The organism is Microbispora siamensis, from assembly GCF_016863095.1.
Lineage (GTDB): Bacteria > Actinomycetota > Actinomycetes > Streptosporangiales > Streptosporangiaceae > Microbispora > Microbispora siamensis.
The window spans coordinates 111,804-165,262 of sequence record NZ_BOOF01000010.1; the positions used below are offsets into that span (position 1 = coordinate 111,804).

At 71.8% G+C, this 53,459-nt stretch carries 48 protein-coding genes (1 of these 48 only partly in view); 24 read left to right on the forward strand and 24 right to left on the reverse strand.

The window, feature by feature from the left end:
• Both Msi02_RS11740 and Msi02_RS11745 read left to right on the forward strand, forming a co-directional pair.
• Positions 1-12 carry the 3' end of a TetR/AcrR family transcriptional regulator gene (locus tag Msi02_RS11740; protein WP_204048366.1) on the forward strand. Its footprint begins 534 nt before the window's first position, so 12 of the gene's 546 nt are visible here — the last part of the coding sequence; its start codon lies beyond the left edge, outside the window; it ends in the stop codon at positions 10-12.
• 351 nt (positions 13-363) lie between these two features.
• The gene (locus Msi02_RS11745) at positions 364-882 is read left to right on the forward strand and encodes a hypothetical protein (protein ID WP_204048367.1); all 519 of its coding nucleotides are present in this window, start codon (positions 364-366) and stop codon (positions 880-882) included.
• 6 nt (positions 883-888) lie between these two features.
• Here the strand turns inward: Msi02_RS11745 and Msi02_RS11750 are convergent, their stop codons facing one another.
• Positions 889-2,103 (reverse strand): serine hydrolase domain-containing protein, encoded by a 1,215-nt coding sequence (locus Msi02_RS11750; protein WP_239108319.1) that lies wholly within the window; start codon positions 2,101-2,103, stop codon positions 889-891.
• A 110-nt stretch (positions 2,104-2,213) separates the two neighbouring features.
• Positions 2,214-3,092, reverse strand: a complete 879-nt coding sequence (locus tag Msi02_RS11755) for a LysR family transcriptional regulator (protein ID WP_204048369.1) — start codon at positions 3,090-3,092, stop codon at positions 2,214-2,216.
• A 76-nt stretch (positions 3,093-3,168) separates the two neighbouring features.
• Here Msi02_RS11755 and Msi02_RS11760 point away from each other — a divergent pair, with 76 nt between their 5' ends.
• Genes Msi02_RS11760 through Msi02_RS11770 form a run of 3 tightly spaced genes read left to right on the forward strand, consistent with a single transcriptional unit; the run spans position 3,169 to position 5,245 of the window.
• Positions 3,169-4,119, forward strand: coding sequence for a threonine ammonia-lyase (locus tag Msi02_RS11760; RefSeq protein WP_204048370.1), 951 nt, complete (start codon positions 3,169-3,171; stop codon positions 4,117-4,119).
• Between the two features lie 33 nt (positions 4,120-4,152).
• Positions 4,153-4,785, forward strand: a complete 633-nt coding sequence (locus Msi02_RS11765) for a TetR/AcrR family transcriptional regulator (RefSeq protein ID WP_079319062.1) — start codon at positions 4,153-4,155, stop codon at positions 4,783-4,785.
• Between the two features lies 1 nt (position 4,786).
• Positions 4,787-5,245, forward strand: a complete 459-nt coding sequence (locus tag Msi02_RS11770) for an acyl-CoA thioesterase (RefSeq protein WP_204048371.1) — start codon at positions 4,787-4,789, stop codon at positions 5,243-5,245.
• 38 nt (positions 5,246-5,283) lie between these two features.
• Here Msi02_RS11770 and Msi02_RS11775 read toward each other — a convergent pair whose 3' ends face one another.
• The 8 genes from Msi02_RS11775 to Msi02_RS11810 all read right to left on the reverse strand — a co-directional run bounded on the left by Msi02_RS11775 (position 5,284) and on the right by Msi02_RS11810 (position 17,299).
• Positions 5,284-6,036 (reverse strand): hypothetical protein, encoded by a 753-nt coding sequence (locus Msi02_RS11775; protein WP_204048372.1) that lies wholly within the window; start codon positions 6,034-6,036, stop codon positions 5,284-5,286.
• Positions 6,037-6,067: 31 nt separating this feature from the next.
• On the reverse strand, positions 6,068-7,897 hold the full coding sequence (locus Msi02_RS11780; RefSeq protein ID WP_204048373.1) for a substrate-binding and VWA domain-containing protein: 1,830 nt from the start codon (positions 7,895-7,897) through the stop codon (positions 6,068-6,070).
• A 204-nt stretch (positions 7,898-8,101) separates the two neighbouring features.
• Complete coding sequence (locus Msi02_RS11785; protein WP_204048374.1) at positions 8,102-8,716, reverse strand: TetR/AcrR family transcriptional regulator; 615 nt, start codon at positions 8,714-8,716, stop codon at positions 8,102-8,104.
• Entirely contained in the window at positions 8,713-11,061 is a 2,349-nt protein-coding gene (locus tag Msi02_RS11790) for a YhgE/Pip domain-containing protein (protein ID WP_204048375.1), read from the reverse strand. The genes Msi02_RS11785 and Msi02_RS11790 overlap by 4 nt, the downstream gene beginning before the upstream one ends.
• Complete coding sequence (locus Msi02_RS11795) at positions 11,058-11,888, reverse strand: ABC transporter ATP-binding protein (RefSeq protein ID WP_204048376.1); 831 nt, start codon at positions 11,886-11,888, stop codon at positions 11,058-11,060. Before Msi02_RS11795 ends, Msi02_RS11790 begins: the two co-directional genes overlap by 4 nt.
• A gap of 153 nt (positions 11,889-12,041) precedes the next feature.
• On the reverse strand, positions 12,042-12,878 hold the full coding sequence (locus tag Msi02_RS11800) for a dioxygenase family protein (RefSeq protein ID WP_204048377.1): 837 nt from the start codon (positions 12,876-12,878) through the stop codon (positions 12,042-12,044).
• 159 nt (positions 12,879-13,037) lie between these two features.
• Entirely contained in the window at positions 13,038-16,223 is a 3,186-nt protein-coding gene (locus tag Msi02_RS11805) for a M28 family peptidase (RefSeq protein ID WP_239108320.1), read from the reverse strand.
• A 128-nt stretch (positions 16,224-16,351) separates the two neighbouring features.
• Positions 16,352-17,299: a LysR family transcriptional regulator gene (locus Msi02_RS11810; protein ID WP_239108321.1), complete on the reverse strand. Its 948-nt coding sequence runs from the start codon at positions 17,297-17,299 to the stop codon at positions 16,352-16,354.
• Positions 17,300-17,683: 384 nt separating this feature from the next.
• Here Msi02_RS11810 and Msi02_RS11815 point away from each other — a divergent pair, with 384 nt between their 5' ends.
• On the forward strand, positions 17,684-18,985 hold the full coding sequence (locus tag Msi02_RS11815; protein WP_239108322.1) for a pectate lyase: 1,302 nt from the start codon (positions 17,684-17,686) through the stop codon (positions 18,983-18,985).
• A 114-nt stretch (positions 18,986-19,099) separates the two neighbouring features.
• Here Msi02_RS11815 and Msi02_RS11820 read toward each other — a convergent pair whose 3' ends face one another.
• A complete protein-coding gene (locus Msi02_RS11820) occupies positions 19,100-20,452 on the reverse strand; it encodes a M20/M25/M40 family metallo-hydrolase (protein WP_204048380.1) in 1,353 nt (450 codons plus the stop codon).
• Between the two features lie 243 nt (positions 20,453-20,695).
• Here Msi02_RS11820 and Msi02_RS11825 point away from each other — a divergent pair, with 243 nt between their 5' ends.
• On the forward strand, positions 20,696-22,078 hold the full coding sequence (locus Msi02_RS11825; RefSeq protein WP_079319250.1) for an aspartate aminotransferase family protein: 1,383 nt from the start codon (positions 20,696-20,698) through the stop codon (positions 22,076-22,078).
• Between the two features lie 67 nt (positions 22,079-22,145).
• Positions 22,146-23,261 carry an alanine dehydrogenase gene (ald, locus tag Msi02_RS11830; RefSeq protein WP_204048381.1) on the forward strand — a complete coding sequence of 372 codons (1,116 nt, stop codon included), beginning with the start codon at positions 22,146-22,148 and terminating at the stop codon, positions 23,259-23,261.
• A 16-nt stretch (positions 23,262-23,277) separates the two neighbouring features.
• Here the strand turns inward: ald and Msi02_RS11835 are convergent, their stop codons facing one another.
• The 3 genes from Msi02_RS11835 to Msi02_RS11845 are packed head-to-tail and all read right to left on the reverse strand — an operon-like array spanning position 23,278 to position 26,071.
• Positions 23,278-24,723 (reverse strand): tetratricopeptide repeat protein, encoded by a 1,446-nt coding sequence (locus tag Msi02_RS11835; protein ID WP_204048382.1) that lies wholly within the window; start codon positions 24,721-24,723, stop codon positions 23,278-23,280.
• Positions 24,724-24,782: 59 nt separating this feature from the next.
• Entirely contained in the window at positions 24,783-25,868 is a 1,086-nt protein-coding gene (locus tag Msi02_RS11840) for an urease accessory protein UreH domain-containing protein (RefSeq protein WP_204048383.1), read from the reverse strand.
• A gap of 2 nt (positions 25,869-25,870) precedes the next feature.
• Positions 25,871-26,071 carry a hypothetical protein gene (locus Msi02_RS11845; protein WP_143737724.1) on the reverse strand — a complete coding sequence of 67 codons (201 nt, stop codon included), beginning with the start codon at positions 26,069-26,071 and terminating at the stop codon, positions 25,871-25,873.
• 257 nt (positions 26,072-26,328) lie between these two features.
• Between Msi02_RS11845 and Msi02_RS11850 the strand changes: the two genes are divergently transcribed.
• From Msi02_RS11850 to murQ, 6 genes are all read left to right on the forward strand, one after another.
• The gene (locus Msi02_RS11850; RefSeq protein ID WP_204048384.1) at positions 26,329-28,143 is read left to right on the forward strand and encodes an ABC transporter substrate-binding protein; all 1,815 of its coding nucleotides are present in this window, start codon (positions 26,329-26,331) and stop codon (positions 28,141-28,143) included.
• Between the two features lie 3 nt (positions 28,144-28,146).
• Positions 28,147-29,154, forward strand: coding sequence for an ABC transporter permease (locus Msi02_RS11855; protein ID WP_204048385.1), 1,008 nt, complete (start codon positions 28,147-28,149; stop codon positions 29,152-29,154).
• A gap of 76 nt (positions 29,155-29,230) precedes the next feature.
• Positions 29,231-30,139 (forward strand): ABC transporter permease, encoded by a 909-nt coding sequence (locus Msi02_RS11860; RefSeq protein WP_204048386.1) that lies wholly within the window; start codon positions 29,231-29,233, stop codon positions 30,137-30,139.
• A 2-nt stretch (positions 30,140-30,141) separates the two neighbouring features.
• Entirely contained in the window at positions 30,142-31,182 is a 1,041-nt protein-coding gene (locus tag Msi02_RS11865) for an ABC transporter ATP-binding protein (protein WP_239108323.1), read from the forward strand.
• Positions 31,179-32,183: an ABC transporter ATP-binding protein gene (locus tag Msi02_RS11870; protein ID WP_204048387.1), complete on the forward strand. Its 1,005-nt coding sequence runs from the start codon at positions 31,179-31,181 to the stop codon at positions 32,181-32,183. The genes Msi02_RS11865 and Msi02_RS11870 overlap by 4 nt, the downstream gene beginning before the upstream one ends.
• Before the next feature lie 66 nt (positions 32,184-32,249).
• Complete coding sequence (murQ, locus tag Msi02_RS11875; protein ID WP_204048388.1) at positions 32,250-33,236, forward strand: N-acetylmuramic acid 6-phosphate etherase; 987 nt, start codon at positions 32,250-32,252, stop codon at positions 33,234-33,236.
• A gap of 87 nt (positions 33,237-33,323) precedes the next feature.
• On the opposite strand, the gene Msi02_RS11880 is transcribed toward murQ, so the two are convergent.
• A complete protein-coding gene (locus tag Msi02_RS11880) occupies positions 33,324-34,223 on the reverse strand; it encodes a MurR/RpiR family transcriptional regulator (RefSeq protein ID WP_079319258.1) in 900 nt (299 codons plus the stop codon).
• 244 nt (positions 34,224-34,467) lie between these two features.
• Between Msi02_RS11880 and Msi02_RS11885 the strand changes: the two genes are divergently transcribed.
• Entirely contained in the window at positions 34,468-36,033 is a 1,566-nt protein-coding gene (locus Msi02_RS11885; protein ID WP_204048389.1) for a glycoside hydrolase family 10-like protein, read from the forward strand.
• Positions 36,034-36,182: 149 nt separating this feature from the next.
• Here Msi02_RS11885 and Msi02_RS11890 read toward each other — a convergent pair whose 3' ends face one another.
• Entirely contained in the window at positions 36,183-36,902 is a 720-nt protein-coding gene (locus Msi02_RS11890) for a carboxymuconolactone decarboxylase family protein (protein ID WP_239108324.1), read from the reverse strand.
• Between the two features lie 76 nt (positions 36,903-36,978).
• Here Msi02_RS11890 and Msi02_RS11895 point away from each other — a divergent pair, with 76 nt between their 5' ends.
• Both Msi02_RS11895 and Msi02_RS11900 read left to right on the forward strand, forming a co-directional pair.
• A complete protein-coding gene (locus Msi02_RS11895; protein WP_204048391.1) occupies positions 36,979-37,608 on the forward strand; it encodes a TetR/AcrR family transcriptional regulator in 630 nt (209 codons plus the stop codon).
• A gap of 20 nt (positions 37,609-37,628) precedes the next feature.
• On the forward strand, positions 37,629-38,804 hold the full coding sequence (locus Msi02_RS11900) for an anhydro-N-acetylmuramic acid kinase (RefSeq protein WP_204048392.1): 1,176 nt from the start codon (positions 37,629-37,631) through the stop codon (positions 38,802-38,804).
• Between the two features lie 14 nt (positions 38,805-38,818).
• Here Msi02_RS11900 and Msi02_RS11905 read toward each other — a convergent pair whose 3' ends face one another.
• A complete protein-coding gene (locus Msi02_RS11905) occupies positions 38,819-39,784 on the reverse strand; it encodes a helix-turn-helix domain-containing protein (protein ID WP_204048393.1) in 966 nt (321 codons plus the stop codon).
• 139 nt (positions 39,785-39,923) lie between these two features.
• Here Msi02_RS11905 and Msi02_RS11910 point away from each other — a divergent pair, with 139 nt between their 5' ends.
• Positions 39,924-40,742, forward strand: a complete 819-nt coding sequence (locus Msi02_RS11910) for a MerR family transcriptional regulator (protein ID WP_204048394.1) — start codon at positions 39,924-39,926, stop codon at positions 40,740-40,742.
• A 50-nt stretch (positions 40,743-40,792) separates the two neighbouring features.
• On the opposite strand, the gene Msi02_RS11915 is transcribed toward Msi02_RS11910, so the two are convergent.
• Positions 40,793-42,265: an MDR family MFS transporter gene (locus Msi02_RS11915; protein WP_204048395.1), complete on the reverse strand. Its 1,473-nt coding sequence runs from the start codon at positions 42,263-42,265 to the stop codon at positions 40,793-40,795.
• An 88-nt stretch (positions 42,266-42,353) separates the two neighbouring features.
• On the opposite strand from Msi02_RS11915, the gene Msi02_RS11920 reads away from it, so the two are divergent.
• Positions 42,354-42,980: a TetR/AcrR family transcriptional regulator gene (locus Msi02_RS11920; RefSeq protein WP_204048396.1), complete on the forward strand. Its 627-nt coding sequence runs from the start codon at positions 42,354-42,356 to the stop codon at positions 42,978-42,980.
• A 20-nt stretch (positions 42,981-43,000) separates the two neighbouring features.
• Here Msi02_RS11920 and Msi02_RS11925 read toward each other — a convergent pair whose 3' ends face one another.
• On the reverse strand, positions 43,001-43,663 hold the full coding sequence (locus Msi02_RS11925; RefSeq protein ID WP_204048397.1) for a response regulator transcription factor: 663 nt from the start codon (positions 43,661-43,663) through the stop codon (positions 43,001-43,003).
• Positions 43,660-44,817 (reverse strand): sensor histidine kinase, encoded by a 1,158-nt coding sequence (locus Msi02_RS11930; protein WP_239108325.1) that lies wholly within the window; start codon positions 44,815-44,817, stop codon positions 43,660-43,662. Before Msi02_RS11930 ends, Msi02_RS11925 begins: the two co-directional genes overlap by 4 nt.
• Positions 44,818-45,019: 202 nt before the next feature.
• Here Msi02_RS11930 and ggt point away from each other — a divergent pair, with 202 nt between their 5' ends.
• Positions 45,020-46,789 carry a gamma-glutamyltransferase gene (ggt, locus tag Msi02_RS11935; RefSeq protein ID WP_204048398.1) on the forward strand — a complete coding sequence of 590 codons (1,770 nt, stop codon included), beginning with the start codon at positions 45,020-45,022 and terminating at the stop codon, positions 46,787-46,789.
• Here ggt and Msi02_RS11940 read toward each other — a convergent pair.
• Together Msi02_RS11940 and Msi02_RS11945 are read right to left on the reverse strand one after the other, a co-directional pair.
• On the reverse strand, positions 46,773-48,248 hold the full coding sequence (locus tag Msi02_RS11940) for a flavin-containing monooxygenase (protein ID WP_204048399.1): 1,476 nt from the start codon (positions 48,246-48,248) through the stop codon (positions 46,773-46,775). The two genes, ggt and Msi02_RS11940, sit on opposite strands and share 17 nt — an antisense overlap.
• A 159-nt stretch (positions 48,249-48,407) precedes the next feature.
• Positions 48,408-48,581 carry a hypothetical protein gene (locus tag Msi02_RS11945; RefSeq protein ID WP_179155438.1) on the reverse strand — a complete coding sequence of 58 codons (174 nt, stop codon included), beginning with the start codon at positions 48,579-48,581 and terminating at the stop codon, positions 48,408-48,410.
• Between the two features lie 138 nt (positions 48,582-48,719).
• Here Msi02_RS11945 and Msi02_RS11950 point away from each other — a divergent pair, with 138 nt between their 5' ends.
• Together Msi02_RS11950 and Msi02_RS11955 are read left to right on the forward strand one after the other, a co-directional pair.
• Positions 48,720-49,526, forward strand: a complete 807-nt coding sequence (locus Msi02_RS11950) for an SURF1 family protein (RefSeq protein ID WP_204048400.1) — start codon at positions 48,720-48,722, stop codon at positions 49,524-49,526.
• Between the two features lie 68 nt (positions 49,527-49,594).
• The gene (locus tag Msi02_RS11955) at positions 49,595-49,915 is read left to right on the forward strand and encodes a DUF3817 domain-containing protein (RefSeq protein ID WP_179155439.1); all 321 of its coding nucleotides are present in this window, start codon (positions 49,595-49,597) and stop codon (positions 49,913-49,915) included.
• Positions 49,916-49,984: 69 nt separating this feature from the next.
• Here the strand turns inward: Msi02_RS11955 and Msi02_RS11960 are convergent, their stop codons facing one another.
• Together Msi02_RS11960 and Msi02_RS11965 are read right to left on the reverse strand one after the other, a co-directional pair.
• Positions 49,985-50,179, reverse strand: a complete 195-nt coding sequence (locus Msi02_RS11960) for a tail-anchor membrane protein (protein WP_079319271.1) — start codon at positions 50,177-50,179, stop codon at positions 49,985-49,987.
• Between the two features lie 244 nt (positions 50,180-50,423).
• On the reverse strand, positions 50,424-51,017 hold the full coding sequence (locus Msi02_RS11965; RefSeq protein WP_239108326.1) for a hemerythrin domain-containing protein: 594 nt from the start codon (positions 51,015-51,017) through the stop codon (positions 50,424-50,426).
• Between the two features lie 174 nt (positions 51,018-51,191).
• Here Msi02_RS11965 and Msi02_RS11970 point away from each other — a divergent pair, with 174 nt between their 5' ends.
• Both Msi02_RS11970 and Msi02_RS11975 read left to right on the forward strand, forming a co-directional pair.
• Complete coding sequence (locus Msi02_RS11970; protein ID WP_079319272.1) at positions 51,192-51,881, forward strand: response regulator; 690 nt, start codon at positions 51,192-51,194, stop codon at positions 51,879-51,881.
• Between the two features lie 24 nt (positions 51,882-51,905).
• On the forward strand, positions 51,906-53,459 hold a 1,554-nt coding region (locus Msi02_RS11975), incomplete at its 3' end, for an ATP-binding protein (protein ID WP_204048401.1).

Genomic DNA, 53,459 nt, shown 5'->3' on the forward strand with positions numbered 1-53,459 from the left:
CTCCCGCCGTGATCCCGCTGCCCCGCGGTGTCGGCGGTCAGCGCGGACGCGCACACGAGGACCATGGCGGCGACCACCCCCGCGCCGGTAAGCATCCGGGCATGATCGCATAAGCGCCGCAACCGTCGCGGGGATCCGCTGATCTGAATCTTTCACCGGTCGTCACCGGCTGGGCGGTCCGCGTCCGACGGAGTTTCCCCCAGGTGGACGGCGGGCCGACGGTCGCGCGTCCCCGGCCTCGGGCCGCCGCCGTGGGGGCGGTTCCTGTACAGGCCGCGAAGCAGACCCGACGCTGGGACCATCGCCGGCGATCGGCGGCAGTCGGCCCGTGACGGTGTGGCCGGCTCACCATGGAGGTGCCGGATGCGATTCCCCCACGGCCGGTTACGTGGCCCGGTCGTCCTCGCGGCCGTCGTGGCCGCGGCGTCCGCGGTGACCGGGCTCGTCCCGGGCATGGCCGACGCCGCGCCGCGCGGATCGGCCGGCGTGGCCCGCCTGCTGCCCAGCCCGGTTCCCACTCCCACCCCGAGTGTGAGCGCCACGCCGAGCGTCATCGTCTCGCCCGCCGAGGTCGTCGTGCCCGAGGGAGGCTCGGCGCTCATCCACGTGCGGCTCAGCCAGAGGCCGTCGTACGGCTGGGTGACCGTCGACAGCGAGCGGCTGCTCGGCGACCCGGACCTGTCGATCGGCCCCCGGCTGCTCTTCCCCGCGGACAGGTGGAGCACCTGGCAGTCCCTCATCGTCTTCGCGGAGGAGGACGACGACGTGACGGACGGCACCGCCACGTTCCAGTCCCGGATCAGTCAGCTGCCGGGCAGCGGCGTCGCCGTGTGGACCGCCAGGGAGCTGGACAACGACGTCCCCACGCCGAGTCCCACCTGAACCTCGTCAGAAGTAACGCGAGCTGAGATCCGTGGTGGGCCAGCTCGTCACCTTCCCGATCTGGGCGTTGAACAGGTCGGCGAGCACGTCGAAGTCGGGGGAACCGCTCTCCTCCCGCCGGTTGAACAGGGCGGCGTAGGTGACGCCGTTCTGCAGGCGCGCGATGTAGGTGTAGGTGCCGGGCTGTGAGCCGTCGTGCCAGGTGTTGACGTGTCCCGTCACCTGGCGCACCCACAGGCCGGCGCCATACCAGGAGCCGTACTGGTTCACGCCGATCTCGGGCTTGGCGAGCATCCTGCCGATGGAGGTCGAGTTGAGCACCGCGTTCGGCGCGTCGAGCACCTTCGCCAGGCGCACCAGGTCGACGGCGGAGGCGATCCAGCCGCCGTTGGGGCCCTGGCAGGCCATGCCGAACCCGCCGCCGTACGGCGCGGGCAGGACCTGGCCGGTCTCGTCCAGGACGGTCTGGCCCGTGTACTTCGACTCGTAGATGACTTCACCGGAGGCGGCCTGCGACCGGAGCGTACGGCCCAGCCGCGGACGGGTGATGCCGAGGGGCGCCAGGACCTTCTGCCTGACGTAGGACTCGTAGCTCGTCCCGGAGACCTTCTCGATGATCCGGCCCAGCAGCAGATAGCCGTAGTTGCTGTAGACGAACTTCGTGCCGGGGACGAAGTCGAGCGGCCGGGCGCTCGCGTACCTGACGATGTGGTCCTGGGTGATCGGCAGCGGCACGCCGAGCGCCTTGGCGATGGCGCGGTCCATGTGCAGGTAGTCGCCGGAGACGTCCCGGTCCCAGCCCCCGGTGTGCTGCAGCAGCCGCCACACCGTCACCTGCGCCAGCCGGGGGTCGGCCGAGGTGGACAGGCCGAGGAGCTTCGCGACCGAGGCGGTCAGGCTGAGCTTGCCCTCCTGGGCGAGCCGCATGATCGCGATGGCGGTGATGTGCTTGCTCAGGCTCGCGATGCGGAACAGCGACGTGGGCGACACGGCGGGAACGGCGTGGCTGCCGTCGGAGTATCGGTAGCCCCTGGCGAGCACCAGTCTGCCGCCCTTGGAGACGGCGAGCTGCCCACAGGTGATCCCTCGCTCCTTGATATAGGTCTTCATCAGCGTGTCGAACCCGGCGAGCGAGGCGGGCGCCACCCCGGTGGCCTCCACGACGGGCGCGGGCAGCATCCTCGACCCGAACGCGAGGGCGGGCGCCGCGAAGGCACCCATCTGGAGGAAGTTCCTCCTGCTCAGACCTCCCTGATCCTCAGATGTGGACGCAAACAGCGACATTTTCTGCATGTCCAATTTCTAGTAGATCAACGCCGCCGCCGCACACTTCACGCATCTGTCCGGGGGAGGAGGGCCGCGACCAGGGCGGCGACGGCGGGCGGGTCGGGCGGCTCGCCGTACGTCGCGGCGTAGACCCGGCGGTCCGATCCCGGCAGCTCGGACACCCGCACACCCGGGTGGCGGTGGGCCGACATCGCCAGCCGGGGGAGGAGCGCCGCGCCCAGCCCGGCCGCGACCATGGCCTGCACGGCCACGTAGTCGTCCGTGGTGAACGAGACGCGCGGCTCGAAGCCCGCCTCGGCGCACAACGCGAGCAGATGCGCGCGGCACCGCTCGCACCCCGCGATCCACGGCCCGTCCGCGTACGCCGCCAGGTCCCCGGGATCGCCGTACGTCGCGGAGGTGACGAGGAAGCTCGGGTCGTCGAGCAGGTGGACCAGGCGGACGCCGTCGTCCTCGGGAGCGGTCTCGCCGTAGCGGAAGACCACGGCGACGTCCACCCGGCCGGCCCGCAGCAGGCGCAGCGCCTCGGGCGGCTCGGCCTCCATCAGCCGCAGGTCCAGCCCCGGATGGTCCTGGGCGAGCCGCGCGGCGGCGGCCGGGACGAACGTGCCGAGGGCCGAGGGGAACGCGGCCAGCCGTACGCGTCCGGCCCGCAGCCCGACGTGCGCGGCGAGCTCCGCGGACGCCGCGTCGAGGCGGCCGAGGATCTCCACGCCCCGCTCGGCGAGCAGGCGGCCCGCCTCGGTGAGGCGGATGCCGCGCCCCACCCGCTGCACCAGCTTCGCGCCCGTCTCGGCCTCCAGTCGCGCGAGGTGATGGCTCACCGAGGGCTGCGAGTAGTGCAGCTCCCGCGCCGCGGCGGTCACCGTGCCGGTCCTCGCCACGGCCACGAGGACCCGCAGTCGTACGACGTCGAGCGGCATTCATCGATCCCGTCTATGGATCCGCATCAGAACTTCAGTTGGACCTATTGTCCCGCCGGCGGCCAGGCTGGGAGCCATGACCGACATCCGCGACATCCTGGACGCCCGGCGGCTCGTCGCCCCGCACCTGCCCGAGACTCCCATGTGGTCCTATCCCGTGCTCGACGCGGCGGTCGGCGCCGAGGTCCACGTGAAGCACGAGAACGTCCAGCCGACCGGGGCGTTCAAGGTGCGCGGCGGCATCACGCTGCTGGCCCGCATGGCCGACCGCCGTCGCGGGGTCGTCACCTATTCGACCGGCAACCACGCCCAGTCCGTCGCGTACGCCTCCCACCTGTACGGCGTGCCCTGCGCCGTCCTGATGCCGGAGAACCCGAACCCCGCCAAGGTCGCCGCGGTCGAGGCGCTCGGGGCGGCCGTCGAGGTCCGGGGCGCGACGATGGTGGAGGCCGCCGGGCACGCGCGCGACCTCGCCGAGCGCACGGGACGCAGGCTGATCAGCCCGGCCGACGAGCCGGACATCCTGGCCGGGGTGGGCACGCTCTACGTCGAGATGTTCACCGCCAGGCCGGACCTGGAGGCGGTGTTCGTGCCGGTGGGCAGCGGCAGCGGAGCCGCCGCCGCGTGCCTCGTCGCCGCCGCGCTCACGCCGGGCTGCCGGGTGATCGCCGTCCAGTCGGCCCAGGCTCCGGCCGCGCACGACTCCTGGCGACTGCGGGAACCGGTGACCCGGCCCGTGAAGACCGTCGTGGAGGGGCTCGCCACCGGCTCCGCGTTCGCGCTCCCGCAGGCCGTGATGCGGGAGGGCCTGGCCGACTTCGTGCTGGTGGACGACGACGACATCCTGCGGGCCCAGCGGCTGCTGCTCACCGAGGCCCACACGCTGGCCGAGGGAGCGGGGGCCGCCGCGCTCGCGGGGCTGCTGGCCCGTCGGGAGGAGTTCGCCGGGCGGAAGGTGGCCGTGGTCTGCACGGGCGGCAACGCCGGCCCGGCCGAGCTCGCCCGCCTTCTGGTCGCGATGAATTAGACGACCGACCGATCGGTCGTATAGTTTGCAGGGGTGACAGAAGACGGCCGGCGGCTACGCGGGTTGCGCAGCCGCGAGACGATCCTCCGGCAGGCGGTGGAGCTGTCCTCCGTCGAAGGGCTCGACGGGCTCTCCCTGGGGCGGCTGGCGACGGCGACCGGCGTCAGCAAATCCGGGCTGTTCGCGCACTGGCGCGACAAGGAGCAACTGCAGCTCGACGCCGTGGAGTGGGCCGTCCGGCAGTGGACCGAGCAGGTGGTGGGGCCCGCTCTGCGCGCCCCCGCGGGCGTACGTCGCCTGTTCGCGCTGCACGAGGCGCGGCTGGCCTTCTACGGCGACGGCGTGCTGCCCGGCGGGTGTTTCTTCTTCGCCGTGCAGGCCGAGTTCGACGACCGTCCCGGAGCCGTCCGCGACCGGCTCTCGCGGTCCATGCGCGAGTGGCAGGGGCTCATCCGCCGGCTGGTCGCGGAGGCCGTGACGCTGGGCGAACTGGCCGACGGCGTCGATCCGGCCCAGCTGGCCTACGAGATCGACGCGCTCGGCGAGATGGTGATCGTCCATTCCCGGTTGCACGACGGGGCGCAGGCCCTCGTCCATGCCCGCCGTGCCGTGCTCGCGCGCCTGCGTGCGCTCTGCCCCGACCCCGCACTTCTCCCGGAGGATTGACATGACCGCAGGTGGCGTCCACGAGACCGTCCAGGTGCACTTCGACGACCTCGACGCGATGGGGCTGCTGCACAACTCGCGTTACGCCGTGCTGGTCGAGCGGGCGATCGGCGCGTTCTGGCATCGGCTCGGCTGGGCGGCCGACCCCGCCCGGTCGGCGTTCAGGGACGTGCTCATGGCCGTACGCGAGTTCAAGGTGACCTACCACGTGCCCATCGCGGAGCCGGGCGAGCAGTCGGTGCACTTCTGGCTGGAGCGGATGGGACGCACCAGCGGGGTCTACGGTTTTCGCGTGCTGTCCGCGGACCGCGCCACCGTGCACGCCGAGGGCTACCGCGTCAACGTCAACCTGGATCCGGCCACTTTCCGTCCGACGCCGTTCAGCGAAGAGATCCGCGAGGCCGCCGCGCCTCTGTTGCTCACGGCGCTCGCGGCGCTCCCGGAGGCGGCGCCGTGCTGAGGAGGCGCTGAATCGCCGGGCGGCGGCGCACCAGGGGCTCAGGGGCCGATGTCCTGGCGGGTGGCCTCCTCGACCTCGTGCAGGCTCTGCCGGGTCAGTTCGAGTTCCGAGGTCAGCTCGTCGAGTGCCCGGGCGCCGCCGCCCGCGCCGTCGGAGGTCGCCGTTATGGCGGAGATCTCGACGGCCCGCGCGACCAGGCCCTCCAGGCTGATGGCGCCCGACTGCAGCCGGGCCAGCACCCGCTCCCGCGCGCCCGACAACCTGTCGTACACCTCGCGCTGCGCGTCCAGCGCGGCGATCGACCGGTCGAGCTCGCCCGCGACCTCCTGCCGGGCCGTCTGCCGCGCCTGCGTGAGCCGTACGTGCTCCTGCTCCAGGAACCGGGGATCGAAGCGGGCCAGCGCCGCGCCGGTGACGGACGCGTGCCCGGCCAGCCGGCGCAGCGTGCCGACGGTGTCGTCCACCTGCGGGCGCATGGCCGCGATCCGGTCGAGCAGGAGCTGCCCGCGCATGGAGGCGGTCAGGTCGGCGAACGACGCGGCGGCCCGCTCCGCCCGCCGCAGCCACGCCTCCTCGGCGCTCCCCTTCGCGACCGGCGGAGCCTGCGGTTCCGTACGGCTCTCGCCTCCGGTGGACTGCCACGCGGAGGCGAACGCCTTGATGAGCCAGACCGCGACCCCGGCGACGGGCACCCCCACAGGAGGGACGCCGACCGCCCAGGCCGCGCCCGCGGCGGTGGCGCCCAGAAGCAGCGCCCAGGGGTCGCGGAGTTCCTCGGTGAAGCGGGACAAGGGGGGCTCCCAGGTCGGACGGTGGGGTCGGTCAGAAGTTGGAGATGACGGCGGTGAACACCTCGTCGATGCTTCCCGGCTTGCGCGAATCGTAGGCCGCGGCGTCCGTGGTCTGCGAGATGCGCCGCAGGACGTTGAGGTCGGCGTCGCCGCCGTACGCGATGGTGAACATCCGCACGGTCTCCTGCCCGGCCTCCTTGCGCAGGTCGGGCAGCAGGTTCTCGAGCGAGATGGAGTTGTTGTCCTCGTTCTTGCCGTCCGTCAGGAACACGACCGCGTTGATCGCGTCGCCGCTCTGGTGCCGCAGCACGTACTGGTAGGACGCGAGGGCCGTGTCGTACAACCCCGTGCCGCCGTTGGGGATCAGGCCGTTGATGCGGCTCTTGAGCCGCGACTGGTTGTTCCTGCCCAGGGGGACGAGCTCGCGGTAGTCCTTGTCGCCGTCCTGCTTGAGGCTGAACATCCACAGGCCGACGCGGTCGTTCGGGCCGAACTGCGGCAGCGCGTTGATCGCGGCCTGCTTGGCGAGGTCGAGCTTGGTCTTGCCGGTGCCCTTGACGTCGGCGCCCATCGAGCCGGAGACGTCCATCACCATCAGCACGTTGGCGGGCTTGCGCAACTCGGCCCAGCTCTTGAGGATCCGGTCCAGCACCTGCGGAGTCGGGGTGCTGAGCGTGGTCGCCGGCTGCTTGGGGTCGAGGCCGTTGGCGGTCGTGATGAGGTCGCCCGGCTTGCTGTCGAACGACCGGAAGGCGTACTTCTCGAACTCCCGCTGCCGATCGGGCTCCCGCAGGTACTTCAGGAAGTCCGCCGCCGCGGCCTTCTTCGCGGCGTCCGCCCAGGACAGCACGGCGTACGGGTGGTCGGAGAAGAGCGTGCCCTCCTTGGGATAGATCGCCACCAGCGGCACCTTCGGCTTGGCGTGGTCGCCGAGCGTCTTGGGGTCGCCCGTCGGGTTGCCCTGGTTGTAGTCCCACACCGACTTCTCCTCCACCGTCACGGCGGAGATGTACGACATGGCCGTCCCCGAGTCGTCGGCGTGCTGGAGGTTGGACAGGAAGGTGAGAGTGGTGTCGCCGTAGTGGACGATCGACCGCTCGACCCCCTTGACGAAGTCACGCGTCCTGGGCGCAGCGACGTCCCGTTCCGTCAGGTCGCCCGACAGCCCCGTGGCCGCGAAGTACGCTCCGACGGTCGCGTTGAGGCCGGAAGTGGAGAAGTTCGGGTTCGTCTTGCCGAGACGGAACTTGCCCCACTCCGGGTGGTCGTACTTCGCCCAGCCCTTGGGGTCGTTGGCGAGGTCCAGGATGTCCGACCAGCCGATCTTCTTGGACGGCCAGCCGAGCGCCTGGGCCATCGGCTTGGGCATCGCGATGACCAGCGGAGACGTGGCGATCGTCGGGTTGTCCGCGGACACCGGCGACGCCTGGTCGCCGCCCTCGACGCGCTGCCGCAGGAGGGTGACCCAGCCGGTGCTCGCCGGCGTCCAGACGTCCGGCTTCGGACCGTCCTGCCGCTCGTCCCAGCCGCGTGCCAGGGCCTGCATCGCCCCGCCGGACGCCTTGGAGTTCACGACGACGTCCACGCACTGCCCGTCCACCTTGTGGCCGTTGTAGCCGTTGGCCATCGTGCGCAGCAGTTCGGCCTTCTCGCTCGATGCGGCGATGGTCAGCGTGATCCCGTCGTCGCCGCAGGCGCGTCTGCTCGCGTTCCCGCCCTCGTTGTCACCGCCGTTCCCGCCGCCGCCCGAGACCCCGCCGAACAGCAGCTTCAGCCCGACGATGAGCGCTCCCGCGAAGATGACCGCGATGACGAACGGAGCCACGCTGCGGCGGCGCTTCTGCTGCGGTGGGGGGTACACGGTCTCCTCCATTGCCACGGGATACCTGCATTTATCCCGACGAACGGCGGATCACGTTAGTTGCCGATCATCTCGTCCTGCTAACGCCCCAGCCCCGTTCCCACGCCCATCCACAGAACCGACCCAGAGTAAAAGTGCCATCCCGGCGACGCGCCTCGGCTCGGGCGGAAGTCGTCGCCGGGAAGGCCGGTCGCCGAGGGGCGGTCAGGGCGAGATGCGGCGGTGGACGAGCTCGACCAGGGTCGCGTGCACGTCCTCGACCGGCTGGTCGGGGCGCAGCGCGCGCCGCTCGATGGCGACGGTGAGCACCATGCCGAAGACGGCCGTGGCGGCGGTGCCGGTGTCGAACCCGGGGCGCAGCTCGCCGGCCTCCACCGCGTCCGCGAGGACCCGCTCGTACACCGCGAGCACGCTCGTACGCAGCCGCAGGACGGCGTCCTGCCACGCCGCCCGCCACAGCTCGGCCAGCAGCACCCGGGCGAACGGCCCGTACTCGTCGAAGAAGCGGAGCTGGGCGAGCATGAGCGCGTCGAGCACGGCGACCGGTGACGTGGCGGGGCCGCGCGCGGCCTCGGCGAGGGCGCCGGCGAGCCGTTCGATGCCGTGGTCGAGCAGGCCGGCGAACAGCGCCTCCTTGCTGCCGAAGTTGTAGAAGACGGTGCCCTTGGCCACCCCGGCGCGTTCGGCGATCGCGTCGACGGTCGTGGCGGCGAAGCCCTGCTCGGCGATGAGGTCGGCCGCGGCCCGGTACAGCCGCTGCCGCGTCTCGGCCCGCCTGCCGCCCTGCTCCTTCGCCGGACCGTCGGCCGGGCGGCTCACAGCGACAGCTCCGGCTTGAGGCGGCGCATCGACCACGTACGGCCGCGGTGGACGGCGAGCACGGTGAGCGCGAGACCGAGGGCGACGAACGCGGACAGCACGCCGCAAGCCTGCCACACCACGGCGGTGTCGCCACCGCTGATGAGGCGGCGCATCGCCGACACCACCCAGCTCATCGGCAGCCACGGCGAGATGGCCTGGAAGAACCCGGGGGAGGTCTCGATCGGATAGGTGCCCGCCGACGAGGTGAGCTGCAGCATGAGCAGCGCCAGCACCGCCACCCGTCCGGGCGGTCCGAGCAGCGCGTTGACCGCCTGCACGATGGCGAGGAACGCCGCCGCGACCAGCACGAGGAAGGCCACCACGCCCGGCCAGTTCGCCGCCTCCAGGCCCAGGCCGAAGCGCAGCACGGCGAGCAGCACCGCCACCTGGAGCGTCCCCATCGCGAGCCCCGGCAGCCAGCCCGCGAGGGCCGTGCGCCACGCCGGCGCCGACCCGGCGAGCAGGCGCGGGTTGACCGGCCGCAGCACCATGTACGTCACCATCGCGCCGACCCACAAGGCGAGCGGCACGAAGAACGGCGCAAATCCGGTCCCGTAGTTGGGCACCTCGTTGTCCACCTCGGTGGCGAGCCGGACGGGGTCGCTCATCATGTCCGTACGGCTGTCGCGCTCCTGCGTGCCGTAGTCGGGGATCTGGGCGGCCCCGTCGCCGAGCTTGCCGGCCAGCTCGCCCGAGCCGTCGGTCAGTTTGACCAGCCCGGAGTCGAGCTTGCCTGCGCCCCGCTCCAGCTTGCCGATGCCGTTGTCGAGCTTGCCCGCACCGGAGGCGAGCGAGGCGAGGCCGGTGTTGAGACTGCTCGCTCCGTTGTCGAGCCTGGCCAGGCCGGTGGACAGGCTCGACGCACCGCCGTTCAGCGTGCCGAGGCCGCGGGACAGTGAGGTGGCCCCGCTCAGCGCCTTGCCCGTGCCGTCGCGGAGGCCGGAGGCTCCGTCGGCCAGTTGCCTGAGCCCCTTGTCGAGCTGGTTGAACTTGTCGCGGGCGTCGTCCAGCGCGCTGCCGAGGCCGGGTGCGGCGGCGGCGAGCTCGCGGGCGTCGTCCGCCACCGCCCGTGCCGTACCGGCGAGGTCGTCGAGCCTGCCCGCCTGGGTACCGAGGCGGTTCTGCAGCCGTCCGGCGGCCGACGCGAGGTCGCCCGCCGACCCGGCGGCCCGCTCGACCAGCGCGCGCAGCTCGGGATCGGCGTCGGGATGGGTGTTCAGCCAGCGCTGGACGGCGCGCAGGTCCTGCCTGGCCGTGCCGGCCGAGCCCTGCACCTCCTGCGGCAGGCCGTCGAGCGCGTCGGCGAAGCCGTCGGCGCCCTTCGCGAGGGTGAGCGCGGCCTGCCGGATGCGGTCGCCGTTCTTCTCCAGCACGGGGACGTATTCGTCGGCCGCCCGGTTGACCGTGGGAGACAGGGTGTGGACCTGGCGGTAGACCTCGCGGTTGCCCTCGGCCAGTTTGGCCGCCCCCTTGTCGAGCGCGGACAGGCCCTTGCGCAGGTCGGCCGCGCCCGCGGCCGCCTTCGACAGGCCGGAGGACAGGGCGGCCGAGCCGGTCCTGGCCTGGTGCAGTCCGTTCGTCAGCTGCTTCGACCCGCTGTACAGGGCGTCGGCTCCGGACGACAGCTTGCCGGTCGCGTTCTGCGCGGACCCGAGCCCCTTGGCCAGCGAGGCGGCGCCGTCGCTCGCGGCGGCGGCTCCGTCGTGCAACCGGTCGGCGCCGTCGGCCGCCTGGGCGGTCTTGTCGTGCAGTTCGCCGAAGGACAGGAAGATCTGGTCCAGGTAGTCCTTGACCGCGCTGCGCCCGGCCGCCTCCTTGACCTCCCGGAACACGGCGTCCGAGATCGTGCGCATGATGTAGCTGCGCCCGGTGTCCACCCGTACGCCGAGCTGGGCCGGGCGCGGCGTGCCGTCGCCGGACGGTGAGGCGAGGTCGGCGCTGAAGTCGGCCGGGATCGTGAGCGACAGGTAGTAACGGCCCTCGCGGACGCCCCTGTCGGCCTCGGCCGCGTCGACCCGGTGCCAGGCGAAGACCTTGCGGTTCTCCAGTTCGGAGGCGAGTTCACGGCCCGCGTCCACCGTGCTCGGCGGGCCTCCCGCGGCGCCGGCTGCGGTGGCGGGACGGTCCTCCACGACGAGGGCCACCGGTACGCGGCTCAGGTTCCCCTGGGGATCCCAGAACGACCACAGGTAGAGCCCGGCGTACAGCAGGGGCAGCATGATCACGGCGACCAGCGCGGCCCTGGTGAGCCGCGAGCGCATGAACCTGCGCAGTTCGAGCCGGCCGGGGAGGGGCGCCTTCATCGCCGCTCTCCTTCCTCGGTCTCATCGGCGTGCGCCGCCCCGGTGTCGTCTCCCGGGTCGTCTCCGATGACGGGCGGCGGGGGAGGCGGGGGAGCGGGGACGGGCAGCGGCAGCAGCGTGGTGGCCACGCCGGTCGCCTCCTCGGCATCGGTGCACGCCGCGACGATGGTGAGCCCCTGGTCGGCGAGGCCGCGCAGGATGTCCCACATTTCGTGCCGCCTGCCGGCGGGGATGCCGGTGTCGGCCTCGTCCACGAGGAGCAGGCCCGGCTGGTCGAGGAGGGCGAGCGCGACGCCCAGCCGCACCGCCTGGTCCCGGGTGAGTTCCCTGGTCAGGGTCCGATCGCCGTGTGGTAGCGCGTCCGGGTCGAGGCCGGCGTGGGCGAGCGCCGACCGCGCGGCGTCCGGGTGCCGCCTGCGCCACAGGAACCCGTGCGGGCGCAGCCGCTCCTGCAGGTGCTCCCGTACGGACAGGGCGTCGTCGAACGGGTTCACCTCCGTGAAGAGCCCGAGTGCGGCGATCTGCCTGATCCTGCGGGGCGTCGCCAGGCCGCCGACGGTGAGCGTCCCCTCGGTGGGCTTCATCCGTCCCGCGAGGGTGAGCAGCAGGCTCGTACGGCCGCTGCCCGCCTCGCCCGTGACGACGGTGAGCGTTCCGGGGGCCGCGTGCAGGGAGACGTGCCGGTACACCCAGCCGTGACCACCCCGCACGCCCAGCCCTCGCGCCTCCACCTCGACGCCTTCGAACACGCCGGCCACGGGGCCGGACGGCTCGGCGGGAGTTCCGGCTGAGGGGGTGACGTCCCCGGCGGTTCGCCCGGTATCCACGTCTGTGCTCCGTTCTTTTGCACTGACCAGTCGGTGCAAAAGAATATCGCCGAGGGCTCCTCGCCCTATGCCCCGCCATGATGTGATTTCACCTACATGCGACGAGGCCCGGTCAGCGGTGACCGGGCCTCGTGGTTCGCGCTCAGCCGACGCTCAGCCGATGCGCTGCCAGAGCGCCGGCACGTTCGGGGGCTCCCAGCCGGCCTGCGCGGTGTGTCCCTGGAGGCAGCGATAGGTCGAGCCGCCGTAGGTGACCGTGTCGCCGGCCGCGTACGTCCGGCCGGCCTGCCAGGTCCCCCCGGGGCCGGTCGTCGGGCTGGCGGACGGGCTGCTGCTGGGCGGCGCGCCCTGGACGTTCAGCACGAAGTCGAACGTCGCCTCGAGGCCGGCGCCGTTGGTGCGGACGTTCATCAGCAGCCTGGCGTCGTAGATCGTGTCGGTGTTGTTGCGCGGCTCGCCGGGGAAGTACAGCTGCGTCGTGAGGATGGGCTTGTTGGGGGCCTGTGCCTTCACGTGGATGTGCCGCGTACGTCCCGGGTAGAGCCCGGGGACGATCGTGGTCAGCTTGTACGCGCCGTTGGCGTTGGTGTACTGGTGGCCGCGGAAGTTGAAGCCCACGTTGTCGTAGGCGCCGTTGGCGTCCGCCTGCCAGAAGTCCAGCAGCACGTTGGCGAGCGGCTGGCAGGAGAGCCCGAAGACGTAGCCGCTGACCGTCAGGGGAGTGCCGTTGCCCGGCAGCGTGGTGCGCTGCGGGGAGTTCGGCTTGAAGTACGGCCCCTCGATCTGCTCGACCGTCGGCTCATCGTCGTCGTCGCAGAACGGCGTGGGGAGCAGCGGCCCGCCGGTGACGGCGACGTCGCGGGCGAGCGAGGCATGGGCCGCCGTGCCCGCCAGGATCGACATCGGCGCGCCGATCAGCGCCGCCTTGAGCAGGGTCTTGCGGGTGATCCCGCCGGGCCTTTCCTCGTCTCCGAGGTCTACGGGTTCCATGGGATTCCTCCATGTGAGGGTCGAGGAGTGGAGGAGTCAGGACGACGGCCCCCCTCCGCGAGGTACGCCGCCCTGACTCCTCACCGGGCGTACGGCTTCCGCCCGGTCGGGAGACGTCGCCCCGCTGTGCGCGAGTCAGGCCGGGGCGACGTCGTGTGGTCAGACGGGCTGCCAGAGGGCCGGGACGTTGGGCGGCTCCCAGCCGGGCAGCGAGGTGTGCGACTGGAGGCAGCGGTAGGTCCTGCCCGCGTACGTCACCGTCTGGCCGGCGGTGTACGCGGTCCACTCCTTCCAGGTGGTGTCGCCCTGGTCGCCGCCGATGGTGAGGGAGAAGGAGGCCGAGTGGTCGGCGCTGCTCCCGTCGGCGTTGAGACCGATGGCGTACGTGCCCGGCGCCGCGCCCGCGGTCGTCGAGATCGTCACCTGGGACGACTGCCCCGCGGTGATGGTCTGCGGCGAGAACGACACCGACACCCCGGCGGGGACGCTCGACGCCGACAGCGTGACCTGCTGGGCGTTGCCCGAGCTGACCTGGGTGAACAGCGTCGTGGTCGTCGACTGGCCGGCCTGGACGGACGCCGAGGACGGGTTCACCGAGACGGTGTAGTCGTCCGTGGGCGCCGGGCCCTGCCCGACCGCGAGCTTCCACAGCACGTACGCGATGCCGTCGGCGTTGCGGTCCAGGGCCGTGGTGTTGACGTTGGACGGGTAGGTGTCGCACGCGGAGTGGTAGCAGCGGTCGAACGCCTGCCCGGCCGTGCCGCCCCACTTCTGCGCCTGGGCCGCCGACTTGACCGTCTCGGCGCCGGTGAAGACGCCGCCGACCCGTACGCCCGCGTTCTTGAACGGGGTGTGGTCGCTGCGGCCGTCGCCCTCGGTCTCGATCTCCGTCGGGACGTTCAGCGTGGCGTAGTAGTCGTTGAACAGCTTCTGGAGCGCGGGGTCGTCGTCGTAGACGAAGTATCCGGCGTTGGGCGAGGCGGTCATGTCGAAGTTGAGGTAGGTCTCCACTCCGGCGGCGCCGCCGTTCTGCACGTAGTACGTCGAGCCGCGCATGCCCAGCTCCTCGGCGCCCCACCAGGCGAACCGCACGTGCTTGGTGAGGGTGGGGTTGCGCGCGGCGAGGGTGAGCGCGACCTCAAGCAGCGAGGCCGAGCCGGACCCGTTGTCGTTGATGCCGGGGCCCGCCGCGACGCTGTCGAGATGACCGCCGAGCATGACGGTCGGGCTCGCCGGCCCGCCGGTCCAGTCGGCGATCAGGTTGGTGTGCGTCTGGCCGTTGTAGGTGAAGCTCTGCGTCCGCGTGCTGTATCCGGCGGCGTCGAGCTTGGCCTTCACGTAGTTCAGCGCGTTGGTGTACGCGCCGGACGGCGAGGGCCGGTTGCCGATCGACTGCAACTGCTGCAAGTGGGCGTTGATGTTCGCCACCGGGATGTCAGGCGTGGACGGGTCGGGGTTGCCGGACCCAACCGTGAGCGAGTAGGTCGCCTGCCTGTCGACGTCCGTGCCGTCCGCCACGATCGTGATCGGGTAGGCGCCCGCGGGCGTGCTCGCGGACGTGGCCAGCCTGAGCTGCGAGGTCTGCCCGGCGGTGACGGTGGCCGGGGTGAACGTCGCGGTGACGCCGGCGGGCAGGGCGCCGGTCCTCAGCGTGATCTGCTGGGCGCTGCCGGTGGTGACCGTCGTGCTCACCGTGGTGGTCACGGCCTGGCCCGCCTGCGTGCTGCCGGAGGCCGGGTTGACCGAGACGGAGAAGTCGTTGCCGCCCGGGTTCGCCGTGCAGGTCGGGTCGTTGGTCGCCGGGACGTTGACCGCGGTCCAGGCCGCCTTGACCGCGTTGAACTCCACGCAGCTGCCCGGGAACAGCGACTTGGCGGCGTTCAGCGTGTTCACCCGCGCCTTGGCGTGCGTACGCGGGAGGGTCTTGAGGTTCAGCGAGGCCAGGAAGATCATCCCGGCCTTCTGGATGCCGATGCCGGTCAGCGACGAGGGCCCGCTGCAGACGGGGCTGCTCGGCTTGCCGCCGCCGGGGTTGGTGCCCTCGGCGAGCAGGTAGAACCAGTGGTTCTGCGGGCCGGCCGCCGAGTGGACCTCGGTGTTCGGGATCGAGGCGCTGTAGCAGTCCGGGTCGCCGTTGGTCGAGGGCCGGTACATGTACCGGATCGGCCCGCCGCCCACCAGGTTGACCTCTTCGCCGACCTGGTAGTCCGGGGGGTCGTTCGGGTTGTTCGCGTACGCCTCGGTCAGCGCGCCGAAGATGTCGCCGGTCGACTCGCCCATGCCGCCGGCCTCGTTGCCGCTGCCGGCGCCGCTGCCCGTGTACTGGTCGATGGCGTGGCCGAACTCGTGGCCGACCACGTCCATCGAGGTCGCCTGCTGGTTGTTGGCCTGGTTGTGCCCGAACGAGGTGGAGCTGCCGTCCCAGTAGGCGTTGACGTCGTTGAGGCCCACCTTGACGGGGAACCCGCCGCCCGAGCCGTTGATGCCGCTGCGCCCGAGCCAGTCACGGAGCATGTTCCACTCGGTCTGCACCGCGTAGAGCGCGTCGACGCACGCGGTTTCGAGGCTGGTGCCCGAGGCGTTGCCCCAGTCGTCGTCCGGCCCGGTGTAGGCGCCGCCGCTCTGGCCGCCGCAGCGGATACCTGGACGGGTGGTGTCGGTCATCGAGTAGTTGCCGGCCGACCCGGAGGTCTGGATCGTCACCGGGTTGCCGTTGTAGTAGCTGTGCCCGACGCCGGCCTTGACGTCGTCGTAGGAGTCGAGCACCTTGCCGGTGACGGCGTCGACGAAGACGTGCAGGACGCTCGGGACGTCGCCCTTCTTCTTGCCGGTGACCACCGTCTCCCACGCCAGCCTGGGCGTGTCGAGGGCGGCGTCCACGAGGAGCGTGGGCGTGCCGACGGACTCGACCGAGGCCAGCAGGCCGCGCGCCTTCGCGGCCGCCTGGGCTTCGGTCACGCGGGGCACCTCGGAGACGTTCAACTCGGTGCGCTGACCCGTGGTGACGACCTGCACCGTCTGTCCGGACGCGTCGGTGGAGACGATGACGTCGCCGCCGTGGACGGGCAGGCCCGCATGGGTGCGGGCGTAGGTCAGGTAGCGCAGCCCGCCCGCGCCGGTGACGGTGCGGGCGAGCGTGAACTCGTCCGAGGGCGCGGTGTGCAGCGCCTGCGCCGAAGCGGCCAGAGCGCTCGCCGCGCTGGCGAGTGCGCGCGCCTGGGGGCCGGGTGGGGCCGGGGCGCTCGACGCGGAAGCCGGCGTGATGGCCGTTCCCGCGAGGGATGACGAGGTCAGGGCTACCGCCGTCAGTACGGCCAGCGCCGCTGACCTTGCAGGGGGTCTCACTCCTGGTGACTCCTGTCCCTTGGGGGTTGAGGGGAGGAGCCCGGCCGGGGCTGAGACACACCGTGACATCGACGACGGAGGGCGGGTAACCCCGCACCTTCCTATACGGTCGCGCTATAGGGGGCCGGCTAGGGCTGGGCAAGAGGCCCGTGACGCCCGAGCCAGTCCTGGTAGACCGCCGACTTCTCCGCGTCGGCCCAGTACGCCCGGCGCACCGCCGCCACGAGTTCGGAGATGTGCGGATCGACGGGACCGGCCTCGGTCCAGCCGATCAGGTGGCGGAAGCTGAGCGGGGTCCCGGCCAGCGGGCGGATCGCGATGCCCGGGTAGCCGCGGCTGGTGGCCTGGAACATCCCGACGCAGCGGGACGCGGCGATCAGGTCCACCGCCACGCTGAGGGTGGCCTCGCAGCCGATCTTCGGCACGAACCCCGCCCGTGCGCAGGCCTCGCCGAAATGCTCGCGGTGGCCGACCTCGATCATTACCGGCAGCGACCACTCCTCCTCGGCGAGGTCGGCCAGGTCGATCTCCTGCCGGGCGGCCAGGGGATGCGACTCGGCGATGCCGACGAAGATCGGCTCCCAGGCGACCGGCGCGTACCCGACACCGGCGGGCGGTGTGAGCGGGAGACCTGGGTAATCGGCGAGCGTCGCCAGCTCCAGCCGCCGCGAGCGCAACAGGCTCGGCAGCACGTCCATCGCCTCCTCCGTCCGCAGCGTGACCTCGGCGTCCGGCAGCAGCTCCCGGAGCGTCCCGATGATGTGCAGCGCGAGGTGGCTGGACATGCAGCCCACGCGCAGCACCCTGCGGCCGGCGAACCGCATGCCGTCACGACGCAGTTCCTCGAACGCGGGAAGCAGCGAGCGGGAGCGTGCCAGCACCCATTCGCCGAGAGGCGTGGGCGAGGCTCCCTCCCTGCCGCGCTCGAACAGCGGGCTGCCGAACATCGACTCGATGCGCCGAAGCTGAGCCGTCAGGGACGGCTGGGAGGTCTTCAGCGCGGCGGCGGCCTTGGAGATGCTCCCGTGGTCCGCGATGGCGCAGACCGCGCGCAGATGACGCACTTCTAGCTCCACGCCACGAGCGTAATAAGTAAAGAAACTTTGCAGTAGACCCCAATGACGGCTCGTCAGACCTGGTGGCCGCCGTGCGGGGGGGAGCGTGGCGGTCATCCGGCGCCGTCGCCCGCGCGAGTGGGGCGTTCCGCCCGCGTGTCCGTGTTTCATGAAAATTTCACCGCCGGGCACCGGGCGCATCGGCTCTCACCTGCTCGAATCGGCCGGCGTCCGGATGGAGCCGTCAACTGGGTGACACAGAGCATTGACCCGCGTTCCCGAGGTCCGTAATTTTGGCCGTGTTCCGGTTCATGGATGTTGTTCACATTCATGAATTCCCCCTTCGCGGGACCAGGAGTCACCCCCTCGGTCAGGGGTCCTGCACGACATGCAAGGAGCTCGGCTTTGAGAAGGAGTACCAGAACCGGAGTCGGGGTGATCGGCACCGTCGTCGGGGTCGCCGCCCTGGTCGGCGGCGTGTTCGTCGGCGTCTCCAACGCGGCGCCCAGTGCGGGGGCCTACCGGCTCGTGAACGGCGCGAGCGGCCTGTGCCTCACCGTTCCGGGCGGCAGCACCTCCGACGGCGTGCAGCTCACGGTTTCCAGTTGCAACGGCGCGAGCAACCAGACCTGGAACCTCTCGTCCCAGGGCAGCGGCTTCCGCCTGGCCGCCGGCAACAGCGGCAAGTGCGCCGGGGTCGCCGGGGCCTCCACCTCCGCGGGCAAGGCCGTCCAGCAGGAGTCGTGCACCGGAGCGTCCTCCCAGACCTGGGAGCTCATCGCCTCGGGCTCGAACTACCAGGTGGTCAACGTCAACAGCGACAAGTGCCTGAACACCAAGGACAACTCCACGTCCTCGGGCGCGCTGGTGCAGCAGAACTCCTGCGACTCGGTGTCCACCAAGCAGTGGTCGCTCCAGTCGGCCGGTTCCCAGCCGTCGTCCACCCCCACCGTCAGCCCCACCGTCACGCCGACGAGGAGCCCGTCGCCCACGCCGAGCACCAACCCGACGCTGCCGTCGGGCTGGCCCAGCGCGAACGGCTCGCAGGCGGTCACCAGCACGATCAGCGTCTCCGGCACCTTGGACGGCGGCCTGAAGCGCTACTACGCCAGCGGCGCCATGGGCGACGGCGGGCAGAGCGAGAGCCAGGACCCGATCTTCGAGCTGGCCAACGGCGCGACGCTCAAGAACGTGATCATCGGCTCGCCCGGCGCCGACGGTATTTACTGCCTGGGCAGCTGCACCCTGCAGAACGTCTGGTGGGAGGACGTCGGCGAGGACGCCGCCACCCTGCTGGGCAGCTCGTCGTCGCAGGTCATGACCATCGACGGCGGCGGCGCGAAGAGCGCGTCCGACAAGGTGTTCCAGCACAACGGCCCCGGCACCATGGTCATCAAGAACTTCCAGGTGGACAACTTCGGGAAGCTCTACCGCGCCTGCGGCAACTGCACGAACTCCTACCAGCGGCACGTCCAGATGTCGAACATCGTGGCGACCTACCCCGGCAAGGCGCTCGCCGGCATCAACACCAACTGGGGCGACACCGCGCGCTTCTCGAACATCACGATCAAGAACGACCCCAGCCACAAGATGATCGTGTGCCTGAAGTACAAGGGCGTGCCGAAGGGCAGCGAGCCGACGGAGATCGGTAGCGGCGCCGACGGGACGAACTGCATCTACAGCTCCTCCGACATCCACTACCAGTAAGCGCGCCGGCCGGCCCCCGAGATCCCCGGGGCCACGTGTGACGGCGGTGCGAGAAAGACGGAAGGCCCGGTGGTTCCCCCAGCCACCGGGCCTTCCCGCATGCGACGATCGGCGTCAGGCCGCGCCGTGCCAGCCGCCGTAGTCGGCGAGGAACAGGGCCTCGGTCGTGATGATCCGCTTCAGCTCGTCCAGCACCAGCCGCTCGTTGGGGGCGTGGATCGAGGCGCCGTCGTCCTCGGCGCCGTACAGCAGGATCTCGGCCTTGGGGAACTGCCGGGCGAGGGCCGCCACCAGCGGGATCGAGCCGCCCTGGCCGACCTGGCGCGGCGCGCGGCCGAAGGCGCGCTCCAGCGCCCGCTCCGCTGCGTTCATGGCCGGGCCGCCCGGCTCGATCTGGAAGCCCGAGCCGCTGACGAAGTCGCCGAAGGAGACCTTGACCCCCCACGGCGCGACCTTCTCCAGGAAGGCCGTCACGTCGTTGAGCGCCTGCCTGGCGTTGCCGCTCGCGGGGATGCGGATCGTGACGCGGGCCCGGGCGACCGCCTGAACCGCGTTGATCGCGCCGGTCACCGTCGGCACGTCCAGCCCGGTCACCGTGATCGCGTACGACGCCCAGAGCCGGTCGGCGAGCGAGCCGTCCCCGACCAGGGACACGCCGTCGAGCACCCCGGCGAGCGCGCGGAACTCCTCCTCGCCGAGAGCAGCCCCGGGGAAGGTCCCCGGTTCGAGGCCGGGCACCCGTACGTTCCCCTGGTCGTCGTGCAGGGCGGTCAGCATGCGCATGAGCGCGGCCAGTGCGTCGGGGGCGGCGCCGCCGAACGCGCCGCTGTGCACGGCCTCGTCGAGCGTGCGGACCTCCACGGTGAACGCGGCCATGCCGCGCAGCGACGTGGTGATCGCGGGGTCGCCCACCTCGGGGTTGCCCACGTCGGCGATGACCATGGCGTCGGCGCGCAGCAGGTCGGGGTTGGCCTCGACGAACGCCTCAAGGCGCTCGCCGGCGTACTCCTCCTGGCCCTCGATGATGACCTTCACGCCGACCGGGAACCGGCCGTCGAAGGCGCGCAGCGCGGCCACGTGGGTGATGACGCCGCTCTTGTCGTCGGCCGCGCCCCGGCCGTACATGATCCCGTCGACGACCGTGGGCTCGAACGGCGGGGTGCGCCACAGGGCGAGGTCGCCGGAGGGCTGCACGTCGTAGTGCGCGTAGAGCAGCACGGTCGGGGCCCCGTCAGGGGCGGGCGCCTCGGCGAACACGGCGGGGAAGCTGCCCTCGATGGGGATCTGCCGGACGTGCGGGAGGCCGGCGGCGCGCAGCAGCCGCTCCACGAGTGCCGCGGCCTCCAGGACCGGGGCCTCGGAGTGGCCGGGGAACGCGACGGACGGGATGGCGACCAGGCGCCTGAGGTCCTCGACCGTCTGCGGCATGCCCTCCTCGACGGCGCGCTCGATCTCCTCTGGTGTCACGGTGTTCTCCCGGATGTACGCGGATCTTCCCGGCTGGGTGGACCCCATTTGACCACAGGTCCGGCGGACCCATCTCCCACGTCTGCGCGGCTTCAATCTACCGTGACGGATTTCGTTGCCGTTACATGTCGATGTCGCGGAATCCGAACTTCTTTCACAGTGCAGCCACGTAATCACTTGGCAAAACGCGGAAGTGGCATGCACACTGTCCAACAGCGACGGATCACCTGAGGGAAGGTTGCGATGACGCGCCCCGACGTACTCAAGGCCGCACAGGACAATCTCTGGATGCACTTCACGCGCCACTCCTCCTATGAGGGAGGGGAGGTGCCCATGATCGTGCGCGGCGAGGGCGCCTACGTTTACGACGTCCACGGCAAGCGGTATCTCGACGGCCTGGCCGGGCTGTTCGTGGTCCAGGTGGGCCACGGCCGCGCCGAGCTGGCCGAGGCCGCCGCCAAGCAGGCACAGGAGCTCGCGTTCTTCCCCCTGTGGTCGTACGCGCACCCCAAGGCCGCCGAGCTCGCCGCGCGACTCGCGGAGCTCACCCCCGGCGACCTCAACCGCGTGTTCTTCACCACCGGTGGCGGCGAGGCCGTCGAGTCGGCCTGGAAGCTGGCCAAGCAGTACTACAAGATCAAGGGCAAGCCGCTGAAGACCAAGGTCGTCAGCCGGTCCATCGCCTACCACGGCACCCCGCAGGGCGCGCTGTCGATCACCGGCATCCCGGCGCTCAAGCAGGTCTTCGAGCCGCTGGTGCCCGGCGCGATCAAGGCCCCCAACACGAACCTCTACCGTGCCGACGAGATCTCCGGCTTCCCCGGCCTGGAGAAGGACCCCGAGGCGTTCGGCCGCTGGGCCGCCGACCAGGTCGGCAAGGCCATCGAGATGGAGGGCCCGGACACCGTGGCCGCCGTCTTCGTCGAGCCGGTGCAGAACGCCGGCGGCTGCTTCCCGCCGCCCCCCGGATACTTCCAGCGCCTGCGCGAGATCTGCGACGCCCACGACGTGCTGCTCGTGTCGGATGAGGTCATCTGCGCCTTCGGCCGGCTGGGCACGATGTTCGGCGGCCAGAAGTTCGACTACGTGCCGGACATCATCACCTGTGCGAAGGGTCTGACCAGCGGTTACTCGCCCATCGGCGCTATGATCGCCTCGGAGCGGCTGTTCGAGCCGTTCAAGAACGGCACCGAGACCTTCGCGCACGGCTACACCTTCGGCGGCCACCCGGTGTCGGCCGCCGTCGCCCTGGCCAACCTCGACATCTTCGAGCGGGAGGGACTGCTGGAGCACGTCACGGCCAACGAGCCGGTGTTCAAGGCGACCCTCGACCGGCTGCTGGACCTGCCGATCGTCGGCGACGTCCGCGGCTCGGGTTACTTCTACGGGATCGAGCTGGTCAAGGACAAGTCCACCAAGCAGACGTTCAACGAGGAGGAGTCGGAGCGCCTGCTGCGCGGCTTCCTCTCGAAGGCGCTGTACGACGCCGGCCTGTACTGCCGGGCGGACGACCGCGGGGACCCGGTCGTGCAGCTCGCCCCGCCGCTGATCTGCGGCCCCAAGGAGTTCGACGAGATCGAGTCGATCCTCCGTTCGGTGCTCACCGAGGCGTGGGCCCGCCTGTAGACCATCGAGCTCGTGCGGCCGGGTAGGGGGCGACCGTGACGAGTGACCGCTTGAAAGGACACAACTCATGAAGATCGGCGTGCCCGCCGAGGTCAAGAACCACGAATACCGCGTCGCCGCCACCCCGGCCGGCGTTCACGAGCTCGTCCGTCACGGCCACGAGGTCAGCGTCCAGCGCGGCGCCGGGCTCGGCTCCCACATCACCGACGAGGAGTACCTCGCGGCCGGCGCCAAGCTGGTCGAGGGCGCCGACGAGGTGTGGGCCGAGTCCGAGATGATCCTCAAGGTCAAGGAGCCGATCGCGGAGGAGTACCACCGGCTCCGCGCGGACCAGATCCTGTTCACCTACCTCCACCTCGCCGCCTCCCGCCCGTGCACCGACGCGCTGCTCGCGGCCGGCACCACCGCCATCGCGTACGAGACCGTCCAGGTCGGCAACGGCCTGCCGCTGCTGGCCCCGATGTCGGAGGTCGCCGGGCGGCTGGCCCCCCAGGTAGGCGCGTACAACCTCATGCGCTTCAACGGCGGCCGCGGCGTGCTCCCCGGCGGGGTGCCCGGCGTGGCCCCCGCCAAGGTCGTCGTGATCGGCGGCGGCGTCTCCGGCCTGAACGCGGCGCAGATCGCCGTCGGCATGGGCGCCGACGTGACGATCCTCGACGTCAACATCGACCGGCTGCGCTTCATCGACGCCATCTACCAGGGCCGGCTGAAGACGCTGGTCTCGACGTCGTACGCGATCGAGCGGGCCGTGGTCGAGGCCGACCTGGTCATCGGCGCCGTGCTCATCCCGGGCGCCAAGGCCCCGACGCTCGTCTCCAACGAGCTGGTCTCCCGCATGAAGCCGGGCTCCGTGCTCGTCGACATCGCGATCGACCAGGGCGGCTGCTTCGAGGACTCCCGCCCGACCACGCACGACGAGCCGACGTTCCGCGTGCACGAGTCGGTGTTCTACTGCGTGGCGAACATGCCGGGCTCGGTGGCCAACACCTCCACCTACGCCCTGACCAACGCGACCCTGCCCTACGTCGTCAAGCTCGCCGACAAGGGCTGGAAGGACGCGCTGCGCGGCGACGAGGCGCTCGGCCTGGGCCTCAACACCCACGCCGGCGTGCTCACCAACGAGCCGGTCGCGGCGGCGCACGACCTGCAGTACACGCCGGTCGCGGAGATCCTCGCCGCCTGACCGCATACGTGGGGGATCAGCGCAGACCGAGGCGTCTGCGCAGATCCCTCGCGGTGCCGAGCACGTGCTCGACCTCGGCCGGAGTGGGCCACGGGGCCGTGCCCGGCCGCAGCAGCGTCGCGCGCACCAGGCCGAGGTGCTCGATCGCGGCCCGGTGCAGCCCGCTCGCCCGTGCGAGCCGCCCCACGGTGTCCGCGGGGCCGGCCTCGTCCGGCACGTCGCCGGGGGTTAAGGCGCCTGTGGCCAGATCACCGGTGACCAGATCCCACGTGCCGAGGATCTCGACCAGGTCCTCGGGCTCCGCCGCCGGGTCGCCGCGCCTGCGCGCCGCCGCGACGGCGAGTTCCGCGCGTGCGGCCTGCCCGGGCTCCGCGGGCCGGCTCCAGTACGGCGGGGCCGGGTCGAGCAGGCATCCCTCGGCCTCGGGGGACGCGCCGAGCAGGGGCAGCAGCGTCCGCAGTTCGACCATGGCGCCGTGGTGCCCGCGTTCGGCCGCCCGCCTGAACCAGTGGCGTCCGCCCTTCAGGTCGTTGTGCTCCGCGACGAGCAGCAGCCCGAAGCGGAAGGCGGCCTCGGGGTCGTCGGCCGCGGCCCGCCCGTACCAGTGGGCTGCCGCCGCCTTGTCGTCCATCCGGGCGCAGACGAGACCGGCCATCCGCCGCGCGTCCGGCCGTCCGGTCTTCGCCGCCCGTTCGAAGCAGGCACGCGCCGTGGGCAGGTCGCCCCGGCACAGCGCCATGTCACCGAGCCGGAAGGCCGCCCCGGGGTGGTCGGCGCGGACGGCGAGCCGGTAGAACGCCTCCGCGCCCTTCTCGTCGCGGGCCGCGTGCAGGAGCAGGGCCATGTGATAGGCGGCCTCCGCGTGGCCGCCGCGCGCCGCGTACTCCCACCAGTGCAGCGCCTCCGCCTCGTCGCCCGCGGCGTAGCCCAGGAAGCCCAGGTCGTGGGCCGAGCGCAGGTCGCCGTCCACGGCCGCCCTGAAGTGCCAGCGCCGGGCGCCCATGCCGTCGCCCTGGTCCTCGCACAGCAATGCCAGCCGCCGGGCCGCGTGGCGGGAGCCGTCCTCGGCCGCCCGCTCGAACCACTTGCGCGCTCCGTCGGTGTCGCCGCGCCGCTCCAGCAGCAGCGAGGCCAGGTTCGTCGCCGCGTCGGCGTCGCCGGTGCCCGCCGCCAGCTCGAACCAGCCGATGGCCTCCTCGGTCGTCCCGTGCGTGCGGTGCCACAGCCCCAGGTTGAAGGCGCTGTCGACGTTGCCCGCCCGCGCCGCCCGTTCCCACCAGTGCCGGGCGCCCAGTCGGTCGTCGCGCTCCGCGCACAGCCGGCCCAGCCGGTGCGCCGCGTCGCGGTCGCCGTCGCGGGCCCTGTCGACCAGGTTCGCCTCGGCCGGGTCCAGGGGTTCAGGGGTACGCGGGACCGGTATCCCGGGCCACGCGGTCGCCTCCGTCGCTCCCACTAGTGTCATGGGAGACAGGGTGACACGTAACCGAGTCGTCACGGACGGTTATTGGTAAGACGTTGGTGTCAAGGGACGCGCTCGAACCTGACGAAGCCCACGTACATTCCCATCCCGCAGGCGTAACGCAGCCGCCCCTCCGGGCGGGCCGCGAGCCGCACCACGCGCTCGCCCGTCACGGGGAGCGCCACGTCGTGGTCGTCGATCGCGAGCGTGCGCGTGCAGCCCCGGTTGTCCTTCGTCCTGAAGACGATCTCGACGGGCCGACCGGCGGCGGCGACGGCGATGCCGGGCCGGAACCCCTCCGCGGTCGCCCAGATCGTGAGCCGCTGCACGCCGTCCGTTCCGGTGAGGGCGCGTCCCGCGGCGGCGGCGGGGGAGCCGAACTGCGGCAGCGAGAAGTCCGGCAGCCAGCCGCCGAGCCGCATGCCGGAGCCGACGGTGAACAGCCCGGCGGCCAGGGCCGCGATCCCCGCCAGGGCGGCCAGCCTGGTCATGGCGAGCGTACGCAGCAGCAGTCCCAGGGCGGCGAAGGCGGGCGCCGTGCCAAGGGCGAGCCCCGCGAGCGCGGCCGCGCCCCCGAGCGCGGAACCCGCGCCGACGGCCACGACCTCCATGCCGATCGTGACGCCGCACGGTACGAAGATCGTGGCCATGCCCAGTGCCGCCGCCCGCACGAGAGTCGGGGAGCGGGCACCGGTGCCCGGGGGACCGGTCCCGTGGGCTGCGCTGCCCAGTGGTGCGCGATCCTGTCCGTGCCCGCCGTCCGGGCACGAGCATCCGCGCGGGTCGCCGCTCACCGAGGCGGCCCCTTTACTCGCCGGCGCGCAGCCCGCATCCCGGCGCCGGCGGAGCATCCGTACGGCGAGGACGACCACCGCGGTTCCGGCGGCGACGAGCAGCGCCGCTCGGGTGCGCGGGCCGACCTGGACGACCGCGCCCGCGAGCCCGAGCAGCGCCCCGAGGGCGGTGTGGGCGGCGAGCCTGCCGGTCAGGAACGCGGCCACCGGCGGAAGTCCGCGCGACGGGCCGGGTGGGCTGCCGCGGCGGGAGACGAGGCCGATGAGGAGGCCGCCCTGGACCGCGGTGCACGACGCCGTGCCCGCGGCCAGGCCGGCGGCGAGGCCCCCGGCGAACAGGGCGGCCGGGTTCACGGTCAGCCGGTGAGCGCGAGGTCGTCCAGCGCGCCGGTCTTCGCCGCCTCCACGAGCGAGCCGAGCTGGTCGAGGCTCATCTCCACCTTCTGGCCGAAGTCGTCGGTGATGACGACCTGACGCTCTGCCGGGGCGGAGGCGTCCACGAACAGCTCGGGGCAGCCGCAGCTGCAGTTGCCACAGAATCGGGCGATGGACTTCACGCCAGTCCTCCTCGTACGGGCGGGGTCTTTGCTCGCAACGTAATGTGATCGTGTGGGGGCGACCAGTAACAGTTCGCTGACCGGGCGGAGAGAAGACCGCCACTACCGGCGGGCGGTCACGGCGCTCGGTTTCGCCGCGATTCGGATGAAGGAAAGTTGCAGAACCCTCACGAGTTTTGCAGATTATTGACCTGAGCTTGGGACGCCGCATATGGTCCGGACAAGATCCGCATCAGCTCAACCCCCCGGAGCGGTCAATGAAACGTCTGACAGCGGTCGCGGCGTTGCTCAGCCTCGCGGCCGTCGCGGCATGCAGCGGCGGCGGCACGAGCGGGAACTCCACAGGCGGCGGTGGCGGCGTCTACACCACGGTCGACATCAACAAGCCGTCGCTCGACGTCAACGCGCCGATCAATCCGTGGAACCCCAAGGGCAACGCGTTCTGGGGCTACAACGCGATGAGGATCGCCTGGGCGAAGAACACCCTCACCGACCCGAACCAGTTCTATCCGGGCATCGCGGCGAGCTGGGAGATCGCGCCGGACAACTCCTCGATCACCCTCCACCTGCAGCCGGGCAACAAGTGGTCCGACGGGCAGCCCGTCACCGCCGAGGACGTGAAGTTCTCCATCGCGCTGGCCTACACCCAGGGCAGCACCGCCTTCGCGATCGATCCCGGCGCGGCCGGCGCGGCCTCGGACGTCGAGGTCGTCGACGACAAGACCATCAAGATCACCCAGGACATGAAGAACCCCAGCGTCACGTTCGTGCGCGGGGTCATGGACGCCTTCGTGGTGCCGAAGCACGTGTGGCAGAGCGTCGTTCCCGGCGACTTCTGGGACACGCTCAAGACCGCCCGCGGCGACGGCCCGGAGGCGGAGGCTGCGCGCGGGCAGATCAAGGCGCTGTCGGAGAAGGTGCTCGCGTTCGCCCCGGCCCAGGACGTGTCCGCGGGGCCGTTCGTCCTCAAGCGGATGAACCCCGGCGAGGCGCTGCTGGTGAAGAACAAGAACTTCTACAACGCCGCCAACGTCGCGCCCGACCAGCTCAAGCTGCTCAACACCACCGGGAACGAGCAGATCTGGAACTACCTGACCTCGGGCAAGCTCGACAACGCCCCGTTCACCGCGGTGCCCGCCGACGTGATGAAGCGCATCAAGGCGACGCCCGGCAACCAGGTCATCAAGGGCTACTCCCCGGTGGCCGTCTCGCTGGCGTTCAACCAGTCGAAGAAGCCGTACGACAACGTGCACGTGCGGCGCGGGCTGGCCTACCTGATCAACCGTGAGGAGGTCACGCAGATCGCCTCTCCGGAGGGCGGCACGGCGGCCGTGACCACCTCGGGCATCCACCAGAAGGCCGCAAGGGAATGGCTCGGCGGCGAACTCGACACGCTGGAGCCGTACAAGCTGGACCCGGCCAAGGCGGACAAGGAGTTCACGGAGGCCGGCCTGCAGAAGAAGGACGGCAAGTGGGCGCTGGCCGACGGCAAGCCGTGGAAGGTGACCATCCACATCCCGGCGCCGTTCTCCGACTGGGTCTCCGCGGCCAAGGCCATCACCAGCCAGCTCACCACGGCCGGCGTGGACGCCGAGGTGGTGACCACCGCCGACTACCCGCTCTATCTGTCGGAGCTCGCCGAGGGCAAGTACGACCTGGGCTTCTGGCTCATCGCGCTCGGCCCCGCGCCGTACAACATCTTCCAGCGCCTGTACGGCTCCTCCAACGGCTGGAACATCCTCGGCGGCAAGGTCAAGCACTCGGCGCCCGGCAAGGACGGCAACTGGATGGGCGGCCCCGAGTCGATCGACGTCGAGGGCGTCGGCGCGGTCAACCCCGGTGAGCTGACCGCTCAGCTCAACAGCGTCAGCGGCGACGAGCAGAAGGCCGTCATCGCCAAGCTCGCCAAGGCGGCCAACCAGGACCTTCCGGTTATCCAGCTCTGGGACTACGTGAACACGCAGTTCGTCAACACCAACCGCTTCACCGGCTTCCCGCCTGACGACAGCGATCTGCTGCGCCAGCCCTCCGGCGTCTGGATCCAGCTCGGCCTGATCAAGAAGAAGCAGTAGTCCATGGCGGTTCTCCTCCGGCGGCTCGCGGGCCATGTGGCCCGCGGGTTCGTCATGATCCTGGTCGTCACGACGATCAGCTTTCTGATCATCAGGAGCGTCCCGGGCGACCCGCTCGCGGCCCGCTACCAGAAGCTCGTCGAGCAGGGCATGGCCCCCGACGCCGCCCAGCGCGCGGTCGAGGTGTTGTACGGCTTCACGCCGAAGGGCAGCCTGTGGGAGCAGTACCTCGACTACATGGGCGGGCTGGCCCGCCTCGACCTCGGGCAGTCGCTGTCCGTGCCCGGCGCCGACGTGTCCACCGTGCTGTTCTCCGCCGCCAAGTGGACCGTGATCCCGGTGCTCGCCGGGACGCTGCTGAGCTTCCTCGTCGGCGTCGTCATGGGCGTCTACGCGGCGATCAAGCGGACCGGCGTGCTGGGCGACCTCCTCGCGATCTCCGGATCGCTGCTGCACGGCGTCCCGCAGTACGTGCTGGCGCTGCTGCTGGGGGCGATCTTCACCACGCTGATCCCGGTCCTCCCTGCCGGGGGGACGGCCGACATCGTGATCGACCCCGGCTTCACCCCTGACTACATCGGCTCGCTGGTCCAGCACGCCACCCTGCCGGTCGTCACGTACGCGCTGGCGGGCTACGGCGGGTGGATCCTCGCGATGAAGTCGAGCGTGGTCACCGTGCTCGGCGACGACTTCATCCTGGCCGCGGAGCTGCGCGGGATGAAGCGCTCGATCATCTTCCGCTACGTGGCGCGCAACGCGATCCTGCCGCTGTTCACGATCCTGGCGCTCTCGCTGGGCCTGCTCTTCGGCGGCGCGATCTTCATCGAGCGTATCTTCAACTACCCGGGCCTGGGGCTGATGCTCATCGACAGCATCAACAACCGCGACTACTCCCTGATGGGCGGGGCGTTCCTGCTCATCACGACGGCGGTCGTCGTCGCGAACATCGCCGCCGACCTCCTCTACACGGTCATCGACCCCCGGGTGCGCAGCGGAGGGGAGGCCGCATGAGCGAGCGAAGCGAGCGAATCAGTAAACACAGCGTGCTGCGCGCATGCGACCCCGAGCCGCCAGGCGAGGGGGTTGCATGAGTGCCACGATCGTGCCGGAGGCGGAGGCGGGGGCCAGGGCGGCGGTCCGCCGCAACTTCTGGCGGGGCGTCTGGCGGGTCATGCGGCGCAAGCCGAGCAGGATGGCCGGGGCGGTCATCCTCGCGGTGTTCGCCTTCATGGGGATCTTCGGGCCGATGCTCTACCCCGACCCGTTGCCCCGCGACACGAGCGCGCTCTACGCCCCGCCTAGCCTGCGGCATCCGTTCGGCACCGACTTCGAGGGCACGGACGTGCTCGCCCTCGTCGTCACCGGTTCCCGGTACGTCCTGCTGACCGCCGTCGTGACGGCCGTCATCACGGTCGTGGTCGGCGCGGGCATCGGGCTGTTCGCCGGGTTCCGGCGGGGCCGCTGGGACACCGTGCTCATGCGGTTCACCGACATGAAGCTCACGATTCCCGGGCTGCCGCTGCTGCTGGTGCTGTCGACGGTGTGGAAGTTCACCGGCGCCGCCGAGATGGGACTGGTGCTCGGGCTGCTCGGCTGGGGCGGCGTGGCCCGGGCCGTGCGCTCCCAGACGCTGTCGCTGCGTGAGCGCGGCTTCATCGAGGCCGCCCGTGGGCTCGGCCTGTCCACGACGCACATCGTCGGCAGGGAGCTGCTGCCCGGCATGGCGCCGTACATCGCGATGAACGCGCTCATCGCGGTGACCGGCGCGGTCTACGCGCAGGTGGGCCTGTTCTTCCTGGGTGTGCTGCCGTTCGAGGCGAACAACTGGGGCGTCATGCTCAACCTCGCCGTCTTCGGTGGCGGCGCGCTGACCACGACGGCCGCGCTGCCGTATCTGCTGGCGCCGCTGCTGGCGATCCTACTGCTCACGCTCGGCATCGTGCTGGTCGTGGACGCCATGGACGAGATCTTCAACCCCCGGCTGCGGGAGGAGTGAGCATGGCTCCCGAGCAGAGTCCTCCCGGTCCTCCCGGCGTGCGGATCCGCGGGCTGACCGTGGTCTACCGCACCCCCGCCGGCGAGCTGCCGGCGGTGTCCGGCGTCGACCTCGACCTCGCGCCCGGCACGATCACCGGCGTCGTCGGCGAGTCTGGCTCCGGCAAGTCCACGCTCGCGCTGTCGCTGCTCAACGCCGTCCAGCCGCCCGGCAGGATCGCCGCGGGCAGCGTCGAGATCGACGGCCTCGGCGACGTCGTGGCGCTCGGCGGCGAGGGACTGCGCCGGGCCCGGGGGCGGCACGTCGGGTACGTCTTCCAGGCGGCGCAGAACTCCCTCAACCCGCTCAAGACGGTCGGCAAACAGGTGCTCGACCTGGGCCGCTCCCACGGCGTCGAGGACCCGCGCGGCCTGCTGGCGGACGCCCGGGACCTGCTCGGCCGGATGGGCCTGGACGGCGCCCGGGTGCTCGACTCCTACCAGCACGAACTGTCCGGCGGCATGCGCCAGCGGGTCGGCATCATGCTGGCCCTGGTGCTGAACGCCCGCCTCGTCGTGCTGGACGAGCCCACGACCGCCCTCGACATGATCACGCAGGCGACGATCCTGCGCATCGTCCGGGAGGTCCACGCCGAGCGGGGGCTCACCACGCTCGTCATCACCCACGACCTCGGGGTGGTCGCCGAGGTCGCCGACCGGCTCGCGGTCATGTACGGCGGGCGGGTGGCCGAGCAGGGCCCGACCCGCGAGGTGCTGGCCGGGCCGCGCCACCCGTACACGCGGGGGCTGCTCGGGGCCATCCCGCGCCTCGTCGGCGACATCGGCGAGGCGCGCGCCCTGCCGGGCCGCCCGCCGACGCTGGCCGACATCCCGGCCGATGGGTGCGTGTTCCGCGAGCGCTGCCCGCTGCGGATGGACGTGTGCGAGACCGGCAGCCCGCCCGTCGTCACCCGGGGCTCCCGGTCGGCGGCGTGCCACGCCGTACGGGACGGCGACGGGGACAGGCCGGCCGTGGCCGCTGCGACGGGGGAGGACCAGGCATGATCAGCGGGACCGGCATCACGAAGACGTTCACGCAGCGCGGCGGGGTCCTCGGAGCGCGGGAGGTCCCGGCGCTGCGCGGCGTGGACTTCGCGATCCCGAAGGGCGGCGCCGTCTCGTTCATCGGCGAGTCGGGCTGCGGCAAGACCACGCTCGGCCGGATCATCGCCGGGCTGGAGACCTGCGACTCCGGCGAGATCGTCATCGACGGCGTGGCGATGTCGTCGCTGAGCCACCGGAGGCGGCAGCCGTACTTCCGCCGGGTGCAACTCATCCACCAGGACCCGTACTCCGCGCTGAACCCGACGCGGACGATCCATCAGGCGCTGGCCGCGCCGCTCGCGCTGCGGGCGAGGCAGACCGGCCGGCCGCGTTCGTGGGCCGACGAGCGGGCGCGGGAACTGCTGGGCCTGGTCGGACTCGACCCCGGCTACGTGCTGCCGCGCTATCCGCACCAGTTGTCCGGCGGCATGCGCCAGCGCGTGGTGATCGCCCGCGCGCTCACCGTCGATCCCGAGGTCCTGGTCGCCGACGAGGCCGTCTCGATGATCGACGTGTCGCTGCGCCTGGGCATCCTCGCGCTGCTGAAGGACCTGCGCGAGCGCCTCGGGGTGAGCGTGCTGTTCATCACCCACGACGTGGCGACGGCCCGCTACATCGGCACCGACGGCGAGCTGTACGTCATCTACCGCGGCCAGGTGGTCGAACGCGGCCCGGTCGAGAGCGTCATCTCCGCTCCGGTGCACCCCTACACGCAGGCGCTGCTGTCGGCCATTCCGGTGCTGCACGGCCTGGAGTCGCCGGGCGAGCAGCGGGTCGTGCCGGTGGAGGCGTCGGGGGAGCACCCGGACGGCTGCCTGTTCGCGCCGCGCTGTCCGTTCAGGACCGAGCGGTGCGAACGCGAGCGGCCCGCGCTCGGCCGCGACGGCGACGTGCCGCAGGAGCACGCCTGCTTCCATCCCGAGCGCCGCAGCGTGGTCGCCGTGCCGGTGAGCCGCCGGTGAGGAGTCGTTTCGGACGTGTACGGCGATCGGGGGAGGCCGGAGATGGAAACCGACGACAGGGACGAGATGACTGACCCACTGACGGGCCTGTCCACAGAGCTCGATGTCGAGCGAAGCGAGCTGCATACAGAGCGAAGCGAGCTCAATGTCGAGCGAAGCGAGCTCTATACAGAGCAGAGCGATCCGCGGTACCGCGAGATCGACCGGCTCCCGACCGAGGAGATCGCCCGCCTGATGAACGCGGCCGACGCCACGGTGCCCGGCGCGGTGGCCCTGGCCATTCCGGACGTCTCGGCCGCCATCGACGCGATCGCCAGCCGCATGGCGGAGGGCGGACGCCTGTTCTATGTGGGGGCGGGCACGTCTGGCAGGCTCGGCGTCCTCGACGCCTCCGAATGCCCGCCGACCTTCGGCACCGACCCCGAACTCGTGCAGGGGGTCATCGCGGGCGGCGAGGCCGCGCTGACCCGGTCGGTCGAGGGCGCCGAGGACGACCACGACGGCGGGGCGGCGGCCATCGCCGGCCGCGGCCTGAGCCCGCTCGACTCGGTCGTGGGGATCTCCGCCAGCGGTCGCGCGCCGTTCGTACTCGGAGCGCTGGACGAGGCCGCCCGTCGCGGAGCGTTGACCGTGAGCGTGTCCTGCAACCCGGGGTCGCCGCTGTCGGAGCGGGCCGAGCATCCGATCGAGGTGGTGGTGGGCCCCGAGGTGGTGGCCGGCTCCACCCGGCTCAAGGCGGGGACCGCCCAGAAGCTCGTGCTCAACATGATCTCCACGATCGTGATGATCCGGCTCGGCAGGACGTACGGGAACGCCATGATCGAGGTCTCGGCGGTGAACGAGAAGCTCGCGGGCAGGGCGACGCGGATCGTCGGCGACATCACCGGCGCCGGGTCCGCCGCCGCGCGGGCCGCGCTGGAGGCGGCGGACTGGAACGTCAAGGTGGCCGTGCTGATGATCGAGCGCGATCTCGGCCCGGACGGCGCCCGGGCGCTGCTGAAGGCCAACGGCGACCGGCTGGAGGCCGCCCGCCACGCCGGAGGCGCCGCCTGACGAGTGCCGGCCGGGCGGGGCGGAGGGCGTGTCGAGGCGGTCGCGCCCTCGCCGAACCGGCGGACCGGATGGGTTCCCGCGGGTGGGTCAGGCCGAGCGGGCGCGGCGGTGCGCGTCGCCGAGGTAGTCGGCGAGCGCGTCGCGGGTCGCGCGTAAGGCGGCGTCGGAGGTGTCGAACGTGCGCTGCGCGACGCCGACGAAGACGCAGTCGACGATGAGCAACTGGCTGATCCGGCTGGCCAGCGCGCCCGGCCGGAACGCCGTCTCGCGCCCGGCGGAGATCAGGACGTGGTCGGCGAGCCCGGCCAGCGACGAGCGCGGGTTGTTCGTGATCGCCACGACCGTCGCGCCGGCCTTGCGGGCGACCCGCGCCGGGCCGAGCACGTCGGGTGTCTCGCCGGTGCAGCTCACCCCGACGGCCACGTCCCCCTCGCGGAGCAGCGCGGCGCTGGTGAGCGCGAGGTGCGCGTCGGTGAAGTAGTGACCGGGCAGCCCGATCCGCATCAGCTTCTGCGCCATGTCGGCCGCGACGAGTCCCGAGGCGCCCACGCCGTACACGTCCACGCGGCGGGCGCCCGCGACGGCCTCCACCACCGCGCCGAGCCCGTCGGGGCTGAGCTGGGCCGCCGTGTCCGCGAGCGCCTGCGACTCGGCCCGGGTGACCTTGGCGATCACGTCGGTCAGAGGGTCGTCCGGGGCGAGGTCGCCGGGCACGAGCCGCTCGGGGGTGTCCCTGGCCACGGCCGCGGCGAGCGCGAACCGCAACTGGGAGTAGCCGGCGAAGCCCAGCGCCCGCGCGGTCCGCACGATCGTCGCCTCGCTGATCCCCGAGACCGCGCTGACCTCCGTGATCGTGCTGCGGGCCACCATGGCGGGGTCGTCGAGGATGAGGCGCGCGATGGTCTGGGCGGCGGGGGTGAGCGAGGGCAGCACCGCACGCACCGTGGCGATCGGGTTGACCGGTGCGGCGCCCTCGTTCTCGTTCATCTCCTGCAGCCTCTCCTGTGCGCGATCAGCTTAGATCCCTGCGCCCGCCGGTGCGGGGCAACGGGACCAGAAGTCCACATGTCGAGACATGTACGGCGTGACCTGGGTATCCGGCATCGTCTCCCACGAGGACCTCTTGGGGCAGATTACACGTCTATGACACTTTCTTTTATCCGCATTGATCTGAAAGTAAGTTTCTGCCAGTGTCGTGATCGCCGCATCCCCCCGGCTTTCGGAGGTCCGATTGAGCTCCCCCTCCCGGCGTGCCGTGCTGCGCGGCCTGGCCCTCGCCGCCGCGGCGTCGGCCGTCCCGCTGCCGGCCCTCGCCGCATCACCCGCTTCCGCCCTCTCCGCCTCTCCCGCCGGGTACGTCCCGCCGCTGCGCCAGATGCGCGGCATGTGGATCGCCTCGGTCGTCAACATCAACTGGCCGTCGAAGACCGGGCTGACGCCCGAGCAGCAGCAGGCCGAGTTCACCGCCTGGCTCGACCTTGCCGTCGCTCGCCGGCTCAACTCCGTGTTCGTGCAGATCAGGCCGACCGCCGACGCCTTCTGGCCGTCGCCGTACGAGCCGTGGTCGCAGTATCTGACCGGGGTCCAGGGGCAGGACCCGGGCTACGACCCGCTGGGCTTCGCCGTCGAGGCGGCCCACCGGAGGGGCCTGGCGTTCCACGCCTGGTTCAACCCGTATCGCGTGTCCATGCAGGCGGACCCGGCCAAGCTGCACCCCGACCACCCGGGCCGCAAACACCCCGAGTGGATCGTCTCGTACGGCGGGAAGCTCTACTACAACCCCGGCATCCCCGAGGTGCGGGCGTTCGTGCAGGACGCGATGATGGACGCCGTCACCCGCTACGACATCGACGGCGTGCACTTCGACGACTACTTCTACCCGGTCAACACCACGGCGTTCGACGACAGCGCCGCCTACGCGGCGTACGGCGCGGGCTTCCCCGACCTGGCCTCCTGGCGGCGCAACAACGTCGACCTGCTGGTGCAGGAGATGCAGCGGCGTGTGCGGCAGGCCAAGCCCGAGGTGATCTGGGGCATCGGCCCTTCGGGCATCTGGCGCAACAAGGCCACCGACCCTCTCGGCTCCGACACCAGCGGCGGCCAGTCGTACGACAACCTGCACGCCGACACCCGCGGCTGGGTGAAGAAGGGCTGGCTCGACTACGTCGCGCCGCAGCTCTACTGGTACATCGGCCAGTCGAACGCCGACTACGCCAAGCTCGTCCCCTGGTGGTCCGACGTGGCCGCGGGCACCGGCGTCCAGCTGTGGATCGGCCAGGCGGCGTACAAGGCGGGGGCGGCGGGGCAGCCCGCCGAGTGGTCCCAGCCGGACGAGCTGTCCCGGCACCTCACGCTCAACCGCGACCACCCGGAGGTCGGCGGGGACATCTGGTACAACGCGGCCGACGTCCGCGACGACCGGCTCGGGTCGATCGGTGCGGTCGTGAACGGGCACTACACGCGTCCGGCGCTCGCGCCGCTGCTGCCCAGGCTCGCGGGCGGCGAGCCGCCGCGTCGTCCCGTGCTCGCCTCGGCGCGCCGCGTGAGCGGGGGCGTGGAGTTGCACGTCGAGGCCACCGGACCCCGCGCCCCGTTCCAGTTCGCCGTCTACCGGTTCGACCGGCCCGCCCGCCGGCAGGACTTCGGCGACGCGGCGCACCTGGTCGCGGTCGTCCCTGCGGGCAGGCACGTCCGCTGGGTGGACCCGGACGGCGCGCCCGGCCACCGCTACCACGTCACGGCCGTCGACCGGGCGTCCCGGCAGAGCGAGCCGAGCCACGAACGCAGGGTCCACTGAAGGCAGGGTCCACTGAGAGCAGGACCGAGTGGTCCTCCGGCCGGAGCGGGACGCCGTAGCGCACCGGCGTCCCGCCCGGCCGTTCCCCTCTGCCGGTCCGCCCTGCAGGTCCGCACGGTCAGGCGGTGCGGGCCGTCATAGAGGGGCCGTCAGTGGGCGCGGGTGAGCTCGGCGAGGTGGGCGTTGAGCGCCTTCCACGCCTGCCATGCCCGCGTCGCCCCGAACTGCGCGTTGAAGCGCAGCACGGCCCGCACGTCCTCGGGTGACGCGCCGGCCCCGAGGGCGCGGCCCACGTGGATGCGGAACGTCTCGTCCAGCGTCTGGTAGTGCACGTCGATGCTCATCGTCATGAACGCCCGCTCGCGGACGCTCAACGTGCCCGGCCCCTGGACGCCCCGCATCCGTGACTGAAGGTCGAAGTACTCCAGGAAGTACGGGTCGAGCTCGGTCAGCTCGGCCCGCACCGGCTCGGGCAGCGGGGTCGGCGCCGCGCCGGGACCGGTCTCCAGCAGTTCGCCGGGCAGCGGTTCGGCGTCCGGGCGGGGCAGCCCGGCCGCGGCCTCGATCTCGGCGAGCCGCTCCAGCGCGGCCAGCGCGGCGACGTACCCGCTGTCGTAGGAGATCAGGCGCAGCAGCGCCCGCATGTCCGCGGTGGAGACGCCGCGCCGCAGGCCCGCGCGGACGTGCATCTCGAACGGGAACCCGAGGGCCGGCTGGCAGACGTCCGCCACCAGGGCCAGGAACACCTTCTCGCGGTCGGTCAGCTCGGGCACCGCCCAGCAGTGCCCGACGCTGGCGGCCGCCATCTGAGCGAACACCGGGTCCATCTCGTTGATCGTGTCGAAGTCCGTCGAAGCGTGGACGGTCACAGGAGTCGCTCCTTTGGTGAACGGTTGTAGCGCTACGACTGTAGCGTTAAAGGTGTCCTCGTACAATGGGCTGGTCATGGAAGCCACCACACCCCCGACTCCCGCCGCCCGCCGCCGTCCGAACGCGCGGGGGCAGGGCGAGCGGCTGCGCGAGGAGATCGTCGCGGCGGCCATGCGCATGCTCGACGACCTCGCCGACGACGAGGCGCTGTCGCTGCGGGCCGTGGCCCGCGAGGTGTCGATCGCGGCCACCTCGGTCTACCTGCACTTCCCCGACCGCGACGCGCTCGTGCTCGCGGTGCTGCGGCGCTGTCACGAGGAACTGGTGCGGGCCGGCGACGAGGCCGACGCGGCGCACGAAGACCCGGGAGCCCGCCTGCGGGCCCGGATCCTCGCGCAGGCCGCCTGGGCGCACGAGCATCCGGGCCTCTACAAGGTGCTGCACGAGAGCGCGGTCCACCGCAGGCTCGGCATGCCGTTCAAGGAGGTGCTGGTCGCCAGGACCACGGAGGCGGTCCAGCGCTGCATGGACGCCGGGGTCGCCCCGCGCGACGACGCGGCGACGGTCGCGATCGACCTGCGCACGGCGGTGAACGGCATGCTGTCGCAGCGGATCAACGAGCCCGACCTGCACTGGCCACCCGCCGAGGAGCAGATCGACCGTTTCCTCACCAAGCTCGTCGGCCTCCCGCCGAGAGCCGGCTGAAAGATCCTTGCGAGGCAGGCGTGCGCGTACTCGGGCTGATCTCGGGAACCTCCCACGACGGGATCGACTGCGCGCTCGTCCGCTGGTCGCGGGACGGCGACCTGCTCACCGGGGTCGTGGAGCACACCGGCACGGTGCCGTACCCGCCCGGCCTGCGGGCCGCGATCGTCGCCGCGCTGCCGCCGAACCCCGCGGACATGGGCGAGGTCTGCCGTCTCGACACGCTCGTGGGCCGGGCGTTCGCCGAGGCGGCGGCGACCTGCCCCGCCGCCGACCTCGTCTGCTCACACGGGCAGACGATGTACCACTGGGTGGAGGACGGGCGCGTGCGCGGGACGCTCCAACTCGGCCAGCCCGCCTGGATCGCCGAACGGCTCGGCGTGCCGGTCGTGTCGGACCTGCGGGTGCGGGACGTGGCCGCAGGCGGGCAGGGCGCGCCGCTCGTGTCCGCCTTCGACCTGCCGCTGCTGTCCGGGCTGCCCGCCTCGGCGGGGCGGGCCGGCGCGCTCAACCTCGGCGGCATCGCGAACCTCACCGTGTGCGAGCCCCCGCTCGCGTACGACATCGGCCCAGCCTCGGCGCTCATGGACGCGGCCGTACGCGCCGCCACCGGCATGCCGTACGACGAGGACGGCAGGCTGGCCGCGTCGGGGAAGGTCCACGAGGGACTGCTGGCCGAGTTGCTGGCCGAGCCGTACTATCACCTGCCGCCGCCGAAGACGACGGGCAAGGAACTGTTCCACGCGGGCTATCTGGACCGGGTCGCTGGGCCGTACGCGCTGGGCCTGCCGGACCTGGTGGCGACGCTCACGGCGCTCACCGCCGAGACGGTCGCGGCGGAGATCCGGCGGCACGGGCTCGGCACGGTCGTCGTCTCCGGCGGCGGTGTGCGCAACCCGGCTCTGATGCGCGCGCTGCGTGAGCGGGCCGAAGGCGTGCGGCTGCTGCCGAGCGACGACCTCGGCGTGCCCTCGGACGCCAAGGAAGCGGTCGCGTTCTCCTATCTCGGCTGGCTGACCGCGCACGGCCTGCCCGGCACGGTGCCGGCCTGCACCGGCGCGGCCGGATCGCGGGTGCTCGGCACGATCACCCCGGGCCGCGGGCCGCTGCGGCTGCCGGAACCGCTGGACCTGCCGCCCCGGAGCATCCGGATGGAAGGGCGAGGGGCGGCGCGCCGCACCTCGCCCTTATCCTGATGGCCTTCACCGGCTCAGCGCGCGGCGCGCAGCGCCGCGATGAACCACTCGTAGGAGGGCACCCCGGACGGGAACGGGGGCGTGCCGTTGAGCACGCCGAGCAGTTGCCAGTAGCGCTCCACCCTGCGGTCGGTGAACCGCTCCAGCATGTCGGCGAGCCGTGCGCGTTCGGCGGCGGGCACATCCGGACCCACCAGCCGGTCCACGATCCGCTCGCCCTCCGCCGACTCCGGGGCGATCCCCTGGTCCAAGGCCCGCCCGGCCTCGTCCAGGACCGCCTGCGAGTCGTACGGCACCGGCGTCACGGGCTCGGCGGGGCCGAGCGCCATCCCGCGCACCCGCTCCCGGAAGGCCGGGTCGGAGACCAGTTCGGCGAGCTCGATCCAGGCCTCCACCTGCTCGGTGGTGGGTTCGTCCGGCAGCGCTTCGGGCAGGCGGCGCATGCTCTGGGCGATTCCGGCGCCGGGCGCGTCGGGGTCGGTGCCCGCGAACACCTCGTCGACGAAGTCGTCGATGATGCGCTGCCGTTCCCGTGCCGACAGCTGAGCCAGTTCGTGCATGAGTCTCATCTCCTCGATGGTGCCGTCGCGTTCCGCGATCGACCGCATGACGGCGCGCCGCGCCCGGAGGACGGCGATCTCCGCGTCCAGCGCGGCGACGTGTGCCCTGGCGACCTCCGCGAGACCGACGCGCCTGGTAACGACCCGCTCCACGGTGGCGAGGTCGAGCCCCAGGTCGCGCAGCGTACGCACGAGGTGCAGCCGGGCCACAGCCGCGGCGTCGTACAACCGGTAACCGCTCGCCGACCGCCCTGCCGGTTGGACGATCCCGATGTCGGACCAGAACCGGATCGTGCGGGCCGGCACGCCGGTCAGCCGCGCGAGCCGCCCGATCGTGAGCGGTCCGAGATCGTCCCCCTCGCCGGTGTCCCGGGAGGCGTCGGCCGAATCCGTGCGGCGCGGCTCCGTGTGGTCGTTCACATGCACAGCCTCGACCTTCCAGTCACTGGAAGCTCAACTACTTTTTCGAGACGGCCGCCATGGCCGCTGTCCCGCCGCCTCCGGCCGGAGACGCGGCGCTTGACCCTGACACCGCGTGAGGCATTGGAATCGCCACACCATGTTCACCATCGGAGACTTCGCCAGGCACGGCCGCGTGTCGGTCCGCATGCTGCGCCACTACGACGCGATCGGGCTGCTCCGCCCGGCCCACGTCGATCCCGCGAGCGGCTACCGCTTCTACGAGGCAGGCCAGCTCGCCCGTCTCAACAGGATCACCGCGCTCAAGGCCCTTGGCTTCACCCTCAGGCAGGTACGGGAGGTCCTGGACGAGCAGGTGAGCGCCGAGGAGCTGCGCGGGATGCTGCGGCTGCGGCAGGCGGAGCTGGAGGCGGCGATGGCCGCCGCGGCGGCCCGGCTGGCCCAGGTCGAGGCGAGGCTCCGGACGATCGAGAGTGAGGGACACATGAACACCGACGACGTGGTGGTCAAGCGCATCCCCGCCGTCCGGGTGGCGGAACTCAGCGGCGTGGCGCGCAGCTACGAGCCGGAGGACATCGGCCCGGTCGTCGGCCCGCTGTTCGACGAACTGTGCCGCAGGCTGGACGAGGCCGGGGTGACCCCGGTGGGGCCGGGGATCGCCTACTACGAGGACGACCCCGGCGGCGACGGGATCCTCGCGCACGTGGCGATGCCGGTCGCGGTCGCGCCCGGGGACGGTCACGACTTCGCGATCGTGGACCTGCCCGCGATCGAGCGGGCGGCCACGATCGTGCATCGCGGCCCGATGGACGACGTCCTCCCGACCACCCAGACGCTGGCCCGGTGGATCGCCGACGGCGGTCACCGCTCCGCCGGGTACGCCAGGGAGCTCTACCTGGAGGCCGGGGAGGATCCCGCCCGATGGGTCACCGAGCTCCAGGAGCCGCTCGCCGGCTAGAGCGAGGTACGAGGCCGAGATCCGCGGTGCGTTCTGGTAGACGGCTGGGCTCACGCCGCCTCTTCCTGTGCGGCCACTCGGCTGCACGCGGTCTCGTCGTCGTGCACCGGCTTCGCGGCCGGTGACCCGCCCGTCGGCTTGCCGGCGGGGAGGGCGACGGCGGGGATGACCGCGGCGATCGCGATGCCGATCGCCCACCAGAACGCGCCGTGGAAGGCACCCGTGGCGCCGTGGCCGAGGAGCGACTGCAGGGCGACGGCGACGATCGCGGTGCCGAACGAGGCTCCCACCTGCTGGGCGATGCGGGTGCTCATGGTGGCGTGCGGGATGCCCGCCGGTCGGACGTCCTGGTAGGCGACGGACATCGGCGGGATCAGCACCGCCCCGACCCCCAGGCCGCGAACCAGCAGCACGGCTCCCAGCCACCACAGGCTCGTACCCGGCCCGGCGAGTGCGAACGGGACGGTGGCGACGGCGGCGAGCAGGAAGGCGGCGATCGTCACGGCGCGCGCCCCGAACCGGTCGACCAGCGTGCCGATCACGAAGCGCGCGGCGAGCGCGCCCACACCCTGCGGGATCATCAGCAGCCCGGCGTCCAGCACGCTGTCGCCCCGCGACTGCTGGTAGTACAGCGGCAGCAGGAACATGCCCGCGTACATCGCCGCGCCGGCGGTGAACAGGACCGCGGAGGCACTGCCGAGCGAGCGCACGCGCAGCAGCCGGACGTCGACGATCGGCTCGCGCTCGCCGGGCCGCGACGCCCAGGCGATGAACGCGGCCAGCAGGACGACCCCGGCCGACAGCGGCACCAGCACCCCGGCGCGGCCGATCCCGCCGTCCTCGGACAGCTCCGAGAGGCCGAGCAGGATCCCCGTCAGCGCCGGCGCGAGCAGCATCAGGCCGATCCACTCCAGGCGCCCGCGCCCGGCCGAGGAGCCGGGGTGGTCGGCGGGCAGGAACCGCCACGCCAGCAGCAGCCCGGCGGCGATCACGGGCACGTTGATGAGGAACAGCCAGCGCCAGCTCAGCCAGCTCAGGATCACGCCGCCGATCACCGGGCCGAGGATGGGGCCGAGCGCGATCGGCAGGCTGACGGCCGCCATCAGCCGGCTGCTGACACGCCCGCCCGCGGCTCTCACCGCGAGCGTCTGCATCAGCGGGAAGATCAGCCCGGCGCCGAAGCCCTGCAGCACCCGGAAGCCGATCAGCCCGGCGTCGCTCCAGGCCATCGCGCACAGCGCCGAGGCGAGCACGAACAGCACCAGCGCGGCCATCCAGACCCGCTTGCCGCCCCAGCGGCGCTCCGCCCACCCGGTGACCGGGATCGCGACGGCCATCGCCAGCAGGAAGCCGGTGGTGACCCACTGGATCGTGCCGGCGGTCGAGTGCAGCTTCACCGCCAGCGTGTGGATCGCCAGCGTCACCATCGTCGAGTCGAGGATCGCCGCGATGCCGCCCACGACCAGCGCGATCAGCGCGTTCTTCACCTGCGGCGACAGCTTCGCCTCGGTGGTCTCCGTCATCGTCTCACCCTCAGATAAGAGTGGAATCCATCTCTTATGAAGGTGGAGCGCCTTGCTAGGGAATGCAAACCTTCCTTATAGTGAAGCCGTGACCACATCCGCCGCCGCGCCCTCCCGCCAGCGCCGACGCGGGCCCGAGCTCGAGGCCGCACTGCTGGACGCGGCCTGGGACGAGCTGGTGGAGGTCGGCTTCGCGAAACTGACCATGGAGTCCGTCGCCTCTCGCGCCGGCACCGGCATCGCCGTGCTGTACCGCCGCTGGGCCAACAAGGACCAGCTCGTGCTCGCCGCGCTCGAGCATTACCGGAACAGCCACCCGGTCGACATCCCCGACAACGGCACCCTGCGCGGCGACCTCCTCGCCGCACTGACCGGCATGGGCGAGGCCCGCGCCGCCTTCTTCGCCATCGCCGCGGCCGCCGCCTTCTCGGGGCTACTGGCCGGCACCGGGCTCACTCCCGCCCAGGTGCGCGACCGGATCATGGGCGACAAAGCGCTCTCGCGCGTCCGGACCATCTACCGGCGCGCCCATGACCGCGGCGAGATCGACCTGGAACGGATCCCGCCCGCGGTGCTCGCGCTGCCGTTCGACCTGGTGCGCCACGACCTGCTCATGGACCTCAAACCCCTGAAGCCCGCGCGCATCCGGTCGATCGTCGACGAGCTCTTCCTCCCCCTCGTCCGCGAGCACCACAACGGGCCGGGTCCGGCGTAGAGGCAGGCGCGTACGGCGTCTCAGAGCCAGCCGGGTTTGACCAGGCCCGACTCGTAGGCGATCACGACGAGCTGGGCCCGGTCGCGGGCGTGGAGCTTGCTCATCGTGCGGCTCACGTGGGTCTTGGCCGTCGCCGGGGACATGTAGAGCCTGGCGGCGATCTCGTCGTTCGTCATGCCGGTGCCCACGAGCGCGAGCACCTCCCGCTCCCGTTCGGTGAGCGGGTCGAGACGGGTCGCGATGCCGGGCTCCTTGGCGCGGGCGACGTACTCGGCGATGAGCCGGCGCGTCACGCCGGGGGACAGCAGGGCGTCGCCTGAGGCCACCACCCGGACGGCCTGGATCAGCTCGGCCGGCTCGGTGTCCTTGACCAGGAAGCCGCTCGCGCCGCCGCGCAGGGCCTCGAAGACGTACTCGTCCAACTCGAACGTGGTGAGCATGACGATCTTCACGTCGGCGAGGGCGGGGTCGTCGCCGATGCGGCGGGTGGCCGTCAGGCCGTCGGTGCCGGGCATGCGGATGTCCATCAGCACCACGTCGGGGCGCAGGTCCCGGGTGAGCAGGACGGCCTGCTCGCCGTCGCCGGCCTCGCCCACGACGGTCATGCCCTCCTGCGCGTCGAGCAGGGCCCGGAACCCGGCCCGGACCAGTGCCTGGTCGTCGGTGAGCAGGACGCGTATCAATTCGGCTCCTTCTGGTCGGTGGACGGGGGTAGGGGGAGACGGGCCTCGACGCGGAAGCCGCCGCCGGGCCGGGGGCCCGCGGTCAGCGATCCTCCGAGCGCCGCGGCCCGCTCGCGCATGCCGGGGATGCCGTTGCCGCTGCCGAGGCCCGCCTCGGCCCGCGCCGTTCCCGCCCCGTCGTCCTCGATCGTCACGGTCACCTCCTCGGCCGCGTACGCCACGCGTACGGTCACCCGGGAGCCGGGAGCGTGCCGCGAGACGTTGGTCAGCGACTCCTGCACGATCCGGTAGCCGGCCCGGTCGATGCCGGCGGGCAGCGGGCGCTCCTGCCCGGTGACCTCCAGCGTGACCCGCAGCCCGCTGCGCTCGGCGAGGTCGGACAGGTGGGCCATCCCGGCGATGGGGGAGCGCGGCGCGCCGTCCCTGAGCAGGCTCAGCACGCCGCGCATCTCGGTCAGCACGTCCTTGGACGCCTGCTTGATCGTGCTCAGCGCGGTGCGGGCCTGCTCGGGGTGGTCGTCCAGGATGTGCAGGGCGGTGGACGCCTGGACGTGGATCAGCGAGATGTTGTGGGCGAGCACGTCGTGCAGTTCCTGGGCCATGGTGAGCCGTTCCTCGCTCGCCTGCCGCCGGGCCTCCTCCCGCGCCACCCGCTCGCGTTCGGCGAGGCGCTCGCGGCGCATCCGGTAGAACTCCGCCACGGTGAGCGTGAGCAGCAGGTAGGCCGCGACCGCGGTGTGGTGGAAGAGACTCGCCCGGTGGGGGATGAACCAGGTGGCGTAGGCGATCACGAACAGGAAGAACGCCCCCGACGACAGCCACGCCGTACGGCGGTGCCCGGACATCACCGCGTTGAAGACCACGATGATCTGGCTGAGGAACACCGGCCCGTACGCGAAGTCGAGCAGGAGATAGACCGAGGTCGCGATGAGCGTGACGACCAGGGCGGCCACCGGCGCGCGGCGGCGCAGCGCGAGCGCGAGCGGCCCGACCAGCAGCAGCGCGTAGCCCCACCAGGTCAGCGGCGCCCGCCCGAGGTCCGGGTTCCGCAACTGCCAGTACTGGGCGCCCATCGTCAGGAACACCTGGAGGAACCCGACGATGACCGGCAGAACGGGATCGATGCGGTGGTACATCGCGGAACGGGAACGCACATCCGCACGCTAGGCCATCGCCGCTGGTCACCGCATCCGCCCGGCGCGGCAGTCCGCCGTACGCCGGAAGGAGTAGCGTGTTTCCCGCTCCGCGCGTCGGCTCGCTCGGCCGCTCCCGCGTCCAAAAGCGGACAATCCCGCAGCGTTTCTGACTCCCGTGAGTCATGCTGGAGTGATCGCTCACGTGGTGGAGGTGCCTGGCATGAGGAGCGTCGTCGTCACGTCGCTGGGACTGGTCACGTTCGCGGCCTTCCTCGCGCCGCCCGCCCACGCCGCACCGGCGGGGCCCGCGGCGGAGGTCAAACGGCCGGTCGCGGAGGGGTACGGCGGGGCCGTGGCCACCGTGGACCTGGACGCGAGCAAGGCCGCGCTCTCGGTGCTGCGCCAGGGCGGCAACGCGATGGACGCGGCGGTGGCCGGCGCGGCGGCGCTGGGCGTGACCGAGCCCTACTCGGCGGGACTGGCCGGCGGCGGCTTCATCGTCTACTACGACGCCCGCACGCGGAAGGTGACCACGATCGACGGGCGGGAGACCGCCCCGCGGGCGATGACCTCGACGGTGTTCGAGGGCATCCCGTTCGACGAGGCCGTCACCAGCGGGCTGTCGGTCGGCGTCCCCGGCAGCGTCGCGCAGTGGGACATGGCGCTGCGCCGATACGGCACGATGCCGCTGCGGCAGGCGCTGCGCCCCGCGATCGAGATCGCCGAGAAGGGTTTCGTCGTCGACCAGACGTTCCACGACCAGACGCAGCAGAACGCCGGCCGGTTCGCCGACTTCACCTCGACCGCGTCGCTCTACCTGCCGGGCGGGCAGCCGCCGCCGGTCGGATCGGTCTTCCGCAACCCCGATCTCGCGCGCACCTACCGTGAGCTGGGCATCCGCGGACCGGCCTGGTTGTACGGCGGCGCGCTCGGCCGGGAGATCGTGGCCACGGTGAAGAAGCCGCCGGTGCGTCAGGGGGCCACCAGGAAGGTCAGGACCGGGCTGATGGAGGTGTCCGACCTCAGGGCCTACCGGGCGCTCGAACGGCCGCCCACCAAGGTCACGTACAAGGGGCTCGACGTGTACGGCATGGCGCCGCCGTCGTCGGGCGGATCCACCGTGGGGGAGGCGCTGAAGATCCTGGAGGCCCTGCCGAAGGTCGGCCTGCACGAATACCTGGACGCCTCCCGGCTCGCCTTCGCCGACCGCAACGCCTACGTCGGTGACCCGGCGTACGTGGACGTGCCGCTGGATCAGCTCCTCTCCGACGGGTTCGCCAAGGAGCGCGCCTGCCTGATCGGCCCGCGGGCGATGGCGCACCCCGCCGCGCCCGGATCGCCCGACGGCTCCTACTCCTCCTGCCCGACGCCTCAGGCGACCTCGGCTCCGGAGGAGAAGAAGGAAGGACCGGAGACCACCCATCTCGTGGTGACCGACCGCTGGGGCGACGTGGCCGCCTACAACATCACGATCGAGCAGACCGGCGGCAGCGGGATCGTGGTGCCGGGCCGCGGCATCCTGCTCAACAACGAGCTGACCGACTTCACCTTCGGCCCGGCGCCCGGCGACCCCAACCTGCCCGCTCCCGGCAAGCGCCCGCGGTCGTCGATGGCCCCCACCATCGTGCTCAAGGACGGCAGGCCGCTGCTCGCCGTCGGCTCGCCCGGCGGCGCGACGATCATCACGACCGTGCTGCAGATCCTGGTGAACCGGCTCGACTTCGGCATGTCGCTCCCGGAGGCCGTGGCCGCGCCGCGCGCCTCGCAGCGCAACACCGCCGCCACCCAGACCGAGCCGGCGTTCACCGAGCGGTACGGCGCGGAGCTGACCGCGCTCGGTCACACGCTGACGGACGTCCCCGGGCCGCCGGCGGGGGAGATCGGCGCGGCGACCGGCCTGGAGTTCCTGCGGAACGGCCTCGTCCAGGCGGTCGCCGAACCCGCGCGGCGCGGCGGAGGCAGCGCCCTCGTGGTCAGCCCGCGTCGCTGATCCGGGCCCGGATCAGCTCGTAGGCCTTCGGCTTCACCTTCCGCGTACGCGCCCAGTATTCGAAGGTGAAGCCGGGCCAGAGCGTGCGGTTCCTGCCGTGCTCGTCGAGATACCAGCTCGTGCAGCCGCCGTCGCTCCACACCAGCCGGTCGAGCCGCCGCTGCAGGCGGTCGTTGTAGGCCCGCTGCGCCGACGGCCGTACGTCCAGGGCCTTCGCCTTGGTCCTGGACAGCAGCCGCAGGCAGTCCATGACGTACCGGACCTGGGACTCGATCATGAAGACGACCGAGGTGTGCCCGAGACCGGTGTTGGGGCCGAGCAGGAAGAACAGGTTGGGGAAGCCCGCGGTCGTGATCCCGTAGTAGGCCTCGATGCCGTCGCGCCACGCGTCCTGGATCTTGACGCCGTTCCTGCCGACGATCCGCTGCTCGTTGAGGGAGTCGACCACCCGGAAGCCGGTGCCGTACACGATCACGTCGACCTCGTGCTCGCGCCCCGCGGCGTCCACGACCGACCGCTCCCTGATCTCGGTGATCCCGTCGGTGACCAGCTCGACGTTGTCCCTGGTCAGCGCGGGATAGTAGTCGTTGGACAGCAGGATGCGCTTGCAGCCGATGGTGTAGTCGGGCGTCAGCTTCGCACGCAGCTCGGGGTCGGGCACCTGCCGGGCCAGGTGGCGCTCGGCCATCGCCTGGTGGACCTTCATCAGCCGGGGGTCGATCGTGAAGCCCACGGCCCGGGTCTCCAGCAGCCAGTAGACGGCGTCGCGCAGCAGCCGGGCGCCGCCGGGCGTCTCCATGGCCCGCTTCAGCCGCCCGTCGATCGGCAGGTCCGGCTTCGGCTGGATCCACGGCGGGGTGCGCTGGAAGACGGTGAGCCGGCTCGCCTGCTCGGCGACGACCGGGACGAACTGGATCGCCGACGCGCCGGTGCCGACGACCGCGACCCTCTTGCCGTTCAGGTCGGCGGAGTGGTCCCACCGGGCCGAGTGGAACACCGTGCCGGTGAAGCGCTCACGGCCGGGGATCTCGGGGAACGAGGGCACGTGCAGGGCGCCGACGCCGGACACGACGGCATGCGTCTCGAACGTCTCCCCGTCGCCGGTCGACACCCGCCACAGGGCCCGCTCGTCGTCGTACTCCAGCCCGCAGACCTCCTTGCCGAACCGCAGGTGGGGCTCCAGGCCGTACTTCCGGACGCAGGCCCGCAGGTAGTCCCAGATCTCCTCCTGGGGAGAGAACAGCCGCGACCATCCGGGGTTGAGCTCGAACGAGAAGGAGTACAGCGGCGAGGGCACGTCGCAGGCGCAGCCGGGGTAGGTGTTGTCCCGCCAGGTGCCGCCGATCTCGCCGGCCTTCTCAAGGATCACGAAGTCGTGATAGCCCGCTTCCTTGAGCTTGATGGCCATGCACAGCCCGGCGAACCCGGAACCGATGATCGTGACGCCCGGACTGGGCATGCGTCCTCCCCGTCCTATTGGAAGATTTGTCCAATATATGCGCGTGGGCGGGCAGGGTCCAGCAGCGTCACTGTACGTCGCATGAGTGGGCGACTGAACCGTCGGCGGGCATGACAAAGCCGCCGACGGGCGCGGTCGTCGGCGGCTGGTACAGGTATGTCAGCGAACCAGGAGGTACGCCACCACGGCGAGGATCACGACGAGCGCCGCACCGACGGCGATCCAAATCGGCAGACGGGACGGCTGCTCCTGAGAGGCCTGCGCGTCCTGCTGCTGCGCGAACGCCCGGAAAGCCTGCGTGTTTCCGGCCGGGTCGATCTGAGGGTCGGACATGGGCATGACTCTAGCGACACATGATGTCCCCTGGCTGCGATTTGTCGGATTTTGCCCTCGCCTTAGGATCGCTTGGCGTTCCTCCGAGACACCGGCGCGAATACCGGACCGGTGGGGGCGGCGGATAGCGTTGTATGCATGCTCCGCACCCTCCTGGCTCCCCGGCTGGTGGCCCTGCACCTGCTGGTCATCGGGGTGCTCGTGTCCTTCACCTTCCTCGGCCGCTGGCAGCTCGGCGTCTTCGAGGCGTCGGGCGCCCCACGACGGGCCCCCGACCCCGCGCCCGTGGCCGTCACTGAGCTGACCCAGGTGGGACAGCACGTCGGCGGCGGCGCGATCAGCCGCAGGGTGACCGCCACGGGGACCTACGACGCCGCGAACCAGCTGCTGGTGGCCGACCGGGTCGCCGACGTCGCCGCCCCGGGCGGCAGGGCGGCCAAGGGGAGCGGATTCTGGCTGCTCACCCCGCTGCGGCTCACGGACGGCACGGTCGTCCCCGTCGTACGCGGCTGGGTGCCCACGGCGGCCGATCCCGCCGCCGCCGTGCCCGAGGGCGCCGTGACCGTGACCGGACGGCTGCGGCCGGCCGAGCAGACCGACGACGTGATGCGCAGCGGGAACCTGCCCCGCGGCCAGGTGGCGACGGTGTCGACGGCGGAGCTGATCAACGTGTGGCCGGACGCGCGGGTGAGGGACGGGTTCGTCGTCGCGACCGCGCAGGACCCGCCGTCCCGCGTCACGCCGGTGGCCGTGTCGCCGCCGACCGAAGGCGGCGGCTTCACCTGGCGCAACCTGGCCTACGCCCTCCAGTGGTGGATCTTCGCGCTGTTCGCCGTGTACATGTGGTTCCACTTCGTACGCGACGCCCTGCGCGGGCAGCGGGAGCGAGAGCGGGACAGTGAGGAGCCGCAGCCGGCCGAGCCCGCCGCGCACGCGGAGGCCTGAACGGCCCTGAAGCCGGGACCACCCGGTGGCACGGATATCGTGTGGTGACCGTTTCCCCAGCAGAGGTAATGATCGACGTGGAATCCGCGCTCAACTTCTACCGCGTCATGGCCTACATCGTCGGCGTGATGCTGCTCGTGCTGTGTGCCGCGATGGTCGTCAAGTACGGCTTCGACAACGGCACGATGGTCGCGGTCGTCGGGCCGATCCACGGCTTCCTGTACATGGTCTATCTGGTGGCCGCGATCAACCTGGGCCTGATCAAGGCCCGCTGGTCGGTCGGCTACCTGCTGCTGGTGCTCATCGCGGGCACGATCCCGTTCCTGTCCTTCGTCCTGGAGCGGAGCGTCACCGAGCGGGTCCGCAGGAGGATCGCCACCGCTTCCTAACGAAGCGGACCGGCCGGGCGCCGCGACGGCGGCCCGGCCGGTTTCCGTTCATCGGGTCTTCGCAGGGCCTCAGCCGCCGATCTGGCGGCGGCGGATGCGCCGCAGCCGCGCCCGCTGCGACTCGTCCAGCATGAAGTAGGCGACGATCGGCGCCCCCAGCGCGCCGATCGCGATCAGCCAGGCCAGGAGCGTCGGCAGCGGAAGGATGAAGACCAGCACGGCCACCACCGCCGCGCCCACGTAGTACTTGCCCAGTGGCGACATCGTCAGGCCTTTCGTGTCGGGCCGCGCGGGACGTCGTCCCGCGTCGCTGGGAGAACGTCCGAGGTCCTGGCCGAGTTCCGCGAGCCTCCGCGGGTGGTCCTCCGCGTCGCGGCGCCGCGACGCCCGGGAGACGGGTGACCGTCTCCGCCAGGCTCCGCGGCGCCCCGCACGCTCCCCGGTCTCCGGAGTGGGCCGCGCTCCCGATGCCGACGGGACAACCCCGTACGGCGGCCCCGCCCGGAGCTCAGCCCTCGCCGGACTCCGACTTGCCCATCGTCTTGCGGATCAGGTCGCGGACGCGATCCATGATCGCGACCGGCGTCCCCAGCAGGATGTTCTCCGTGGCCGATTCGACCCCGGGGTGCGGGTGCGTGGGAGCCATCGCCTCGGCTGCCTTGACACCCACGCCCATCGCCTTGCGCTCGGCCTCGGACGTGCTCGCCTTGAGCTCGGAGAACTCGTAGCGCTCCTCGGCGGCGGCGTGGGCGAACACGGCGGCCCGCAGCCTCTCCAGCTCCTGGGAGAACTCCGGCGTCGTCACGTCCATGTCGTCGAGGCGGCTGAGCATCTCCTTCGCCTCTTCCTCCTCCTGGAGGCGGTTGTCCACGATCGTGTCGCCGCCGACCAGCTTGCGCCGCGCGTAGGGGTGGACGATCTCCTCCTCCGCCGTCTCGTGGACGGCGAGCAGGCGGACGAGGCGGCTGAAGGCCTCCTTGCGCTGCTCCCCTTGGCTCCTGTCGACCTCGTCGAACAGCTCCCGGATGAGAACGTGCTGCTGCGTCAGGAGATCGATCACGTCGTTCTCCCGCATGGTCTCCGGCCTTGACTGGCGGTCCATAGCGCCTCCTTCCTGGTCATATCGGGGCTACCCGTAACCGGGGGGCGAAACCCCTGACCTGCGGATTCGGCTCGCGGAGGCGGCGACAGGGTGCCGCGGGCGGGATTCTCCGATGCACGGGATCTGCACAATTCCGGATGACGGCTCTGCACAGAGGGCATCTACGCTTCGTCCATGGCTACCCCTCAGCAACGCCGCGTCCTGGTGGTCGAGGACGACGACACGATCGCGAACGCCGTACGGCTGCGGCTCGTGGCGGAGGGCTTCGACGTACGCGTCGCGAGCGACGGCGAGGGAGCGCTCGCGGCCTACGCGAAGGCGGAGCCCGACGTCGTCGTCCTCGACCGGCTGCTGCCGGGCCTGGACGGACTGGAGGTGTGCCGCAGGATGCAGGCCGCCCGGCCGGTGCCGGTGCTCATGCTCACCGCCCTCGGCGAGGAGACGGACGTGCTGGTCGGCCTGGGCGTGGGGGCCGACGACTACATCACCAAGCCGTTCAGCATGCGGGAGCTCGTCGCGAGGATCCACGCGCTGCTGCGGCGGGTGGAGCGGGCCAGCCTGCTGGCCCACGAGGACACGGTGATCCGGGTCGGCGACGTCGAGATCAACACGGCCGAGCGCCGCGTGTTCGTCCGCGGGGCCGAGGCCCAGCTCACCCGGACCGAGTTCGACCTGCTGCGGCGTCTCGCTGAACGGCCCGGCCAGGTCTTCGAGCGCGAACGGCTGCTGTCGGACATCTGGGGCTTCTCCGAGGCCGCCGCGACCCGGACCGTGGACAGCCACGTCCGCGCGCTGCGCCGCAAGCTCGGCCCGGAGGTCGTCCGCACCGTCCACGGCGTGGGATACGCGCTCGTCCGCTCATGACGCTTCACTAGGGAGAGCCAGGCGTTGAGGCCGCTCGACTTCCTCGGCCGGATCAAGGTCAAGCTCGGCATCGTGATCGTGCTCGCCGTGGTCGCGGCGTTCGTCGTCAACGAGGTCGGTATCAACTCCGGCCTGTCCCGGGACCTCAGGATCGCGATCGCCGTCGTGCTCGCACTGATCATGGTGCAGCTCCTCGCCCGCGGCATGACCCGGCCGCTGCGCGAGATGGCCGCCGCCGCGCAGACGATCGCCAAGGGCCGGTACGGCCTGCGCGTGAGCGCGACGTCGCGGGACGAGGTGGGGGAGCTGGCGCGGGCCTTCAACGCCATGGCCGCCGACCTGGCCGAGGTCGATCGCCAACGGCGCGAACTGGTGGCCAACGTCAGCCACGAGCTGCGCACGCCGATCACCGGCCTGCAGGCCGTGCTGGAGAACGTCGTGGACGGCGTCACGCCGCCCGACCTCGACACCCTGGGCACGGCCCTCGCGCAGACGCAGCGGCTCGGCCGCCTGGTGGCCCAGCTCCTCGACCTGTCGCGGCTCGACTCGGGGGCGCGGCTGATCGAGCCGGAGGAGCTGGACCTGGCGTCGTTGTGCCGCCAGGCCGTCTCGGAGGCGGCTCTCGCGCGTGACGACGTCACGGTGGTGAGCGCGGTCACGCCGGGGACGGCGCTGTCCGCCGACGCGGCCCTGCTCGCCCAGGTGCTGGCCAACCTGCTCGACAACGCCGTACGGCACAGCCCGTCCGGCGGCACGGTGCGGGTGGAGGCGCGGCCGGCCGGGCCGAACCTGGAGATCAGCGTGACCGACGACGGCCCCGGCATTCCGCCGGCGGAGCGGGCCCGGGTGTTCGAACGCTTCTCGCGGCTCGACGCCGGACGGGCCGCCGACGCGGGCGGGGCCGGGCTCGGGCTGGCCATCGCCAAGGAGATCGTCGAGTTGCACGGCGGATCGATCGCGGTGACGGATCCGGTCCCGGCCGCGAATCGGCCTACGGGGGGAGGCCGGGGGACAGCCCCGGGGTGCCGGATGGTCGTCGTGCTGCCGCGTCAGGGGGAGCCCGCGGCGGCGGAGAGCGCGGACGGACTCGTCCACGCCGGAAGGGGAGATATGGAAGTCCGGAAAGCGGGCCCGGGCCGCGCCGCCGGCCGGCCCGATGGGAAGGGCTCGGCCGGGGACGACGGTGCCGACCTGAGCGAAGCCGCCCTCGTCGCGGCCGGAGGACCGGAGGAGACCGGTGACGAAGAGGCGGGGCCGTCCTCGCCGGAGGCCCCGGCCGGTGGTGAGCGGCCCGGGCCGCTCCGTGAGATCCCGATCGCGTCCCGGCGGACGGAGATCGCGGAGAGCGGGGACCCCCAGAGCGGGGACCACGGCCGACCTTCGGACGACACCGGTGCCCCCGGTGACGAGGAGGACCGGGAAGAGTCCCGGCGGCCGGACCTGGTCCACGCACGAGCGGAGCAGCCGTACACGGCCTCGCAGGGCGGTGCCGGCCCGCGGATGCTCGCGCCGCACACGCTCGCGCCGCACACGCTCGCGCCGCACACGCTCGCGCCGCACACGCTCGCGCCGCACACG

Excerpts from the sequence above, each read along its gene's own strand:
- Msi02_RS11790 (WP_204048375.1), bottom strand. The coding sequence starts at position 11,061 with ATGAAGGCGCCCCTCCCCGGCCGGCTCGAACTGCGCAGGTTCATGCGC.
- Msi02_RS11745 (WP_204048367.1), top strand. The coding sequence starts at position 364 with ATGCGATTCCCCCACGGCCGGTTACGTGGCCCGGTCGTCCTCGCGGCC.
- Msi02_RS11945 (WP_179155438.1), bottom strand. The coding sequence starts at position 48,581 with ATGTCCGACCCTCAGATCGACCCGGCCGGAAACACGCAGGCTTTCCGG.
- Msi02_RS11955 (WP_179155439.1), top strand. The coding sequence starts at position 49,595 with ATGATCGACGTGGAATCCGCGCTCAACTTCTACCGCGTCATGGCCTAC.
- ggt (WP_204048398.1), top strand. The coding sequence starts at position 45,020 with ATGAGGAGCGTCGTCGTCACGTCGCTGGGACTGGTCACGTTCGCGGCC.
- ald (WP_204048381.1), top strand. The coding sequence starts at position 22,146 with ATGAAGATCGGCGTGCCCGCCGAGGTCAAGAACCACGAATACCGCGTC.
- Msi02_RS11880 (WP_079319258.1), bottom strand. The coding sequence starts at position 34,223 with ATGAACGAGAACGAGGGCGCCGCACCGGTCAACCCGATCGCCACGGTG.
- Msi02_RS11895 (WP_204048391.1), top strand. The coding sequence starts at position 36,979 with ATGGAAGCCACCACACCCCCGACTCCCGCCGCCCGCCGCCGTCCGAAC.
- Msi02_RS11855 (WP_204048385.1), top strand. The coding sequence starts at position 28,147 with ATGGCGGTTCTCCTCCGGCGGCTCGCGGGCCATGTGGCCCGCGGGTTC.
- Msi02_RS11950 (WP_204048400.1), top strand. The coding sequence starts at position 48,720 with ATGCTCCGCACCCTCCTGGCTCCCCGGCTGGTGGCCCTGCACCTGCTG.
- Msi02_RS11750 (WP_239108319.1), bottom strand. The coding sequence starts at position 2,103 with ATGGGTGCCTTCGCGGCGCCCGCCCTCGCGTTCGGGTCGAGGATGCTG.
- murQ (WP_204048388.1), top strand. The coding sequence starts at position 32,250 with ATGACTGACCCACTGACGGGCCTGTCCACAGAGCTCGATGTCGAGCGA.
- Msi02_RS11850 (WP_204048384.1), top strand. The coding sequence starts at position 26,329 with ATGAAACGTCTGACAGCGGTCGCGGCGTTGCTCAGCCTCGCGGCCGTC.
- Msi02_RS11755 (WP_204048369.1), bottom strand. The coding sequence starts at position 3,092 with ATGCCGCTCGACGTCGTACGACTGCGGGTCCTCGTGGCCGTGGCGAGG.
- Msi02_RS11835 (WP_204048382.1), bottom strand. The coding sequence starts at position 24,723 with ATGACACTAGTGGGAGCGACGGAGGCGACCGCGTGGCCCGGGATACCG.
- Msi02_RS11770 (WP_204048371.1), top strand. The coding sequence starts at position 4,787 with ATGACCGCAGGTGGCGTCCACGAGACCGTCCAGGTGCACTTCGACGAC.
- Msi02_RS11860 (WP_204048386.1), top strand. The coding sequence starts at position 29,231 with ATGAGTGCCACGATCGTGCCGGAGGCGGAGGCGGGGGCCAGGGCGGCG.
- Msi02_RS11870 (WP_204048387.1), top strand. The coding sequence starts at position 31,179 with ATGATCAGCGGGACCGGCATCACGAAGACGTTCACGCAGCGCGGCGGG.
- Msi02_RS11960 (WP_079319271.1), bottom strand. The coding sequence starts at position 50,179 with ATGTCGCCACTGGGCAAGTACTACGTGGGCGCGGCGGTGGTGGCCGTG.
- Msi02_RS11970 (WP_079319272.1), top strand. The coding sequence starts at position 51,192 with ATGGCTACCCCTCAGCAACGCCGCGTCCTGGTGGTCGAGGACGACGAC.
- Msi02_RS11800 (WP_204048377.1), bottom strand. The coding sequence starts at position 12,878 with ATGGAACCCGTAGACCTCGGAGACGAGGAAAGGCCCGGCGGGATCACC.
- Msi02_RS11865 (WP_239108323.1), top strand. The coding sequence starts at position 30,142 with ATGGCTCCCGAGCAGAGTCCTCCCGGTCCTCCCGGCGTGCGGATCCGC.
- Msi02_RS11940 (WP_204048399.1), bottom strand. The coding sequence starts at position 48,248 with ATGCCCAGTCCGGGCGTCACGATCATCGGTTCCGGGTTCGCCGGGCTG.
- Msi02_RS11760 (WP_204048370.1), top strand. The coding sequence starts at position 3,169 with ATGACCGACATCCGCGACATCCTGGACGCCCGGCGGCTCGTCGCCCCG.
- Msi02_RS11965 (WP_239108326.1), bottom strand. The coding sequence starts at position 51,017 with ATGGACCGCCAGTCAAGGCCGGAGACCATGCGGGAGAACGACGTGATC.
- Msi02_RS11825 (WP_079319250.1), top strand. The coding sequence starts at position 20,696 with ATGACGCGCCCCGACGTACTCAAGGCCGCACAGGACAATCTCTGGATG.
- Msi02_RS11910 (WP_204048394.1), top strand. The coding sequence starts at position 39,924 with ATGTTCACCATCGGAGACTTCGCCAGGCACGGCCGCGTGTCGGTCCGC.
- Msi02_RS11915 (WP_204048395.1), bottom strand. The coding sequence starts at position 42,265 with ATGACGGAGACCACCGAGGCGAAGCTGTCGCCGCAGGTGAAGAACGCG.